Genomic DNA, 57,671 nt, shown 5'->3' with positions numbered 1-57,671 from the left:
CCACATTCTATTGCCCGCCGGTCCACAGCTGCTATCCACAGGGTTTGCGCCGCTCAGGAGTTGAAGCGTCCCCGTGTCGACTGAGCGACTTCGCAAGGATCTCTGGATTCTGGACGCCGCCGAGCAAGCCGATGCCGCCGAGCAGTATCGCCAGACCTGCGCGCACCTCTTCGAGATCACGCTGCTGTCGCCCGAAGACGCGTTCTACAACAGCCTGGAGGGCTACAATCTGGGCGGCGTCGTCTTCGCCCAGTGCAAGGGCGTGGCGCAGCGGTTCGAGCGCCGACTTCCGCAGATCGTCGGCGACGGCAGCGACACCATCATGCTGATCCTGGACCTGGACGGCAGCGAATGGCGTGGCGACTACGACGGCCGGGCGGCCAGCAGCGAACATGGCGCGATCCGCGTGGTCGACATGGCTCGGCCGTTCAGCCTGACCACGACGCCCTACCTCACCCTCTACATGATCCTGCCGCGCGCCCAGCTCGATCCTCAGGCCGCCGAGCTGGATTTTCATGGGCTGGTGGTCTCCGAGCGCGCCGGCAGCGGCCGCCTTCTGGCTACGCACCTGCGAACCCTGTGGGACACGATCGAGGACATGACCTCCGTCGACGCCGCCGTGGGCGCCAAGGCGGCGATCACCCTTCTGGGCGGCGCGATCCTCAGCGGCTGCGAATTCGCGCGCGACGACGCCCGCCCGGTTGAGAAGATGCTGCTCGCTACAGGCCGCCAGTATATCGAGCAGCGCCTCGCCGATCCGGACCTGGCGCCCGAAGCGGTGCGTGAGCATCTCGGGGTCTCGCGCAGCCTGGTCTACAAGGTCTTCGCGCCAGTGGGCGGGATCAGCGCCTTCATCCAGAGCCGGCGCCTGGACCAGGCGTTCGACGCCATCCTGCAGGATCGCGCCGAGCAGCAGACCCTGGGCGAGATCGCCTACCGCCACGGCTTCCGGTCCGACGCTCACTTCAGCCGCGCCTTCAGCGCCCGCTTCGGGGTGACGCCCGGCCGCCTGCGGCGAGTCGGCGAATCGGCTCGAAAAGAAGGCCTGTCGGCCCTGGAGCGGCTGGACGACGTCTGGGCCTGGGTTCGCAGCCTCTAAATTCACACCGGAAATCGATTTCGCCTCACTTAGGACGCGATCGGGATTGCACGGCATGGATGTCACACCGTAGGTTTCCGGCCTCTCGCCACCCCACCGGCGAGCAACTAGCCGGCGGCGTCCTCGGGGGGGCTGCCGGCACTCTCCCTTTTTGACGCGCGCGTCGGCGAACACTGTCGCCCAACTGTCATGAGCGGCCGCTAAGGGAACCGCCAGTTTCAGCCTCGGGCCCTCACGCCAGGCATGCCGTCCTGCTTCCACACCGGTGCGATCGGGGTCGCTCTCCTGGCTGTCGCGCCTGGAGCGTCCGCCTCGCCGCTCGCCAGCCTGGGCGATAGCCTGACGCGGCTGGCGGCGGCCCGGAACGTCCAGATCATCTATGCGCCGGACTTGGTCGCCGGAAGAACGGCCCGGCTGCCCGCGCCCGGCGTGTCGACCAGGGCCGCGATCGAATCGCTGCTGGCTGGAACCGATGCCACCGTGCGCGAGGTCCGCCAGGGCGTCTTCGTGCTGGAGCCGCGCAGAGCCGCGCCCTCCCCATCCGGCGCGCTGCCGATTCCAGACGCCGGCCCCGTGGAGATCGATGCGGTCACCATCACCAGCTACGCCGCCAGCCTGGACCGCTCGCTGACCGCCAAGCGCGCCGCGGCCTATTCGCTGGACGCCGTCAGCGCCGAGGACATCGCCCGCCTGCCAGTCGGCAACGCCGCCGAGGCGCTGCAACTGGCCCCCGGCGTCAGCCTGGAGCGCCATCGCGGTGTGGGCCTCTATGTCAGCGTCCGGGGCCTGGGACCGCAGTTTCAGAACGTGCTGCTGAACGGCCGGCCGGTGGCCCTGAACGACCTGATCGAGAACGGCGGCTTCCGGGGCCGCCAGTTCCGCTTCGAGGTTCTGCCCGCCGACGTCATCGACCAGATCGAGGTGATCAAGACCACCACCGCCGACATGGACGAAGGCGCCCTGGGCGGCGACATCGACGTGCGCACCTTCAAGCCCCTGGATCGCGGTCGGCGCTCGGTGCTGTCGGTGCGCGCCTCCAACGGTCGCATGGGCGGAACCGATCCGTCGGTGTCGGGCGTCTGGAGCTGGGTCGACGACAGCGGCCGCCTGGGCGTGCTGGCCGGCGGCGTAATTGACCAGCGACGGGTGCGCAACGACCGCCTCTACAACACCGGCTGGAACCTGGACCGCTTCACCGCGGTGCTGGGCCCGGGCCTCTACACCCCGACCCGCACGCGGCCGACCGTGGAGCTGGAAGACCGCCGCATGGCGTCCGGCGATTTCACGCTGCAGTGGCGGCCGACCTCGTCGCTGAGCCTGGACTTCGACCTGCTGGCCACCCGCCTGGACGCCCACTACGACGAGTACGGCCTCGACATCCATCCTGACGACCCGTCTGTCTCGATCTCGCGCTTCGTGCCCGGGACCCAGGTGGTCAAGGGCCAGACGGTCCAGGCCGGGACCATCGACAATGTCCGCTGGATGGCCTCGCACGAGATCAGCGTGAACCGCCACGACCTGGTCGCCCTGGGCTTCCACGGCCGCTGGACGACCGGGCCGTGGACGCTGGACGGCGACTACGGCTACTCGCGCGCCCGCAGCTATCATCCGGACGGCAAGGCCACGACCCGGGCCCGCGTCGCCTTCTTCGCCCCGCTGCAATACGACTTCAGCCACGGCCTGTCAGGCGGCCCGGACCTGCGCACCACCCTGAACTACGGCGACCCGGCCAACTTTGTGGGGCAGTCGTTCGACTACACCTCCAAGGACTCCCGCGACGTCGACGAGGTCGCCACGCTGGACCTGCGCCGCGCGGTCGGGGCGCTGGAGCTGCGCACGGGCGTCGGCAGCCACCGGCGCGGCCGCGACTATCGCCGCCGTGACTGGACACTGGAAACCCTGACCGGCCAGCCTCTGACCAGCCTGGGCTCATCCGCCTACGGCTCGACACCCTTCTCGGACTTCCTCACTGACGTCGGCTCCGACCTGCCCCGTGGCTGGGTCGCCCCCAACGCGCAGGCCTTTTACGCCCTGCTCTACACGCCCGAGGTCGCCGCGCGACCGCCCACCGCCGCCGACCTGCGCAACTCGTTCGTGGTCGAGGAGAAGATCCGCTCGGTCTATGTCCGGCTCGACTATCGGACCCAGGCCTTCGGCCGGCCGATCGACGGCAATCTGGGCCTGCGCTACGCGGCCACGCGCCAGGTCTCCAGCGGCGTGATGTCCAGCGGCTCGGAGCCCTTGCCCGCCGAATGGCGCAACGCCTATGGCGACTGGCTGCCCAGCGCCAACCTGAAGATCGCCCTGGCCGACAACCTGCACCTGCGCCTGGGCGCCTCGCGGGTGATCAGCCGGCCCAATGTCGTCGACAGCGCCCCGCGCATCTCGATCGCCCGCGACACCCCCACCGGCAACGGCGGCAATCCCGAGCTGCGGCCCTTCCTAGCCACCCAGCTGGACGTCTCGGCCGAGTGGTACTTCTCCACCGGCGGGGCCCTGACCCTGGCCGTCTTCGACCGGCGGCTGGACGACTACATCACCGCCCAGAACACCTTCATCGACGTGCCCGGCCGCGGCCAGATCCTGCTGTCGACCAACGTCAACGGCGGCGAGGCGCGGCTGCAGGGCGTGGAGCTGACCTTCGGTCGGGTGTTCAGCGACCTGCCCGCGCCATTCAACGGCTTCGGCGTCCAGGGCGCGGCGACCCTGGTGCGCAGCCAGGCCAACTACTTCGCCGGCGACCGGGTGATCCGCAACGCGCTGATGGGCCTATCGAAATCGACCTACAGCGCGCTGGTGTTCTACGAGAAAGGCCGCGGCTCGATCCGGCTGGGCTACAACTGGCGGGGCCCGTGCCTGACCTCGATCGGCAATTCGGTGACCGCGCCGACGACGGCCACGGCGTTCGGCTCGCTGGACGGGGCGGTCTCCTGGCGGCTAGACCGCCGCTCGACCCTTTCGCTGGAGGGCGTCAACCTGACCGACGCCCGCCGCTACAGCTTCGGCGAAAGCCGTGACCAGCCGATGGAAATCCACAGCTGGGGCCGTTACCTGTCCGCGAGGATGAGATGGGCGTTCTGACCTTCCTGGGCGCGGGCACACGCGTCGATCCGCCGGACGGGCCCAGCGATCCCGTCGAGGCCAATCCGCCACTGGACGCGCCGCGCTTCGAGGCGCTGGTGTCGCGCTATCGTCGCCCTTTGCTGCGCTTCTTCCAGCGCCGGTCGGTCGGTGTGGAAGACGCCGAGGACCTGACGCAGGAGGTCTTCATGCGACTGTCGCAGCGGTTCTCGCGCCTGCACTGGGGCAACCCGGATGGGCTGGTCTTCACGGTCGCCTCCAACGCCCTGGTCGATCACGAACGCCACCAGCGGGCCCGCAAGCGCGAGCGCCACGTCGAGGTCGACCCCGCCCTGCCCGCCGACGAGCCGACCGCCGAGGCCGCCCTGGCTGGCCGTGAGCGGCTGCAGAAGCTGATCGCCGCTCTCGACGACCTGCATCCGAACGCGCGCGCGGTCTTCGTGCTGTGCCGCTTCGAAAACCTGACCCAGGCCGAGGCCGCCACCCGCCTGAATCTGTCGGTCAGCGCCGTCGAGAAACACATGATGAACGCCCTGGCGCGCCTGCGCGACGCCATCGAGACCCCGCATGACGCCTAGCCTAGACGATACCGCTCCCGATCCCCGCCGCCTGCTGAGCGCCAGCCTGACCCGCGACCTGACCCCGGCCGAGCAGGCCGAACTCGACGCCTGGGAAGCCGCCTCCCCCGAGGCCCGCGAAGAGGTCGCCCGCACCCGCGAGGTCTGGTTGGCCATGGGCCTGGCCGCAGAGGACCCAACCGTGCGCGCACTACGCAAGAGTGTGCGCCGCGAAGCTCGCCTGGATCCCCCGGCCGCCCGCGCACCGGGTCGCCGTTCGCTTGTCATTAGTCTTGCTGCAGCAGCGGCCGTGGTCGCCGTCGGCGTGACACTGACGACCTTGCCCCAGGTGGAGACCTACGCGGCCACGGCCCACGCCCCCGCCCGCCTGACCCTGGCCGACGGGAGCCAGGTGGTGCTGAGCCCCGGCGGCCGGTTGACGACCCGCTTCACCCGCGGCGCACGCGACGTGACGCTTGAGGCCGGCGACGGCTTCTTCGACGTCGCCCATGACGCCAGCCGGCCGTTCGAGGTCGCCGCCTCGGGTCGAACCCTGACTGTTCTGGGCACCCGCTTCAACGTCGCCGGCGGCGGTCGCCTGACCGTCTCGCTGGTCCAAGGCTCGCTGCGCGTCAGCCAGCCCGGCGCGGCCAACGTGCTGCTCAAGCCCGGCCAGCGCTATGTCGGCGCGGCGGGCGTGGGCGGCGCGGCCGAGACCGCCGATGTCGGCAACGACGGGGCCTGGACCGACGGCCGCGTGGTGCTGGCCGACACCAGCCTGGCCGAGGCCGCCGAGCGCCTGTCGCGGGCGGCCGGTCGGCGCGTCGATCTCACCGATCCCAGCCTGGCCGACCTGCGCCTTTCCGGCTCTCTGAGCGTCGCGCGGATGAGCGATGTCGGCGCGGCCCTGGAGGCCCTGCTGCCCGTCCGCGCCTGGGTTTCGTCGACCGGCGACCTGGTCGTCTCGCCGCGAGAGAGATCTTCCCGACACGGATAAAATCTAGATTTTTCAACAGGATCGTCGCAAATATTTCACCGACGCCGGACTGAGGACGCGCCTGCGCGCTCCCGTTCTTCTGCCCTGACCCGCGCCTCCCTGCGGGCAAACAGAGATCGGGGGATAGATGTCCAGCTCGAAATTACCGTCCGCGCGCTGCGCGGGCGCCGTCGCCGTCCTCGCCTTCGCCGCCCTCGGCGCGGGCCAGGCTCAAGCCGCTGAAACCGCCGCCGCGCCGCCGGCCGCCGAACCCGCCGACTCCGTCGAAGCGGTCGTCATCACCTCGTATGGCAAGAGCCTGCAGGCCGCCGCCCAGCTGAAGCGCTCGGCGGACTACGGCCTGGACGCCGTCAATGCCGAGGACATCGGCAAATTCCCGACCCGCAACGCCGCAGAGGCGCTGCAACTGGTCACAGGCGTCACCATCGACCGCCAGCGCGGCCAGGGCCTGTATGTCAGCGTCCGCGGCCTGGGCCCGCAGTTCCAGTACACCGAGTTGAACGGCCGCTCGATCGCGGTCAACGAGCTGATCGAGAACGGCGGCGCCCGGGGCCGTCAGTTCCGCTTCGAGGTTCTGCCCGCCGAGCTGATCTCGCAGATCGAGGTCGTGAAGAGCCCGACGGCCGACATGGATGAAGGCGCCCTGGGCGGCAACATCAACATCAAAACCTTCAAGCCGCTGGACCTGGGCAACAAGGCCGCCTTCTCGGTGCGCGAGACCTACAACGACGTGCGCAAGAAGGCCGACCCGTCGGCCTCGGGCCTGTTCAGCTGGAAGAGCGCCGACAGCACCCTGGGCCTGCTGGCCTCGGGCCTGTACGACGAGCGCCGAATCCGGAACGACCGCCTCTATCAGACCGGCTGGAACCTCAACAAGTTCACCTCGGTGCTGGGCGCGGGCCTCTACACCCCCACCCGCACGCGTCCGACCATCGAGACCGAGCAGCGCAAGCTCTATTCGGGCGCGATCTCGGGCCAGTGGAAGCCGAACAGCGACTTCCAGACCGACGTCGACGTGCTGGTGACCCGCTTGGACGTCGACTACGACGAGTTCGGCCTGGACATCTATCCGGACGACACCACCTTCGCCGTCCCCAGCTTCGTGGCCGGCAGCCAGAAGGTCGTCGGCGACACGGTCGTGGCCGGCACCATCAACAACGTGCGCTGGATGGGCTCGCGCGAGACCAGCCTGAACCGCCACGACTTGGCGATCTTCGGCATCAAGCAGGCCTGGACCCCCGGCGCCTGGGCGTTCAATCTGGAATACGGCTTCTCGCGCGCCCGCAGCTATCACCCCGACGGCAAGGCCACGACCCGCAACCGGATCGCCTTCTTCGCGCCGCTGACCTACGACTTCTCGCGCGGTTTCAACAAGATCCCGCAGCTGACCACGCCGGTCGACTACACCAACCCGGCCAACTATGTCGGCCAAGCCTTCGACTACACGTGGAAGGACTCGCGCGACACCGACGAGACCTTCCGCCTGGACGGCTCGCGCGTGTTCGACAGCCCGCTGACCAAGATCGCGTTCGGCGTCGAGCAGCACAACATGAACCGCAACTACCTGCGTCGCGACTGGGTGCTGAACGACATCCTGAACGTGCCGCTGACGACCCTGGGCGTCAGCTTCTACGAGCCCATGCCCTACGCCAACTTCCTGAAGGGCTTCGACGGCAACACGCCGCGCACCTGGGTCACCCCGACCCGCGACGCCTACTACAACCGCCTCTACACGCCGGCGGTGGCGGCCCAGCCCTGGTCGACGGCCGACCTGCGCAACTCGTTCATCGTCGATCAGAAGATCCACAGCGCCTATGTGCGCGGCGACTTCAAGTTCGACCTGGGCGCGCTGCCGGTCAGCGGCAATCTGGGCGTCCGCTACTCGGAGACCAAGCAACTGGCCAGCGGCACGCTGACCAGCGGCTCGACCCCGGTGCCGGTCGGCTATCTGAAGGAATACAAGAACTGGCTGCCCAGCCTGAACGTGAAGGTCGACCTGCGTGACGACCTAGTCGCCCGCTTCGCCGCCTCGCGCGTCGTCAACCGTCCGAACGTCACCGACAGCGCCCCGCGGATCAGCGTCAGCCGCGACTCGCCGACGGCCTCGGGCGGTAATCCGGACCTGGACCCGTTCCTGGCCGATCAGTTCGACGCCTCGCTGGAATGGTACCCGGCCCCGACCACGGCCGTGACTGGCGCCGTCTTCGTCAAGAAGATGGACGACTACATCACCGCCCAGAACGTCACCATCCAGGTGCCAGGCCGCGGCGATGTGCTGCTGTCGTCCAACGTCAACGGCGGCGACGCCGAGGTGCGCGGCTTCGAGGCGGCCTACAACCAGTCGCTCTCGTTCCTGCCCGGCCTGCTGGACGGTCTGGGCGTACAGGCGTCGGTCACTCTGGTGGACAGCAAGGCGAACTATTTCGCCGGCAACCGCCAGATCAAGGACGACCTCGTGGGCCTGTCCAAGAAGAGCTACAACCTCGTTGGCTACTACGAGAAGGGCCCGATCAGCGCCCGCCTCGGCTGGTTCTGGCGCTCGCGCTACCTGACCTCGATCGGCAGCACCACCACCGCCCAGTCCTATGTCGACGCCTATGGCTCGATGGACGGTTCGCTCTCCTACCAGATCACGCCGCAATACGCCGTGACGCTGGAAGGTTCGAACCTGACCAACGAGATCCGTCGCCACTACGGCAAGACCAAGGACCAGCCGATGGAGACCTATCACTGGGGCCGCACGGTCTCGCTGACGCTCCGCGGCAAGTTCTAACCCTATCCCCGAACGCCCTCTCCTCGGATGAGGACGTCGCCTTGCGCGGACCGGTCACCCGGTCCGCGCCTTTTCCTTCTCACGAGGTCGCCCATGCGCAAGTTGATGCTCGCCACCGCGCTTTCGACGCTAGCCTTCGCGGCTCATGCCGCCGACGCGCCGAAGATCAACGCCCTGCGCTGGCTGGGCTCGCACAACAGCTACCGCCCCGACCTGGACCCGGCCGCCCTGGCCCACCAGCGCCAGGTTATGGGTGCGGACCATTCGCGCGGCGTCGAGTACGGCCATCCGTCGATCACCGCCCAGCTGGACCTCGGCGTCCGTCAGCTGGAGTTCGATCCCTATGCCGACACCAAGGGCGGCCTCTATGCCGCGCCCTATGCCGGCGACGCGGCCAAGACGGCGATCATGCGCCAGCCCGGCGCCAAGGTGCTGCACGCCCCGGTCGTCGACGCCCGCACCCTGTGCCTGCGCCTCTCTGACTGCTTTGCCGAGGTCGCCGCCTGGTCCAAGGCCCATCCCAGCCACCGGCCGCTGGTGATCTTCGTCAACACAAAGGAAGAGCCGTTCAACAACCCGGCCATTCCCGATCCGCCGTTCTATTCGGAAGCCGACCTGGCCGGCGTCGACGCCGACGCGCTGCAGGCCTTCGGCCGCGACCATCTCATCATGCCCGACGACGTCCGGGGCGACCGCCCTACCCTGCGCGACGGCGTGCTGGCCGACGGCTGGCCCTCGCAGGACAGCGCCCGCGGCAAGGTGCTGCTGGTGCTGGACTCCAATCCCCGCATCGCTGAGGCCTACCGCGCTGGGCATCCTTCGCTGAAGGGCCGGGTCATGTTCGGCCTCTATGCCGAAACCGAGGCTGAAGCGGCGGTCTTCAACATCCAGGATCCTCGCCCGGAAGAGGCCCGGATCAAGGCGCTGGTCGCCCAGGGCTTCCTGGTCCGCACCCGCAGCGACGCCAACACCACCGAGGCCCGCGAGCACGACCTGAACCGCCTGGACGTCGCCGTCCGCTCCGGCGCCCAAGTGATCAGCACCGACTACTATCCTGGCGCGCCCGACCCGCTGGGCCTGGAGTTCGTGGTCCGTCCGCCCTGGTTCACGCCCAAGCCCTGACGAAAGTCGGGAACCTAAGCCGCGCCCCGGCGTCGTTTGCGCATGAGCGCCGACAGCCTGATGGAACCCTTCATTCGCAAGCTGGAGCGACGCGACGACCTGTCGGCGGACGAGCGCCAGGCGCTGCGGGAGCTGACAGGCCGCCTGCGCGACGTGCCGGCCGGCGGCGACGTCATCGGCCTGGCCGCCAAGGTCGAGTTCAGCGCCGTGCTGATCACCGGCCTCTGCGGCCGCTACTCGGCCCTGGCCAGCGGCGCGCGGCAGTTCACCGAGATCAGCGTGCCCGGCGACTTCGTCGACCTGCATGGCTTCGTCATGAAGCGGCTGGATCACGGGGTGCACGCCTTCTCCGACTGCCGGGTCTTGGAAGTGCCGCACGAGCAGCTGAAGACCGTCACCGAACGCTATCCGCACCTGACCCGGATGCTGTGGCTGGAGACCGTGGTCGACGCGGCCATCCACCGCCAATGGCTGCTGGCCCTGGGTCGCCAAGACGCTCCGGCGCGCTTGGCGCGACTGATCTGCGAGCTCTATCTGCGGCTCGAGGCCGTCGACATGGCCAAGGGCCTGTCCATGGACCTGCCGCTGACCCAACAGGAGCTAGGCGAAGCGCTGGGCTTTTCGGTCGTGCACGCCAACCGCACGGTCCAGGCGCTGCGTCGGCGCGGTTTGATCGCCTGGCGGGACCGGCGTGTGGAGATTCTCGACTGGCCGCGGCTGGTCCAGCTGGCCGAGTTCGACCCGGCCTATTTGCGCCTGCAGAAGGCGCCGGTCTAGCGAGCCAGCAGCCGGGTTACCGCCTGCACCACCGCCTTCATGTCCGCCGGCTTCTGCACGGTGAAGATATCGGACAGCCGTTCGGGGATCACGATCTGGTCGTAGCCGGTGACGAACACGAACGGCACGCCGTGGTGCTTCAGGGCGTCGGCCAGTTCGAACGAGGGCCCGTCGCCCAGATTGATGTCGACCACGGCCGCTTGGATGCCATCGCGGGCCAGGACGTCCAGGGCCATGCCGGACCGAGGGATCGGCCCGACGATCTCGGCCCCGGCCTCACGCAAGGCGCGGGCGGCGTCGCTGGCGAGATAGAAATTGTCCTCGACGATGAGGATCCGTCGTCCGGCCAGGGGCGCGTCGAGGGGCGTCGCTTCGGGCATGGTTCCGCCCTCCTTGACGGTGACAGTCCAGAGCAAACGCGTCGGCGCGGTCTGCGTATCCCTCATCGCGCCTGCTGGATGGCTTCCAGGAGATGGATCAACGTCGCGGCGGTCATCGGCTTTTCCAGGCGCGGCACCCCGACGAAGCGCTCTGGGATGATCTCGGGATCATAGCCGGTGGCGAACACGAACGGCGCGCCGCGTTCGCGCAGAAGGTCGGCCACGGGAAAAACCCGGTCGCCGAACAGATCGATGTCCAGGATGGCCAGGTCGACCGCCTCTCCACTCTCGATCAGGCGGCTGGCGTCCTCGACCCGGCCGAACGGCCCCAGCACCTTTGCGCCGACTCCGAGCAGGGCCGCCGCCAAATCGTCGGCGAGATAGAACTCGTCCTCGACGATCAGCACCGCCAGCCCCCGCAGCAAGTCCGCCATGCAACGCCCCTCAAGATACAGAGGCCAGGCATAGGAGAGCCGCAGAAAGCGCCAAATAACCTATGTTATTTCTTACGAACTCTGGTCCGACGCGGCTTCCAGCGCCGCGCGATCCAGCAGCGTCATTTGCGCGCCGCGCATGTCGATCAACTGATCACGCCGCATCTGCTGCAGGGTTCGATTGACGTGCACCAAGCTCAGACCCAGGGCGTCGGCCAGAATCTCCTGCTTGATCGGCAGGTGGAAGCTGTCGCCGCGCGTTTCGCCGATCTCAGCCAATCGGCCGTGCAGCTCCAGCAGCAGGTGAGCCATCCGCTCGTAGGCGGTCTGCCGGCCCAGACGCACCATCTGGTCGATCATCCGGCCCTGTTGGGCCGCCGCCGCGCCGGCGAAGACCCGGCCCAGGCGCTCGGTGCCAACGGAAAAGCCGGGCTGGGCGTACCGCACCTTCAGCGGGGTCAGGGCCAGGGCCTCGACCGACCGCTGCGAGCGGGTCAGCAGGTCGAAGCCGACGCCGTCGCCGGGGAGAAGGAAAGCCAGGATCTGCCGGCGACCGTCGCGCAGCGAATGCGCCAGGCAGGCCCAACCCGAGAGAAGGAACATCGGCGGCGAGCCGGTCAGATCCAGGTCCTTGCCGGCCGGATAGCCCTCGATCCGGCCCAGTCGACCTTCGAGCGCCGTCAGGTCCTCTTCCTGCAGCGGACCGAAACGCTTCAGCCTACGGACATAGGCCTTGTCGATCGCCCGCTGTGCGGAGGCGCCTAACATGAGGCGTCCGCCTCGTTCGAATCTGGACGTGCGGTGAATTTCGTCATTGCTCGCTCCGTCCCTAGCAGCGAGCCCCGGCCCGGTCTTTATCATCTGATAGGCTCGTGACTTCGTCGAGTTGAAACGCACGTTCTTCCTCAAACGTTCGCTCCAACATGGCGATTTCCGAAGCGACGCGTTATCGCCTAAGGACGTCGGACACTCGCTACGTCGGGCTGCCGACACTGTGGCGTTGGAAAGGAAGCGATGCGCAACGCGAGCGACGATCCGGGCATGGCGCAACGTATTCAGTCATTTGACTGGCGCGCGACGGCCCTGGGAAGCGCGGACGTCTGGCCGCAGAGCTTGAAGACCGCCGTCGACGTGATGCTGAGCTGCGGCTTTCCCGCGATCCTGTGGGCCGGTGCTGAAACGACCACGCTCTACAACGACGCCTATGCCGCGCTCCTGATAGAGCGTGACGACCTGGGCCATGCGGGCCTGGGCGCCCTGGAGCCCGCGCGGAGCGATCTGGCTCCGGCATTGGAGGCGGTCCAGCGCGGCGAGACCGTCACGTTCGAGGACCACCCCCTGCCCTTCCGCCGCGACGGCGCAGTGGAGGACGGCTGCTTCACCCTCTCTTGCTCGCCAGTGCGCGACGAGGCCGGCAATGTCTTTGCGGTCTTCCTGATCCTGATCGAGACGACCGAAAGGGTCCGCGCCGGTCAGGCGCGCAACCTGATGGTCGCCGAGCTGCAGCACCGCGTCCGCAACATCCTGGCCGTGATCCGCTCGATCGTCAGCCGCACGGCCGAGACCAGCGAAACGGTCGAGGATCTCTCGGCCCACCTGGACGGACGTTTGGCCGCCCTGGCTCGCACCCAGGTGCTGCTGACCCGTAGTCCTGGCGCCGGCGTTGACCTGGAGGGCCTCGTGCGTGACGAGCTGCTGGCCCAGGTCGCCGACGATGGCCGCATCGTGGTCGAGGGACCGGAGATCCTGCTGCCGCCCAAGGCCGCGGAGGTGATGACCCTGGCCGTGCACGAACTGGCCACCAACGCCACCAAGTATGGGGCCCTGGCCGACGGCCGGGGTCGCATCAACATTCGCTGGAGCGTGGAACCGCGCGACGGAACCGACTGGCTGCGGCTGAACTGGCGCGAAAGCGGGGTGCAGATCGCCGCCGCCGCGCCCCGACGTTCCGGCTTCGGCGTCGTGTTAATCGAGCAGCGCGTCCCCTACGAGTTGATGGGCGCCGGGACCCTGACCTTCGCGCCCGGCGGCGTGCAGTGCGAGATCGCCTTCCCGCTGATCCCGATGCGCAGCGTGCTGCAGACCGACGCCGGTTAAAGCGTCCTGACACGTCACCGATCTGTCGCACGAGGCCACTAGAGCGTCGGCATCCCCTTGATGCTGTAACGGATCCCTTCATGCTCGGCCTGTCGCTCGTCGTCCTCGCTGCTGGCCTCGCCGCCGCGCCGCAGTCCCAGATCGCCCCCACCGTGGTCCGCGAGGCCAAAGGCGATCTGAGCCAGCCCGGCGGCGCCCGTCGCCTGCCCGACGCACCGCCCGCCTCGGCCAAGCACGCCCGCAACGTCATCCTGCTGATCGGCGACGGCATGGGCGATTCCGAGATCACCCTGGCCCGCAACTACGCCCGCGGGGCCGCCGGCTATTTCGAGGGCATCGACGCCCTACCGATGACCGGTCAGTACACGCACTATTCGCTCGACGCCAAGACCGGCAAGCCCAACTACGTCACCGACTCGGCGGCCTCGGCCACGGCCTGGTCATCGGGCGTGAAGAGCTATAACGGTGCGATCGGCGTGGACGTCCGCCGCAAGGCCCAGCCCACCTTGCTGGAACTGTCGAAGAAGAAGGGCCTGGCAACGGGCGTCGTCTCGACTGCCACGATCCAGGACGCCACGCCGGGCGCTCAGATCGCCCACGTCGTCAATCGCGGCTGCTGGGGCCCCATCGACACCAGCAAGCTGTGCCCCGAGAACGCCCTGGAAAACGGCGGCGCCGGCTCGATCTCCGAACAGCTGCTGAACCTGCGCCCCGACGTGGCGCTGGGCGGCGGCGCAGGGGCCTTCGCCGATCCCGCCGCGGCCGGCGACTGGAAGGGCAAGAGCCTGATCGATCAGGCCAAGACGCGCGGCTTCCGCCTGGTGGCCAATGCCAGCGAACTGGCCGCCGTCACCGCCGCCGACCAGAAGACGCCGCTGCTGGGCCTGTTCTCCGACAGCCACATGCCGGTGCGCTGGCAGGGCCCCAAGGCCGTGCGTCGCGGCAATCTCGACATCGCCCCGGTGACTTGCGCGGTCAATGCCCAGCGCGGTCCGGAAACCCCGACGCTGGCGGCCATGACCCAGAAGGCGATCGATCTGCTGCAGCCCGGCCAGAAGGGCTTCTTCCTGCAAGTCGAAGGCGCCTCGATCGACAAGGAAGACCACGCCGCCAACCCCTGCGGCCAGATCGGCGAGACGGTCGACCTGGACGAGGCCGTGCAGGTGGCCCTGGCCTTCGCCCGCAAGCACGGCGACACGCTGGTCATCGTCACCGCTGACCACGCCCACACAAGCCAGATCATCGGCGCGGGCTCGAACTCGCCCGGCCTGACCCTGGCCCTGAACACCAAGGACGGCGCGGTCATGGGCGTGAACTACGCCACGGCCGAGACCGGCTCGCAGGGCCACACCGGCACGCAACTGCGCATCGCCGCCTACGGCCCCAGCGCCGAGCGCGTGCAAGGCCTGATCGACCAGACCGACCTGTTCTACATCATCCGCGACGCCCTCAGCCTGCGCTGAGGATGACGGTGACGCGGCGGCTTGGCCGCCGCGTCACACGTTTCTAGGCCCGCGCCAGGACGCCGTTGCGCGCCACCAGGCGGACACGCTGGCCCGCTTTCAGATCCAGATCCAGCGTCGAGCCGGCCAGCACCACGGTATGGCGGCCGTCCGCCTTCGCCGTCAGCACCGCCTCGACCAGCTTGCCGCCCGTCCAGCGCACGTCGACGCCGATGGCGCCGCGCGCCCGCAGGCCGGTGATGTGACCGGTCGGCCAGACCGACGGCAGGGCCGGCAGCAGATAGATGCGATCGTTGCGGCTCTGCATGACCATCTCGGTCATGCCCGACGCGCCCCCGAAATTGCCGTCGATCTGGAAAGGCGGGTGGGCGTCGAACATGTTCGGATAGGTGCGCTCGGGCCCCAGCAGCAGCTTCAGGATGCCGTGGGCGTGGTCACCCTCGCCCAGCCGCGACCACAGGTTCAGGCGCCAGGCGATGGCCCAGCCGGTCGAGAGATCGCCACGCGTGACCAGGGTCTGCTTGGCGGCCGCGGCCAGCTTCGGCGTCGTGTCGATCGACACCTGGTCCGACGGGAACAAGCCGTACAGGTGCGAGACGTGACGGTGGTGGATGTCCTTGGCGTCGGCGTCCCAGTCCTCTTGCCACTCCTGCAGCTGGCCGTCCTTGCCGATCTTGTACGGGGCCAGCTTGTCGCGCGCAGCCTTGACCTCGGCGACGAAGGCTTCGTCGGCGCCCAGCACGGCTTCAGCCTTCAGGCAGTTGTCGAACAGGTCGCGGATGATCGCCTGGTCCATGGTCGGGCCGGCCACCAGCGACGAGCCGTGGCCGTGGTCGTTCTCGGGCGAGATCGACGGGCTGGTGACCAGCACGCCGAACTTCGGATCGACCACCAGGGTGTCGAGGAAGAACCGCGCCGAGCCCTTCATCAGCGGATAGACGCGGGCCAGATAGGCCTTGTCGCGGTTGTAGTCGTAGTGGTCCCAGACGTGCTTGCACAGCCACGCGCCGCCGGTCGGCCAGACGCCGAACTTGGCGCCGTCGATCGGCCCCGTGGCGCGCCACAGGTCGGTGTTGTGGTGGGTAACCCAGCCGCGCGCGCCATACATCGCCTTGGCCATGCGGGCGCCGGTCTCGGCGATGTCCTGCACCAGCGCGATCAGCGGCTCGACCAGTTCGGGCAGGCTGGTCGGCTCGGCCGGCCAGTAGTTCATCTCGGTGTTGATGTTGATCGTGTACTTGCCGCCCCACGGGGCGAAGGTCTTCTCGTTCCAGATGCCCTGCAGGTTGGCCGGCTGGCTGCCCGGACGCGAGCAGGCGATCAGCAGGTAGCGGCCGAACTGGAAGTACAGCGAGGCCAGCGACGGATCGTCGGTGGTCGGCGACTGCTTGATGCGCTCGTCGGTCGGCAAGAGATCGGCGCGGGTGCGGCCGAAGTCGACCGTGACCCGGCGGTACAGTGCGCGGTGATCGGCCTGGTGGTCGGCCAGGATCTTCGCCCACGCCTTGCCCGACAGCTTGCCCAGGGTCGCCTTGTTCAGCGCCACGGGATCGCCGGAGACGTCGTTGTACTTGCGATAGCTGGTGGCGGCGGCGATCAGCAGCACCACCTCGTCGGCGCCTTTCACCGACAGCACCCCGCCCTTATCGCCCCCTTGGCCGCTCACCGTGCCGCCCTTGACGCGGACGTCGACGCGGGTCTCGAACTTCAGCGCCGCTGCGATGCCTTGCGAGGCCTCGTTGACGCCGGTGAACACCAGCTGCGTCCCCTCGATGGAAGCGACCGGCTTGGACTTCAGCGGGCTGGCGAAGGACAGGTCGACCGTGATCGCGCCCTTGCGGCTGGCGGTCAGGCGTACGGCGATGACGCCGTCGGGCGCGCTGGCGATCACCTCGCGGCGATAGCGCACGCCGCCGGCCGTGAAGACCGTCGTGGCGATGGCGCCATCCAGATCCAGGTCACGCACATAGTCGGCGCCGGCCTCGCCCAGACCCGGGAAGTCCAGCTTCAGCGAGCCGATCGTCTGGTAGGACTGCTGGCGTACCGGCACCGCCATGAACTTGGCGTTGGCCAGTTCGGTGGCCTTCTCATACTGGCCGTCATTGATCAGCTTGCGGATCTCCGGCAGCGCGCCGAAGGCCTGCGGGTTGATCGGCTCGTACGGACCACCGGCCCACAGGGTGTCCTCGTTCAGCTGCAGCTGTTCGGCCGCGACGCCGCCGAACACCATGGCCCCCAGCTTGCCCGAGCCAACCGGCAGGGCCTCGACCCATTCCTTCGCCGGCTGGCGGTACCAGAGACGCTGCGGCGAGGTCTTGGCCGTCGCCGCCATCGCGCCGCGTGCGCCAAAGGTCGCGCCCGCGCCCGTCATGCCCGCGATCGCGAGCAGGCTTCTACGTGTCGCCTTCATCGGTTGCCCTCCAGATTTCAGTTTAGACGCGGTTCTCGACGACGACCGTCTGGCGCTGAGCGCCCAGCTTCTCGATGCCCAGCTCCATGACGTCGCCGGGGACTAGGTAGCGCGGGGGCTTCTGGCCCATGCCGACGCCGGGCGGGGTGCCGGTCGAGATGATGTCGCCCGGCTGCAGGCTCATGAACCGCGAGACGTAAGAGACCAGGAAGGCCGGGCCGAACACCATGGTCTTGGTCGAGCCGTCCTGGAACGTCTGGCCGTTGACCTTCAGCCACATGGAGAGATTGCCGGCGTCGCCGACCTCGTCCTTGGTGACCAGCCACGGGCCGATCGGACCGAAGGTGTCGCAACCCTTGCCCTTGTCCCAGGTGCCGGTGCCATCGATCTGGAAGGCCCGCTCGGAGACGTCATTGACCACGCAGTAGCCGGCGACGTGGTCCAGCGCGCGGCCTTCCGAGACGTAGCGGGTCTCGGTCCCGATCACGACGCCCAGCTCGACTTCCCAGTCCAGCTTGGTCGAGCCGATCGGCTGGATGACGTTGTCGTCCGGACCGACGATGGCGCTGGTGGCCTTGGTGAAGATCACCGGCTCGACCGGCACCGGCAGACCGCTCTCGGCGGCGTGGTCGGCATAGTTCAGGCCGATGCAGATGAACTTCCCCACGCGGCCGACGCAGGGGCCGATGCGGCCGGGCTGCTCGACCTTGGGCAGGCTGGCCGGATCGAGGGCCGACAGGCGCTGCAGGCCTTCGGGCGACAGCGCGCCGCCGGCGATGTCGTCGACCACGCCGGACAGGTCGCGCACGACGCCATCAGTATCCAGCATGCCGGGCTTTTCCTGGCCCACGGGGCCGTAGCGAAGCAGTTTCATGACGCGTATCCCAAGAAGAACTCGGCGAGGATCAGTTGATCCAGCCGCCGTCGATGATGTGGATCTGGCCAGTGGTGAAGGCCGACTCGTCGCTGGCCAGGTAGAGGGCCAGGTTGGCCAGCTCTTCCGGCTTGCCCAAGCGCCCCATGGGCTGGCGGGCGGTGAAGGCCTTGTGGGCGGCGGCGTAGTCGCCGGTGTCGGCCAGGCGCTGGTTCAGCGAGGGCGTGTCGACCGTGCCGGGGCAGATGGCGTTGCAGCGGATGCCCTGGGCCACGAAGTCGGCGGCCACGCCCTTGGTCAGGCCGATCACCGCGGCCTTGGTGGCGCCGTAGGCGAAGCGGCCGGGCACGCCTTTGATCGAGCTGGCCACCGAGGCCATGTTGATGATCGAGCCGCCGCCGGCCTCCAACATCGCCGGCAGGAAGGCGCGGATGGCGCGGTACTGGGCGGTGACGTTCAGGTCGTTGGAGAACGCCCAGGCCTTCTCGTCGCAGTCCAGGATCGTGCCCGAATGGACGTAGCCGGCGCAGTTGAACAGCACGTCGATCGCGCCCAGCTCGGCGGCCAGGGCGGTGATGGCGTCGGGGTCCAGCACGTCTAGACGACGACCTTCGCAGCCCTCGACGCTGGCCAGCAGCTCTTCGTTGAGGTCGGTGGCGATGACCCGCGCGCCTTCGCGGGCGAACAGCTCCGCGCTGGCCTTGCCGATGCCCTGCGCCGCCGCCGTGACCAGCGCGGTCTTGCCAGATAGTCGTCCCATGGAAATGCCCCTTAACTCGCGCGCCGCAGCGGCAGGCAGGCCGGACCGATCGGGTCGAAGGCCTTGTAGGTGAGGATGAATTCCTGGTGGCCCAGCGCCTCGGATACCGTCCTCTGGCCGGCGGCCACGCCCAGCACCAGGTCGAAGATCTCGTCGCCGACCTCGTCCAGCGTGCCCCGGCCTTCCATGATCCGGCCGGCGTCGACATCCATGTCGCCCGACAGCTTACGGAAGGTCTCGGGATTGGCGCAGACCTTGATCACCGGCGAGACGGCCGAACCGACCACCGAGCCGCGCCCGGTCGTGAACAGGGTCATGTGCGCCCCGCAGGCGATCAATTCGACGATCTCGGCGTTGTCGGAGATGTTGGGGAAGCCGAAGCGGACCTCGCCGTCGGGCACCACGTCCAGCAGGTACAGCCCACCGGTCGGCGGCTGGTCACCGGGCTTGAGGATGCCCACGATCGGAGCCGAGCCCGACTTGGAATAGGCCCCCATCGACTTTTCTTCTTGGGTCGTCAGGCCGCCCTCGGCGTTACCCGGCGCGAAGCTGCCGTAGCCCATGACGGTGTAATAGGCCTCGGCCTTCCGGACGCTAGCTTCCAGCGCCTCGCCCAGTTCGGGCGTGATGGCGCGGTCGGCCATGATCTTCTCGCAGCCGACCAACTCGCCGGTCTCCTCGAAGACGCAGGCCGCGCCGGCCGCGCCCAGGCGGTCGAAGGCCCGGCCCACAGCGGGGTTGGCGGTGATGCCCGAGGTGCCGTCCGAGCCGCCGCAGATAGTGCCGATGACCAGTTCCGACACGTCCATAGGCACGCGCGGCGTCTGGTCGGCCACGGCCTTCAGCCGGGCCACGGCCTCGACGCCCTTGCGGATCGTCTCGGCGGTGCCGCCGCTCTCCTGGATGACCAGGGTCTCGACGGGCCGGCCGCTGGCGGCGATCGTGGCGCGCAGGGCCTCGCGGTTGAAGCTTTCGCAGCCCAACGACACCAAGAGCACGCCGCCGATGTTCGGATGGGTCCCCATCGCCTGCATGACCTTCAGGGCATAGGCGTTGGGATAGCAGCCCGGAAAGCCGATCAGGTGCACATCCGGGTCGTCGCTCTTGGTGACGATGGTGCGGGCCACGTGGTGGGCGCATTCGACCAGATAGGCCACGGCCACGACGTTGCGGATGCCCTTGCGACCGTCGGCACGCAGATAGCCCTGGATGCTCATTGGCCTTCACCCGTCGCTTGGCGCGTATGGCTGGCGATGTAGTCGCTCTTCATGTTGTGCATGTGGACGTGCTCGCCGGCGGCGGCCGCAGCGGTCATCGAGCCGATCGGAGCGCCGTACTTCAGGACCTTGTCACCGGCGGCGAGGGCGTGGCGGGCGACCTTGTGGCCGACCGTGACGTCGCCCGAGGCCGTGACGGTCGCGCCGTCGATGGTCAGGGCTTGGCCGGCCTTCACCGGCATGGCCACGACCAGGATGTTGTCGTCGGGGTGGAGCAGGACGAGGTTCATGGGGTGGGCGCATCCTCGCGCAGCAGGCCTTCGCTGCGCAGATCATCCCACAGAGCGGCGGGGATCGAAGTCTCCATCCAAGCCGCCGCGTCGGCGACCTGGTCGGCCGCGCCCATGCCGGGAATGACGCTGATCACGGCCGGATGGGCCAGCGGGAACTGCAGGGCCGCGGCGGTCAGAGGCACGCCGTGGGCGGCGCAGACCTGACGCAAGCGCCCTACCCGCGCGACGATCGCCTCCGAGGCCGGACCGTAGTTGTAGTGCAGCGCCTGGCCGGTCTCGACCAGGGCGCCGGAATTGAACGGGCCGCCGACGATCAGCTTCACGCCGCGTTCGACGCAGCGCGGCAGTAGGCCATCCAGCGGCGCCTGCTCCAGCAGGGTGTAGCGGCCGGCCAGCAAGAAGACGTCGATGTCGGCGTGGTCCAGGACCTCTTCGCAGACCGCCTGCTCGTTGACGCCCAGACCGATGGTCCCGACGAGCCCGGCGTCGCGCAGCTCGCGCATGGCGCCGTAGCCGCCGTCGAGGAAGTCGCGCATGTGCCGGACATGGTCGTGGCCATGGGTGTCGCGGCCCAGGTCGTGGGCCAGCAGCACCTCAACCCGCTCACGCTTCAGGCGGCGCTGGCTGTCCTCGAACGACCGCAGCACGCCATCGCGCGTGTAGTCGAACACCGGCTCGAATGGCGCGGCGTCGACGAAGCCGTGTCGCTCGCGGTCGGTCGACGTCGTTGGCTCCAGGCGGCGGCCGACCTTGGTCGAGATGGCCACGTCACGCCCAGCCAGCGCCTCGCCCAGCCGGGTCTCGCTGAGGCCGAAGCCATAGTGCGGGGCGGTGTCGAAATAGCCGACGCCCGCAGCCAGGGCGGCCTCGACCACCGCACGGGCGGCCGCATCGGTCGTCGCCGCATAGAGGTTGCCGATCGCGGCGCCGCCGAAACCCAGCGGCGGCAGACGGGACAGGCCTTCCATGCGTTGGGGACTGACCTTCATGTCGCGAGACGCTCCGCCCTGTTTATTTATAAAATCAATCTTGCTGGTGAAATCACATCTTGGACGCAGCAAGTCAATCGCTCGAGCCCTTTTCCACGCGGCGAACCTTAGGCGGTTGGACGGATCTCGGCGGTGATCTCGGCGGCGGCGCGCTGCAGCAGCGCCACGGTGTCCGAGGGGGCGATGGCCGAGACGTTGTCGAGATAGGGACAGGTCAGGGCCGCAGCCACGCCGTCGGGCCCCTGCACGGGCACTGAGAAGTCGACCACCGCCTTGGTGACGTAGCTGTCGCCGCGCACGAAGCCGTCGAACCTCGCCTTGCCGGCGGCGGCTTCGAAGGCCTTCCACACCGCGGCGCTGACCGAGGGCTTCAACTCCTTGGCCCAGCGCTGGCGCACGGCCTCGGGCTGGAAGGCGTAGAGCACCAGGCCGGAGGTCGCCTCGACGATCTTGCGGCGATAGCCAACCCGGACCGAGAAGCCCAGGTCGCCCGGCGCCTCAATGCGCGCGACGACCACCATCTGGTCGCCGCTGGCCACGGCCAGGTGGCACGACTGGCCGATCTGCTGGCAGGCGCCGCGCATGATCGGCAGGGCCGCTTCCAGGAGGTCCTTGGCCGGCGCACGGGTCATGCCCAAGGCGAACAGCTTGTTGGTCAGGACCAGACCGTCCTCGTCGGCGGCGCGACCGACATAGCCCCGCGCCTCCAGCACCTGCACCATGCGGAACAGCTCGCTGGACGAGCGGTCCAAGGCGTTGGAGATCTGCGCGAGGGTCAGGCCGCTGCGATTGGCGGCCAGAAGCTCCAGGACGTCCAACCCCTTCTCCAGGGCGGGAGCACGGTATTCTCGCTTGGCGCGGGTCTCGGACATGGCCCCTATAAACGATAGAATCGCCTGGCCGTCTCGCCAAACACCGCGCTTTGCCCAGCGTGATCCAAGTCTGCCGCGAAGCCGTCGGCCATCGCCCGCCAGCCGGCATAGTCGCCGGCCAGGTTCAGCACCGGCCAGTCGCTGCCCCACATCAGCCGGTCAGGGCCGAAGACGTCCAGCAGATGGGCGGCGAACGGGGCCAGGGCGTCTGCGCTCGCTCGTTCGCCCGCCTCGGTCAGCAGGCCCGAGAGCTTGCAATGAACGCCCGGCGCGGCGGCCAGGGCGGCGATCTGCTCGCGCCACGGATCCAGGCACCCTGCCCCAATATCCGGCTTGGCGCCGTGGTCGATGACGACGCGAAGATCCGGCCAGCGACGGACCAATTCCAGCAGGCTGGGTAGGTGGCGCGGCCGGATCAGGGCGTCGAATGATAGGTCGGCGGCGACCATGACCGCAATCGCCGGCTCCAGGCGCGGGTCCAGGATCCAGTCGTCGGCCAGGTCCTGCAGCATGGGGCGCAGACCCTTCAGGCGCGGACTGGCGGCAAGCGTCGCGATCCGTTCGGCCGCGTCGGGCGCGGCGATGTCGGTCCAGCCAACGACGCCCAGGGCCAGCGGATGGTCGGCGGCGATCTCCAGCAGCCACTCGGTGTCGCGCTGGCTAGGCTGGGACTGCACCAGCACCGCGCCGGCCAGGCCGACCTCGGCGCCGGCGCGCGCAAGATCATCCAGGTCGAAGTCGCGATGGATGGCCGGCAGGTCCGGCGTCGGCCACGTGTGATCGTTCCGGCCGATCCGCCAGACGTGGCAGTGGGCGTCGATCAGCAAGAGACGATGGCCTTGATGACCCCCGCCGACGGCTCCATCCAGCCCGGCAAGGCGTCCGGCAGATCGTGCAGCGAAGCCTTGTGGGTGTTCAGCGCCGCCGTCGGCACCTGGCCGGCGCGGATCGCGGCCAGCACGGCGTCGAAGTCCTCCAGCGTGGCGTTGCGGCTAGCCAGCAGCGACATCTCGCGCTTGTGGAACTCGGGATCCGAGAAAGTGATGTCGGCCGAGACGACCGAGATCAGCACATAGGTCCCGCCGTGACCGACATAGGAAAAGCCCTTCTGCATGGCGGCGGGGCTGCCGGTGGCGTCGAACACCAGGTCGTAGAAGTTGCCGCCGGTCAGGAGCGACAGCGCGGCCGGCGTCTCGTCCGACAGCGTCACTACGTGGTCGGCGCCCAGGTGGTCGCGACAGAAGTCCAGACGGTCGGCGCGGGCGTCCAGCACGGTCACCGCGGCGCCGGCCAGCTTGGCGAACAGGGTCGCGGCGATGCCGATCGGCCCCGCCCCGACCACCAGCGCCGACTGGCCCGGCTGGATCCTGGCGCGCCGCACGGCGTGGGCGCCGATAGCCAGGAACTCGACCATGGCCGCCTCGTCCAGGCCCACGCCCTCGACCTTGCGCACGAAACCCTCGGGCACGGCCAGGTACTCGCAAAGCCCGCCATCCATGTGCACGCCCAGCACGCGGATGTTCATGCAGCAGTTGGGCTTGCCCTTGGCGCAGGCCGCACAGGTCCCGCACGACAGATAGGGCATGACATAGGCGTGGTCGCCCGGCGCCAGGTCGCTGCCGGCCGGTGCGGAGACGATCTCGCCCGACAGCTCGTGACCCATGACCCGCGGATAGCTCAGGAACGGCTGGGTGCCGCGATAGATGTGCATGTCGGTGCCGCAGATCCCGACCCGGCGGACGCGCAGCAGCACCTCGCCCGCCCCGGGCTGGGGCGCCTCACGACGCTCGAGCTTCAGTTCGCCGGGCGCGGCGCAGACCAGGACATCCATCATAGGCTTTAGTGACCTCCCGCCAGGACGGCGTCGTGCGCGGTCGTCTCGTTCTTGCGGGCGGTGATCCCGAAGAGCCCGACGACGGCGAAGCAGAAACAGGGGACCAGCACCGCGAAGCGGATCGCGCTGGCGTCGGAAATCGCGCCCATCACGGCGGTCAGCACCGCGCCGCCAATGATGGCCATGACCAGGAACGACGAGCCGGTCTTGGTCAGCGGGCCCAGGCCCTTGAGCGAGCTGGCGAAGATGGTCGGGAACATGATCGACATGAAGAAGCTTGTCGCGGCCAGGGCCAGCAGGCCGGTGTGTCCGCCGACCACGACGGCGACCAGGGTCAGGACCACGTTGGCGGCCGCGAAGACGGCCATCAGCCGCGAAGGATCGATACGCCCCATCAGCGCCGTGCCGGCGAAGCGTCCGGCCATGAAGCCGACCAGCGACCACGAGAGGTACGCCGCGGCGGTCTTCTCGCCCATGCCCGGCACCTGGTCCTGACCGTAGCGGATCATGTAGCTCCACACCCCGACCTGGGCGCCGACATAGAAGAACTGGGCCAGCACGCCGAATAGGAAACGCGGACGCTGGAACAGGCCCAGGATCGGGCGGTCGACCTGCTCCTGGCGACGGTCGTGCTCGGTCGGACGGCTGGCCTGGGGCGGAAATTTGGTGATCGCCACCAGCACCACCCACAGCAGCACGACGGCGGCGATGATCAGGTACGGCAGTTGCGTCGACTTGGCCTCGGCCGCCTGGAAGGCCGACAGCTGGGCCGGGCTCATGGCGGCGAACTCGGCCTTGGTCGGCTCCACCCCTGACAGGATGAACTGGCCGCCGACGACCACGGCGGTGATCGCGCCTAGCGGGTTGAAGGCCTGGGCCAGGTTCAGGCGCTGCTCGGCCTTGGCCGGGTCGCCCAGTACGGTGATCAGCGGATTGGCCGAGGTCTCCAGGAACGCCAGACCCGAGGCGATGACGAACAGGGCGCTGAGGAACAGCTCGTAGCGGCGCAGTTCGGCGGCGGGCCAGAACAGCAGAGCGCCCGCCCCGAACAGGATCAGGCCCACGATGACGGCGGCCTTGTAGCCGTAGCGGCGCATCAGCAGGCCGGCCGGCAGGGCCAAAAAGAAGTAGCCCAGATAGAAGGCCGACTGCACCAGGCCCGACTGCAGGTCGGTCAGGAAGAAGGCCTTCTTCAGGTGCGGGATCAGCACGTCGTTCAGGTTGTTGGCGACGCCCCACAGGAAGAACAGCGCCACCACCAGCACCAGCGGCGCCGCGCCTGTTCGCGAACTCTCACCTTTGGTCATGTGCCGATCTCCTCCGACGTCGCCCTCACCCGGGGCGTTACGGCGAGAGACATCACATATGAATTATGACGTCAAATATGAAATCTGACGCCGTTCGACGTCTGAGATGGCCTTACCACGCCCCCTGAGATGGTACCGCAATCATTTTCTGTTGCACATCACCAGCGCATCATGCTTCACATATGAAAATATCAACGGTCGTCGAAGAACGGCCGCTAACCTTGGGGGAGAGAAACGTTGCGAGACGCCCAGACTCTAACTGCGCGCGGCCTGCTGGCCGGGATTTCACTGGCGGCCATGGCCGCCGCGGCGCCTGGCTTGGCCGCCGCCCAGACCAAAGCGCCTTCCAGCGACACCGAAACGGTCAGCGAAGTGGTCGTGACCGGCTACCGCGCCTCGCTGCGCAGCGCGCTGAACATCAAAAAGAACGCCGATGTCATCATGGACGCGATCAACGCGGAGGACATGGCCGACTTCCCCGACTCGAACCTGGCGGAGTCGCTACAGCGCCTACCCGGCATCTCGATCGACCGGGACAACGGCGAAGGCCGGACCATCAGCGTGCGCGGCCTGTCGGGGGACTTCAGCCGCGTCCGCATCAACAACATGGAAGCCCTGTCGACCGGCGCCGCCAACGATGCGGGTGGCAGTCCGAACCGCTCGCGCGCCTTCGACTTCAACGCCTTCGCCTCGGAGCTGTTTAGCTCGGTGCGGGTGCGCAAGTCGTCTTCAGCCGACGCCGATGAAGGCTCGCTGGGCGCGACGGTCGACCTGATCACCGGCCGTCCTTTCGACTACAAGGACAGCGCCCTGGCCTTCTCGGCCGAGGATTCCTATTACCGCAACGGCAAGAAGCACAGCCCACGCATCACGGGCCTGGCCTCCAAGCGCTGGTTCGACGGCAAGCTGGGCGTGCTGGCCTCGGCCGCCTACGCCAAGCGCAACTCCGAGGATGACAGCTACAACCGCGGCACCGGCTCGTCGGACTATGTCTATCGCGGCAGCACCTGGGCTGGCGACGAACTGCCCGGCCGCGCGGGCTTCGCGGCCCCGACCGGCACGGTGTTCAGCGCCCTGGTCCCCACGACGCTGACGGGCTCCGCGCTGGACGCCTACAAGGCCAATCCGGCCAACTACTACAACCCGCTGGCCAATCCGGCCGCCTATGCGGCGATGACCGGGTCGGACCCGGCCGCCTACGCCAAGCTCTATCCGGGCTGCACGACCGCGCCGGTCGCCGGCCTGACCCCGACCAGCCCGGGCTGCAACAACTCGCTGATCCGCTTCCCCGCCCTGCCCTCGCTGAGCCAGCGCAACGTCTCGACCGAGCGTCTGGGCCTGACCGCCGCCGTGCAGTTCGAGATCAGCCCGCGCACCCGCGTCACGGTGGACGGCCTCTATTCGCGGTTCGAAAGCGACAGCATCAACTACCAGCTCTCGCCGGTGGGCCTGAACCGCAACAACACCAACGCCGCCTACCAGTACGGGGCCAACGTTCCGACCGCGGCCGCGCCCGGCGGCTCGGCCCTGACCGACGCCCAGCGCCGTGGCCTCTATCCCGGGACCTGCACGTTCGCGGACGAGACCGACCTGAACCCCGGCACCGACTGCGGCCAGTCGCTGAATGGCACGACGCCGCTGCCCGGCTATACCTACAGCTTCAACGCCAACAACCTGGACGCCTACGAGTACTACACCAACCCGGCCTCGCCCGGTTACCTGGGTCCGGCATCCAGCCTGCCGTTCCGCGGCCAGCTGATCGGCCGCCCCGCCGTGAAGGTGCTGGACGCCGACGTCGTCGGCCAGAACGCCGAATATCTGAAGCTGGCCAATGTCGACTGGCGCTCGGCCGCCGACCGCGGCGCCTACACCACCGACTTCCGCCAGGTCTCGACCGAGGTCACTCACGAGTTCAGCGACAAGCTGCGCGGCGTGTTCTCGGTGGGCGCCTCGCGCTCTGAGAACCGCAATGTCGGCACCCTGGTCGAGTTCAACTACATGGATGCGGCCGAGCCGTTCGTCTTCGACGAGCGCGGCGCGAACGGCATGCCCAAGTTCGACGCCGGCTTCAACGCCGCCGATCCCAACAAGTGGAGCATCGTCAAAGGCTTCTCGGGGATGCGCCATTACCAGCGCACCACGATCAACGACTACAAGGGCGGCAAGATCGACCTGACCTACGAGCTGGACGATCACTGGACCATCAAGGGCGGCATCACCAAGCGCGAGTTCACGTTCTCGACCGACCAGTACGAGCGCAACAACGACCTGCTGAACCCGACCGAAAAGGAAGCCAAGGTCAGCATCGCGTCGCTGGGCCAGGTGATCGAGTTCGGCCAGGGCCTGGACGTGCCGGCCGGCACCATCACCAGCTTCTTCACGCCCAACCTGGAGGCGTTCAGCAGCGTCTTCGGCTTCGACTGCAACTGCATCAACAAGTACGGCGACTGGCGCATCACCCGGAAGCGCAACCGCTCGGCCTCGTTCGAGGTCGACGAGAAGAACCTGTCCTACTACCTGCAGTTCGGCTTCGATTATAACGTCTGGGGCGGCCGTCGCCTGTTCGGTAACCTCGGCGTCCGCCAGGCCAAGACCGACGTCTTCGCCGTCGGCGAAACCACCGCCGGCCGCCGCATCACCGGCGAGAACAACTACACCGACACCCTGCCGTCGGCGAACGTGACCTGGGAGGCCTACGACAACCTCTATATCCGCCTGGCGGCGGCCAAGGTCATGGCCCGCCCGCTGCTGGGGAACCTGTCGCCGGCCATCACCGGCATCAGCATTCCCGGCGACGGCGCGGTGACGGGCGGCACCCTGACCGTCGGCAACACCAAGCTCTCGCCGTTCCGCGGCAAGGCCTACGACGTGGCCGCCGAGTGGTACTTCACCGAAGGCGGGCTGATCAGCCTGGGCTTCTTCCGCAAGGACATCGACAGCTTCCCGCAGACCGTCTTCTTCGAAGCGCCGCTGTCGACCTTCCTGGACGCCGACGCCATCGCCCAGCTGAAGCTGCAGTTCCCCGGCGAGACCGGCGCCGACGTCTTCCGCCGCGCCTACATCGACGCCGACAACCCGATGCTGGCGCGTCAGGTCCGCGACGCGCCGGGCGGCTACCTGCAGGGCTGGGAGTTCAATTTCCAGCAGGATCTGAAGTTCCTGCCCTGGTACTTCAAGAACCTGGGCATCCAGTTCAACATGACCAAGCTGGACACCAAGCTGACCTACATCCTGGATCCGGGCGCGGTCACGGCGGGCACCGGCGTGGTCACCAAGGTCCCGACCTATGGCTCCGGTCCCTGGCTGGGCGCGTCGCCCAAGGGCATGAACTTCACGATCTACTATGAGACCGAGAAGTTCAGCGCTCGCGCCTCGGTGGCCCAGCGCGACGCCTATTACACGACCTACCCGCTCAGCGCCGGCAACTGCGATCCGGGCCTGCAGGCCAACGGCTCGGCCTGCGACGGTCCGCTGATCAACGAGTTCGGCGGTTCGAAAGCGACCACCAATGTCGACTTCTCGATGCGCTACACGCCCATCAAGCAGATGAGCATCACCTTTGAGGCGCTCAACCTCACCGACGAGATGTCCGAGCGCTTCGCCTACACCGACCCGGTTATCCAGTCGTACGGCGGCAGCGGTCCTAACTACCGGGTCGGTATCCGCTACCGCTTCTAGTCTTTTCTATTCCCATCCTTCCCGGCGCCGGACACCTCTCTCCGGCGCCGTTTTTTTGCGCCAGATCATGGCCCGCCCCAGCGCTTTGGTGTTGGGCGGCGGGACCATGACCGCCACCACCGTCGACCTGCCGGCCCAAGGCCATCGCCACACCTGGATCGAGGATCTCCAGGCGCTGTTCACCGGCGCCCTGGCCGTCGCGATCGGGGTCAAGATCCTGGCCAGCGCCGGCATCATGACCGGCGGAATGGCGGGGCTGGCGCTGCTGATCAGCTATGCGACGCCCGTCTCGTTCGGCGTCGCCTTCTTCACCCTGAACGCGCCGTTCTACCTGCTGGCCCTGTTCCGGCGCGACTGGCGGATTTGCGTCAACACCCTGGTCGCCGTGGCCCTGCTGTCGTGGATGACCAACCACCTGGGCGACTACATCACCTTCAGCGACGTCAATCCGGCCTTCGCGGCCGTGGCCGGCGGCCTGCTGTCGGGCCTGGGGATGCTGGCGCTGTTTCGTCACCACACCACCCTGGGCGGGGTCGGCATCCTGGCCCAGATGCTCCAGGAGCGCTTCGGCCTGCGCGCCGGCTATGTGCAGCTGTCGGTCGACGCGGTGATCCTGACCTCGGGCCTCTTGCTGCTGTCGCCGACCAAGGTGGCCCTGTCAGCGCTGGGCGCGCTGGTGCTGAACCTGGTCATCGCCCTGAACCACCGCCCCGGCCGCTACCTGGGTCGTTCGCGCTGAAGCTCAGCAGCAGCGGAAGCCGCCGCCGCCCGCCCCGAACCGTCGCGCCTCGTGCAGGCGGAAGAAGGCGGTGCGGTCCATCGGCGGCTCGTCGGGATGCCGATTAGCGGCATGACGGACATAGGCGTCGTAATCGGGCTGACCGATCATCAGATTGGCCGTCCGCTGCGCCGCCTTGCCCCACGAGATCGCCGCGTCGCGGCAGCGGCAGAAGAGGTCCTCACGCATGGGCGGCCTCCGGGATTTCGCGCACGGTCGGGCCTTCGGCGCGCAAGGCTTTCAGACAGGCGCCAATCCCGTACAGGGTCACCACCACCACCACGAACAGGAAGCCTGCCGTCAGCGCCGAGTTGACGTAGTCGTTGACGATGACCCGATGCATGTCGGCCGCGGTCTTGGCCGGCCCCAGGACCCGATCGTCGGCCAGCGCCGCCTGGTACTGCCGCGCATGGGCCAGGAAGCCGACGCGGACATCCGGGTGGAACAGCTTTTGCAGGCCCGCCGTCAGGGTGCAGATCAAGAGCCACACAGTCGGCACGGCCGTGACCCAGGCATAGCGCTGCTGCTTCATCTTGAAGAGCACGACGGTTCCCAGGATCAGCGCCACCGCCGCCAGCATCTGGTTGGCGATGCCGAACAGCGGCCACAGGCTGTTGATGCCGCCCAGTGGATCGACCACGCCGGTATAGAGGAAGTAGCCCCACAGCCCGACCGTCAGCGCCGTGGCCGCGACATTGGCGGTCCACGACTGGGTCTCGCGCATCTTGGGCACGGCCAGGCCCAGCAGGTCCTGAACCATGAACCGGCAGACACGGGTGCCGGCGTCGACGGTGGTCAGGATGAACAGCGCCTCGAACAGAATGGCGAAGTGATACCAGAAGGCCATCATCGCCTGGCCGCCGATCACCGACGACAGGATATGAGCCATGCCGACCGCCAGGGTCGGCGCGCCGCCGGCCCGCGAGAGGATCGAGTTCTCGCCGACGTCGCGGGCGATCTGCTCCAGCTGGGCCGGGGTGATGTGGAAGCCCCACTGGGCGACGGCGGCCGCGGCGCTGGCGGCGTCCTTGCCGATCACCGCAACCGGGCTGTTCATCGAGAAATAGACCGCCGGATCCAGGACGGTGGCGGCGATCAGGGCCATCACCGCCACGAAGCTCTCGCACAGCATGGCGCCGTAGCCGATCAGCGGGATCTGGCTCTCGTTCTCCAGCAGCTTGGGCGTGGTGCCCGACGAGATCAGGGCGTGGAAGCCCGACACCGCGCCGCAGGCGATGGTGATGAACAGGAACGGGAACAGCGCGCCGGCGAAGACCGGGCCGGTGCCGTCGATGAACGGCGTCACAGCCGGCATCTGGATGTGCGGACGCACGATCAGGATGCCGACGGCCAGGCCGGCGATCGCGCCGATCTTCAGGAAGGTCGACAGGTAGTCGCGCGGAGCCAGCAGCAGCCACACCGGGATCACAGAGGCCACGAAGCCATAGGCCATCATCGCCACCGCCAGGGTCGGCCCCGTCAGGGTGAAGGCCGGACCCAGGGTCGGATGCGCGGCCACGTGACCGCCGCCGATAATCGCCAGCACCAGCAGGACGACGCCGATCAGCGACACCTCCCCCACCCGGCCGGGTCGCAGATAGCGCGTGTACAGGCCCATGAAGATGGCGATCGGGATCGTCGCGGCGACGGTGAACGCCCCCCACGGGCTCTCGGCCAGCGCCTTAACCACGACCAGGGCCAGCACCGCCAGGATGATGACCATGATCATCAGCACGCCGACCTGGGCGATGACGCCGGGGATCGGGCCCATCTCGTTGCGGATCATGTCCCCCAGCGACTTGCCGTCGCGACGCGTCGACAGGAACAGGACCATCATGTCCTGCACCGCGCCGGCGACCACGGCCCCGACCAGGATCCAGATCACGCCGGGCAGATAGCCCATCTGGGCGGCCAGCACCGGACCGACCAGCGGTCCCGCACCGGCGATGGCGGCGAAGTGGTGGCCGAACAGGACGTTGCGAGGCGTCGGCACATAGTCCAGGCCATCATCGCGACGCACCGCCGGGGTCGGCCGCGAGCCGTCCAGCCGCAGGACCTTGCCGGCGATGAAGCGGGCGTAGAACCGATAGGCCACCACGTAGGTGCACAGCGCCGCCGTCACCAGCCAGATGGCGTTGACGCTTTCGCCGCGATTGAGCGCGACGACGCCGAACGAGACCGCCCCGATCAGGGCCAGCGCCCCGAACACCAGATACGTCCTAGCCTTGCCCACGATCGCGGATCCTCCCGATGCGCGCCGGCGGCGACGCGTGTCCGGAAGGTTCTAAAGAGTTTTGCCCGCGCGCGGAAAGGCGTGGCTTGAAAGCCACGACCATCAAATGATGCCATACGACGATATTGCAACTTAATCGCAATCACAGCATACGGCGGCAGCATTTCTCATCCGGCTGCTCCGAGGGCGTCATGACCAACCAAGTTTCCAGTGCGCGCCTGCGGCTCATGTTCCTGGCCGGCCTCAGCCTGACGGCCTTGGCGCAAGGCGCCGCCGCCCAGACCCGCGCCCCGGAAACCGACGTCGATCAGGTCGTGGTCACCGCCGCCCGCACCATCCTGCCGGCCAGCGCCCTGCCCCTTACGGTGGATGTCGTCAACAACGAGACGCTGAACCAGCAGGTGGCGATCAGCGGCTCGATCATCGACGCCGTCTCGACCCTGTCGCCGTCGTTCTCGCCCACCCGCCAGAAGCTGTCGGGCGCCGGCGAGAGCCTGCGCGGCCGCTCGCCGCTGTACGCCATCAACGGCATCCCGCAGTCGACGCCGATCCGCGACGGCTCGCGCGACGGCTACACGATCGACGCCTTCTTCATCGACCGCGTCGAGCTGATCTATGGCTCCAACGCCCTGCAGGGCATCGGCGCCACGGGCGGCGTGGTGAACCAGGTCACCGTTGGCGCGCCTAAGCAGGACGGCATTTCGGGCCGCACGCTGATCCAGGCCTCGGGCGCCGACGACCTGGGCGACTCGGTGGGCGGCAAGATCGCCGGCCTGGTCAGCTGGCGCTCTGGCGCGTTCGACGCCACCGGCGGCGTCGCCTACGAGACCCGCGGCGCGTTCTATGACGGCAACGGCCGCCGCATCGGCATGGACACCGCCCAGGGCGACGTCCAGGACAGCAAGACCCTGTCGCTGTTCGGTCGCGTGGGCTGGCAGCTCAGCCCCAGCATGCGCCTGGACCTGATCGGCAGCCGCTTCGAGCTCAAAGGCGACGGCGACTATGTGACCGCCCCGACCGCCGGCCGCACGCCGGCGACCGCGATCTTCCCGACGGACGCCAATATCGCCCTGCGCCTGCCGACCACCAGCGTCCGCGGCGTTGTCCCGGGCGATCCGGCCGCCAACCGCGTCGAGACCATCTCGGCGTCGCTGGTCAATGACGACCTCTATGGCGGCGTGCTGAACGCGCAGCTGTTCTTCAACCGCACGCGCGACACCTTCGGCGGCGACATCAGCACCACCTTCCAGGACGCCAGCATCGCGCCGAAGGGAACGCTGTTCGACCAGTCCGCCAACCGTTCCCGTAAACTGGGCGTACGGATGAGCTACGAGCGCGCCGTGCCGGGTATTGAGGGCCTGGTCGCCACCGCGGGCCTGGACGCCCTGACCGACACCACCGCCCAACTGCTGACCGCCACCGGCCGCGCCTGGGTGCCGCCGACCAAGTTCCAGAGCATCGCCCCGTTCATCCAGGGCAACTACGCCCTGCTGGACGGCAGACTGCGCTTGGCCGGCGGCGTGCGCTTCGAGAACGTCGAACTGAAGGTCGACGACTTCACCACCCTGGCGTCCTACGGCTCGCAGCAGGTCGGTGGCGGTAATCCGGAGTTCAAATCCACCCTGCTCAACGGCGGCGTGGTCTTCGAGCCAGTCAAGGGCATGCGCCTGTATGGCAGCTATGCCGAGGGCTACACCGTGCCGGACGTTGGCCGCATCCTGCGCGGCATCAACATCCCCAATCAGGACGTCGACACCTATCTGGCGATCGAGCCGATCGTGTCCAACAACCGCGAGCTGGGCGCCGAGTTCAAGCGCGGCCCGGTTGACGCTAGCGTCGCCTACTTCTGGTCCAAGTCGAAGTACGGCCAGTTCCTGGTCCGCAACGCCGGCGGCATCTTCGACGTCCAGCGCCAGGGCGTGGCGATCGAGGGCTTGGAGGTCAATGTGAAGGCCCGCACGCCCGTGCCCGGCCTGGACATCTCGACCGGCTATGCCCGCCTGCGCGGCCAGACCGACACCAACAAGGATGGCAAGGTCGACACCCACCTGGACGGCGCCAACATCTCGCCCGACCGCCTGAACCTGGCCGCCGATTACCAGACCGGCAAGTGGGCCTTGCGCTTGCAGGTGCAGAAGTACATGTCGCGCAACATGCAGACCGCGACGGTGAAGGACGACTTCGAGGGCTACACGGTCGCCGACGCCTTCGTGCGCTACGAGCTGCCGGTCGGGGCGCTCTCGCTGGGCGTCCAGAACCTGTTCGACAAGCAGTATATCACCTACCACTCGGACACGACCGCGCCCGCGGTGGACAAGTTCTATGCCGGTCGCGGCCGCACCGCGACGCTGGGCTGGGAAACGCGCTTCTAATGAAGACCCTGCGTCTGCTGCACCGCTGGGCGGGAGGCCTGATCGGCCTTCTGCTGGCGCTCCTGGCTCTGACCGGCACGCTGCTGGTGCATGAGGACGCCTATCTGCGCGCCACCGTGCCCCATGCGACCGACGCCCAGCGGCAGGACACCGCCACCCTGGCGGCGACGGCGACGCGGGTCTTCGGCGCGCAGGACCGCCCGCGCTCGATCGTGCTGGCGTCAGAGGATCAGGGCCTGAACCGGCTGAGCTACAAGGCCAAGGAACGGGGCGCCTATACCGACCAGGACGGCGAGATCGTCCTGGCCTGGGCCTCCAAGTGGGCGCGGCCCGAGCTGTGGCTGTTCGACTTCCACCACTACCTGTTCGCCGGCGACGTGGGCAAAACCATCGCCGGCGTCTCCGGCCTGGTGGGGCTGGGCTTTGTCGTCACAGGCCTGATCCTGTGGTGGCCGACGCGGCGGATGTTCCACCTGCGCGCCTGGCCGCGGATGATGAAGCGGGCGGCCATCGTCCACCACCACCGCGACCTGGGCGTGCTGGTCGCGCCGCTGTTGATCATCGGCCTGACCACCGGCGCGGCCATGAACCTCAAGTGGTTCTCGCAGGCCCTGCGCGCCCCGTTCACCGCGCCCGCGGTGATGCAAGAGGCCTCGGCCCTGCCCAAGATCAAGGGCGGCAAGCTGGCCAAGGACCTAGACTGGGCCAAGGTGATCGGCGCGGCCCAGGCTCGCTATCCCGGCGCCGAGGTCCGGATCATCACGCCGCCGGCCAAGGCGGGCGGGCTGATCTCGATCCGCCTGCGCCAGCAGGCCGAGTGGCTGCCCAACGGCCGGACCATGGCCTGGTTCGATCCTGCCGACGGCCGCATGGTCGCCACGCGCGACGCCCAGACCCTGCCCCTGGGATCGCGGATCACCAATGCCGACTTCCCGCTGCACGCGGCCAAGATCGGCGGCCTGCCCTATCGCCTGGTGATGACGGTCTCGGGCTTGGCCCTGACCCTGCTGGGCACGCTGGCCGTGGTGACCTTCTGGGGCAATCCCAGTGGCTTGCCCAAGCGCAAGAAGAAGGCCGCGGCCAAGAGCGCCAAGACGACACCCCTGCCCGCGGCCGGCAAGACGGCCTGAGGCTACTTGCTGGTCATCTCCGGGTGGATGCGCAGCGCATCGCCGACGCGCGGCTTGCCGGCCAGACCGGCGATGCGCGGCAGGGCGGCGATCACGACGTCCAGCGAGACCTTGTTCAGCGAGCGGTAGATCGCTGTCAGATCCTCGAACTTCCACTCGCCCAGCCCCTCGGCCGGGTTCGAGATCACCACCAGGCTGGCGTAGTTGATACCGGCCATGCGGGCATAGGACATCTCCGAGCCGACGTTCATGGTCACCATGTCGCCGCCGATCTGCTTGAAGAAGCGGATCTCGGCCGGGGTCTCGAAGCGGCCGCCGGCGGCCTGGATCACGACCCCGCCCTTGTGGACCTTGATGCCTTTCGACGCCGGATCGGCGGCCAGGCGCTTGCGGGTCTCGTCCAGCAGGATGTCGTCCAGCAGCGGATCGGTCGCCGGCACATAGCGCGGCAGGATGGTCTCGCCGGCGGGAAAGATGCTTTTGGGCAGGCCGCGCGGGCGCGAGATGTTGAAGTCGATGAAGTCGCTGGGCACGACGAAGTCGCCGGTCTTCATCTCGGGATTGATGCCGCCGGCCGTGGCGCCGCCGATCGCTTCCTTGACGCCCATCTTGTAGAGCGCCGTCCAGGTCTCGACCCAGCGGCCCTGACCGTGGCCATGGACATAGTAGAAATCGACGCCATTGGCCTTGCCGCAGATGATCTCCGGCGACTCGCCGACCGGCGTCTGGACGCGGAACCTCGTGCCGAGATAGCTGGAGTTCAGCAGGGCGTCGTTCAGATAGGTGCCGCCGATCACCGCGATCGTGGCCTTGCACGGCGGCGTCGACACGACCTGTGCCGAAGCGGCCGCCCCCATCGCCAGCATCCCGGCCAGGCCGAACCCGGCGGCGAGCTTCAGGACCAGGCCAGCCAGGCGCCCACGCGGTGAGCGAGCCACGCCAACGCTTTCAGCATCGACCGCCGATCGCAGGTCCGTAAGTAACAGCTTCATTATGTAAAACCCCATGCCATCGCGACACGGCTATGTGTCTAGCCACGAAGGCCGCCGCCCGTCGCCGAGACGCGCGCCTCTTCGCGGGCTAGCGGCGCATCCGCCGTCAATTGCCCTGTTATTGGCGTGCCGGCGCCCTCCGCGGGGGCACGGCGAAGGATCGGGAATAACCATGAGTGGTGAGACGGCGCCGGGCGCGCCAACAAAGACGGCCGCGTTGGACCGTCACTTCGGGATCAGCGCGCGCGGCTCGACCGTGCGCACCGAGATCCTGGCCGGAGCGACGACCTTCATCGCCATGGCCTATATCATCATGGTCAATCCGGCGATTCTGTCGGACGCTGGCCTGCCGGTCGCCGCCGTGGCGGTGGCCACCTGCATCGCCGCCGGCTTCGCCACCCTGGCCATGGGCCTGGTGGCCAATGTGCCCCTGGCCCTGGCGCCGGGCATGGGTCTGAACGCCTACTTCACCTACACCGTCGTGCTGCAGATGGGCGTACCCTGGCAGGTCGGCCTGGGCTGCGTGTTCCTGTCGGGGGTGATCTTCCTGCTGCTGACCGTGGCCGGCATCCGGCAGATGATCATCGCGGCCATTCCCGTGCACCTGTTCGCCGCCGTGGCCGGCGGCATCGGCCTGTTCATCGCCTTCATCGGCCTGAAGAACGCCGGCATCGTGGTTAGCAACCCCGCGACCTTCGTGGCCATCGGCGACCTGAAGCAGCCTGGACCAGCTCTGGCCCTTCTGGGCCTGCTGGTGATCGCTGGCCTTAGCGCCTGGCGGGTGAAGGGCGCGCTGCTGATCGGCATCGTCGTGACCAGCATCGTGGCCTGGCTGTGTGGCCAGGTGCATTTCACGCCCCAGCCCTACAGCCTGACGGCCCTGACCGAGACGGCGTTCAAGCTGGACATCGCCGGCGCCCTGGGCTTTGGCGGCGGGCACGGCCTGGGCCTGATCGAGATCATCTTCGTCTTCCTGTTCGTCGATATCTTCGACAACATCGGCACCCTGGTGGCGGTGACCAAGCGCGCCGGACTGGTCGACGCGGCCGGCAAGATCCCGGGCCTGAACAAGATCCTGACCACCGACTCCGTCGCCACCATGGTCGGCGCCGTGGCCGGCACCAGCACCGTGACCAGCTATGTCGAGAGCGCCGCGGGCGTGCAGGCCGGCGGCCGCACGGGCCTGGCCTCGGTGGTGACCGGCATCCTGTTCCTGCTGGCGGTGTTCGTCGCGCCCTACGCCCAGTTGGCGCCCGCGGCGGCCACCGCCCCGGCCCTGATCATCGTCGGCGGCCTGATGATGGCCCCGCTGGCCGAGGTGGATTGGGACGACGCCTATATGGCGGTGCCGGCGTTCCTGACGCTGATCATCATCCCCCTCACCTTCTCGATCGCCAACGGCCTGGCGTTCGGCATCACCGCCTTCGCGGCGCTGAAGATCGTGCGCGGCCAGGCCAAGCGCGGCGACTGGCTGCTGTTCGTGCTAGCGGGACTTTTCGTAGCGCGGTTCGTGTGGATAGCGGCGGGCTGAGCCCCGCCGCCTACTCAATAGCCCTACGGAGCCAGCTTCGGGACGATGGTCTTCATCTCCATCTCGAAGGCGTCGAAGGCCCGCTCCAGTCGCCACTGATCGCGCGCCTTGGGACTGGCCTTCAGCACCGCATCGCACGCCGCCGTCGGCGTCGGTGCGTTCAGTCTGGCGCACGGCCCATCCCACAGGCTGGCGCCCTGCAGGAACGAATAAGTCAGGCTGTTGCGCGACATCTGCTTCAGCTGGCCGTAGCGGACGCCCTGCTCCAGCACCGCACGCATGTACTCGTGGGTCAGGTCGCTGCGTGACACGCCCAGGTCGTCGGTCGACAGCGTCACCGGCACACCGGCGGCCATGTAAAGCGGCAGCGGATGGTCCTTGCCCTTCACGCCCAGGATCACGTCGTTGCTGGTCAGATTGATCTCAACCGCGATCTTGTCCTTGGCCATCCGCGCCAGCAGCTTGTCGGCGTCGTCCTCGTAGGCGACCGCCACGCCGTGGCCGATGCGCTTGGCGCCGGCCACCTCGACCGCCTCTGTGATGTGGAAGCGCAGGTCGCGCGGCGGCGTCAGGCCCATGGCCAGCTCGCCCGCATGCAAGGTCAGCGGCACATCCGGATAGAGCGTCTTGAAGAAGGCGAACATCCGCATGTGCAGGCGGTAGTCGCGCACCGACACCGGACCGTCCTCGGGCTCCAGGATGTTGATGCCGACATAGCGCGGATCGGCTTTCACCAGGGCGAAGGCGGCGGCCATCTGACCGAACACCACCTCGGGCGGACGCTGGCGCGAGATCGACAGCAGATAGCGCAGGGTGACGTCGCAGGCGGCTTCCGGCTTGGCCGTGCCGCAACGGTTCAGGGCGGCGATGGCCTTGTCGTTGGCGTCAGCGCCCGCGGTCGCCGCCGGCGTGGCCTTAGCGATGACGGGCTTCAGCTGATCCAGCCGCGCCTGCAGGATCTTCGTATCCAGGCGCTGGGGCGGCGAGCCATCGGTCGTCTGGACCCACGGGTCGACCCACGGGATCGCGGCCGACGCCTCGATCACGGCGCGCGAGGCGCTCGAGCCGGCCATCAGCTCCAGATACAGGGTGTTGTCGAGCGCGGCCTGACGCAGGGCCTCGGCCTGGATGCGCACGCCGCGGTCCTCACCCCCGCCCCGGCCCGAACGGCCGAAGGTGCGGAAGAAGCGGCGGTGGCCGGAGATCTCGGGCTCGCCCACGCCCTGCTCGAACCGGCGGGTGGACAGGGCGTCGACGATGTCGCTGTAGAGGTCGGGGTCGCGCTCGGGCAGGCCCTTCAGCACCACCAGATCGGCATTGCCCTCGGCCCCGCACGGCGCGGCGACGAGGGACTGGCTGGTCTTCGAGAAGCATCCGCCGGCCGCCGCGGCCCAGGCGATGAAGTCCTCGGCATAGGTGCCGCCGCCGGCGTGATTGTGCAGGTCCGCGCCCTTGGGCAGCTTGGTCAGCAGGATGCGCAGCAGCGGCGGCGAGGCCGCGGCCTTGGCGAAGACGGCGTCCAGAGCCGGGTCCGGCGCGGCCTGGGCCCAGGCCGGAGCGCCCGACGCCAGGCAGGTGGCGGCCAGCAGGGCCGCGAGCCCCTTCTTGTGTGCAAACGTCATGCGCTTCCCCCCATATGAAAACGGCCTCGGCGCGGACGCCGAGGCCGTTGCTTAAGCTATACCGATCAGAACTCGAAGCGAGCGCCCAAACGCACCCGCCAGACGCCCAGCTGGGCGTTGGCCTGCAGGGTCGGCGCGGTGAAGGCGGTGTAGGAGTACTGGTTGCAGCTGCTGCCGACCTGCTGGGCGCAGGCGACGTTCACCACCGAGGTCAGCGGGTTGTAGGTCCGGTACGACCCCCAGTCGCTGTTGATCAGGTTCAGGACGTTCTCGACGTCGCCGAACAGCTTGAAGCGGGCCGAGGACAGCATCGGCACCGGCAGCTCCTGTTCGATGTGCAGGTCGACCTTGAAGTAGTCGGGCGACTTCTCGGTGTTCTTGCCGATCACGCCCTGGTCCAGCTTGTTGGACTGCACGAAGGCGCGGAACGCCTCGTACACCGCCGTCGAGGCGTAGGTGACCTTGGAGTCGGCGGTCATGCTGGAGACGTCCGGCACGTACAGCAGATAACGGTTTGTGCCGCCAGTCGTGCCGAACAGGGTCGAGCGGCTGTTGGACGCCGTCGTGTTCATGGTCAGGCTGTAGGGCGAACCCGAGCGCAGCTCGCCGAACAGGTTGAAGCTGGTCTTGTAGTCGCCGAAGAACGCGTGGCTGTAGTCGATGTTGAACTTCCAGTTGTCGCGCACTTCATAGCTCGAACGGCCGTAGGCGGGCTGGTTCGGATCGACCATCGGCTGGCCGCCATAGGTGCCGCTGGCGGTCGAGCCGCCCGAGGCGTAGCTGCCCATGTCCGATAGCGACTTGACGTCCGAGTACGTGTAGCTGACGCCGGTATCCAGGCCGAAGTCGAACGACTTGCTGGCGCGGGCGACGGCGATCAGCGACTTGCCCTTGTCGGTGTACATCATGGCCAGGTCGCTGTTGGCCGTGTTGGTATAGGTGTCGGCGTAGATCGGACGGCCGTCGGGCGCCGTGCCCACCTGGGTCAGGCGCTGGTCGATGTAGTAGGCCGCGCTGTCGGTCTTGCCGTAGAACAGGTCGGCCCCGAAGCGCCAGCCGTCGCCCAGCCGCTCGCCGAAGTCGGCCACGTAGTCGACCGACAGATTGGTCTTCCACTGGGCCGGCAGCTTGAAGGTCGGGGGCATGAACGAGGTCGGCGAGGCGCCGAGGGCGGCGGTGTTGGTCTGCAGATAGCTGAGCACCAGCGGGTCGATCTTGTTGCCCTGCACGTTGTTCAGGGCCGCGTTGCAGATCGCCGCGGCGTTGGCCACGGTGGTGGGGATGGTGCAGCCCGTACCACCGGCGGCGCGACCGACGGTGATGGTGTTGGTGAACACCCCGGCCGCCGAGAAGCTGTTGCCGACGAAGACGTCCGGCGAACCGCCGTTGAACAGGCCCAGGCCGGTGCGCAGCGTCAGGCGATCGGTCGGACGCCAGGTCAGGCCGACACGCGGCTGGACCACCAGGTTGCCGTCGATATTGGCGTTGTTGGCGAAGCCGTAGCGATTGACAAACGACTGCTTCAGCGGCGCCCGGTCATCCATCTTGTAGCCGTCGAAGCGAACACCGGCGGTCACGTTCAGCTCAGGCGTGATGTCGAAGCTGTCCTGCAGGCCGAAGGTGATCTGGTCGTAGTTGAAGCTGGCGCTGACGTCGTCGAGCGAGCCGGTGATCGAGTATTGATAGACCAGCTGGCCGGCCTGGCGGGCCTGGAAGTCGGCGATGGAGTCGAAATAGTAGGTGCCCAGCGAGTTGGCCACGAAGGTGTTGGTGATCTTCAGCTTGCTGTAGGCCGCGTGCAGCTTGAAGGCGTGGTCGCCGAGATTGTAGCGGGCGACGAACTCGGCGCCGTACTGCTTCTGGCCGACGATGTCGGCGTGGCTGAAGGCTTCGGTGCCGAACACCAGGCGCGGCGTGCCGGTCTGGGTGCACTGGTTCAGCGAGCCGACCGAGGTCGGGTCCAGACAGACCGTGATGTCGCTGTAGCCCGGCGAGCCGAATGAGATCGGGGCCTTCATGGAGTCGCGGTAGTTGACCCGCAGCTCGGTGCTGAAGGCGTTCGACCAGTTCGAGTTCAGCTGCAGGGCGTGGGTCTCGACCCGCTCGGGCTCATGGGTGGCGTACGAGCCCAGGCCCAGGCCCGGCGAGGTGATCGACGAGGTGCCGCCGCTGAGAGCCACCGTCTCGCCCTTGTTCTGGATCGTCGAGTACGACAGGCGGTGATTGTCGGTGATGTTCCAGTCGAGTTTCAGCGTCCACTTCTTGTCCATTTCCGGACGGCTGGTGGCCACGCCGAGGGTGTCATAGTTGTAGACCGACTTGGCGATCGAGCTGACCTGATCGATCTGGGACTGGGTCAGGTTGGGCACGGCGTTGCCCGTACCCGGCGCGCCGAACACGGCCGGCACCGTCTCGTTCAGCTTCTCGTAGGCGAACGCGAAGAACAGCTTGTCCTTGATGATCGGGCCCGAGATGAAGCCGTTGTAGGTCTTGGACGTCATCTCCTGCGAGAAGGACGCGCCTTTCGACTTCGTGCCCATCAGGCTGTCGTCGGAATAGGTGTAGCCGGCCGCGCCGGTGAACTTGTTGCCGCCCGAACGCAGGACGACGTTGATCGAGCCGCCCTGGAAGTCACCTTCGGCGATGTCGTAGGGCGCGATCTTGACCGACAGCTGCTCGACGGCGTCCAGCGGGATCGGGCCGCGGGCGCTGGGCAGGCCGCCCTGGTTCAGACCGAAGTTGTCCGAGAAGCGCACGCCGTCGACCGAGAAGCGGTTGGTGCGGCCGTTCTGGCCGGCGATCGAGACGCCGCGGGTGCTGGGGTTGAACGAGGCGAACGGGTCGCGGCGGGCGATGTCGCGGATGTCGCGCGAGACCGAGGCGACGCTGGCGATGCTGTCGCGGTCGAACACCGAAACCATCGGGCCCGAGCGCTCGGCGCGGGTGGCGGTGACGATCAGCTCGTCGACCTGACTGTCGCCGACCGCGACTGGCATGTTGTAGGGCTGGCCGACCGTCAGGAACACGTTCGGCGAGGTCACCGGCGCGAAGCCCGGCGCGGTCACGGTGACGGTGTAGGGGCCGCCCGGACGCAGGCCAGTCAGGTTGAAGGCGCCGGCGCTGTTGGTCGTGGCGCTGGCGGTCGTGCCCGACGGCTCGTGCACCGCGCTGACGCTGGCGCCGACGGCGACCACGCCATTGGCGCTCACCGAGCCGCGGATCGAGGAGGTCGTTTCCTGCGCGACCACCGCCGTCGCGGTGGCCGACAAGGCAAGCGCGATGGCGCTCGCAGCATATAGGTGTCGCATCTGGGTCCCCTGGATGGTGGTGCGCTGCGGTCCCCCCGAGCCACACCGAACTGAAGCCGTTACGCCTACTGCGCCCCATGCCGCGTCCACGCGCGACGAAGCGCGCGGCGAGCCACGAGGTCAGAGTCTCCGGTTGTTTCCCCACGATCGGGACGCCTGCGCATCCTCGCGGCTGGACCGGCGTAAAGGCCGGTCCGCCGTTTCAGGTCTTCACTTCCCGGCGCCGGGAATCTTGTCGCGATAGACGCCCCAGTTGCCCGAAAGCGTGTTGACGACCTTGCCGGCCACGACGTGCGCGGCGTAGGCGGCGGCGTCGCCGACCCCGGCATAGGGCCGGTTCATGCTGTCGACCGGGCTCTCGCCCGGGGCCTGCTGCGAGTAGTTGCTGGCGGTGCGCAGCACGACCAGGCGGTCGTAGTCGGCCTTGCCCACCGCGGTCAGGCGGCGCAGCGCGTTGCCGACGCCGGTGTCCTCCATCGCGGTCATCACGAACCGGCTCTTGCCGCCGCTGTAGTCGGTGGTCAGCTTGGCGTAGCGCTTGGTCAGCATCGCGCCGTGCCAGTAGGCCTGCGCCGAGATTTCGTCGCCGGTCAGCACGAACGGCGGCTTGGAGCCGTTCGGGAAGCTGGAGAACGGCGCGCGGGCGGTCTTCAGCGCCTCGGTGTCGGGCAGCGGCGTGTCCTTGGTCAGGTTGAACGCCCAGTCCCGCAGACCGATGTTGAGCGGATAGTAGACGCTGTCGGAGCGGCCGGCGCGCGGCGGCTGGAACGGCGGATAGCCGCCCACCCACTCGGGTGGCGCTTCGCGCGGGTCGACCCACTTGCCGAAGTCGACGTCGATGACATTGCCGATCCAGGCCGCCGAACCGGGCGAAGCCTCATCCGGATTGACCCCGGCGATGGCGGCGATGACCCAATAGGCCTTCGACAGGTCGAAACGCGGATCAGTCCCCAGGGCGAAGGTGGTGATGGCGGCGTGGTTGGTGCCCACGCCGGTGCGCAGGATCAGCACGCCCTTGGCCGGGTCGTAGCCCAGCGGCGCGACGCCATTCGGGAAGTCCAGCTTCTGCGGGGCCTCGGCCATCCAGGCCTTGTCTTCCAGCGCATAGGCTGTGACGACCACGACGCGGATCGGGATGGGCGCGGCGGCGGTGGGCGCAGCGGGCGCCGGAGCAGCGGCCTGGGCCAGAGCGGACGTCGCCGTCACGCCCGCGAAGGCCGCAGCCAGCAGCGATCGACGGGTCCAGGCGGACAGGTTCAACATACTCACAAACTCCCCTACTCGGCCGCGTGAAACCTCACGGAGACGCGCCCCAAGGCGTCTCGACGGCGTGTCCTGACCGGATGCAAAGGCGCGGGCCGAAGCAGGGTCAAGCCAGCAGGGAAGTGAAATAAACTCTTACTTCGTGGTGACCTTGGACTGGGCAGGCGGCGCCCGCGCCTGCTGCATACAGCGGCGTCCTGGAGAGACCTCCGCAGGGGAAACAGACTCACCGCAACACGCGGCGCCGCAACGATTTACAACCCCTGGATGGATAAGGAGGGCCGCGGCGCGAGGGGAGATACGCTGCGGCCCTCCGAACAGTCAGAACCTCATCGAGGCGCCGACATAGAAGCGCATCCCCAGCGCGTCATAGGTGGTCGGATAGGTGTTGGCCCGCGGATTGGCGACGATCGGCGGATCGCTGTTCAGCAGGTTGTCGATCCCGCCCGACAGACGCAGGGCCTTGCTGACGTCCCACGCGCCCGACAGGTCGAGATAGCCGCGCGCCTTAAGGATCGGATTGGTCAGGTCGGCCAGGTCCGGCGTCGGCAGACCCGAGCGGCTGGGCAGGACATAGGTGTCGACCGTGACCTTGCCGATGTAGCGGCCGCGCAAGCTGAGGGTCACCGGACCGCTGCTCCAGGTCAGGCGGGTGACGCCCTTCAGGCGCGGAACCGGCTCGCCGCAGGTGGTGCCATAGGCCCCGGCGCAGTCGTTCTGCACGTTCGGGAAGGCCTGCACCGGAGTCGAGACCAGCTCCTTGGTCCAGGTCCAGTTGCTGGCCACTTCGAAGCGGCTGGCGCCGTCGAAGCCCCAGTCCATGCCGAAGCGATAGCGGGCGGCGAAGTCGACGCCCGAGGTCTTCAGCGCGCCGGTGTTGGCCGAGCGGATCTGCACGTAATAGGGATTGCTGATCTCGCCCGTCAGCGGGTTGCGGGCGATGGCCTGGCAGAACTCGCTGCTCTGGTTCTGCACGATGTTGTAGCAGAGGTTCAGAGTGTTGTTCAGGCCGCCGCCCAGGGGCGCGATCGCGCCCTTCAGCTCGATGTTGAAGTAGTCGACGCTGACCGCCAGGTTCGGGACCACGCGCGGCGTCAGGACGACACCGAAGGTCTTGGTGTCGGACTCTTCCACGCCGACCTGGTCGCTGCCGCCATAGACAGCGGTGATGGTCTCGTTGGGCTGCACGCCCGCGCCGAACACCAGGCTTTCCGGCACGCCCATGGCGACGCACAGCGCGCGGACAGCAGCCGTGCGTGCCGCCAGCGGCTGGCGGTTGGAGCACGGGTCGACCGCGGCGCTGCTGCTGGTCGACAGACCGGCATAGAGCTCACCAACATTGGGAGCGCGGACGGCCCGCTGGAACTGGCCGCGCAGGGCCACGTCCGGGTTCACGCGCCATTCCAGGCCGCCCAGATATGTCCAGACGCCGCCGATGCCCTTCAGGCTGTAGTCCGAATAGCGAAAGGCGGCGTTGGCGGTCAGGTTCTGGATCAATGGCAGGTCGGCCAGCAGCGGGGCGCGCACCTCGCCGTAGATCTCCTTGGCGGCGATCGAGCCGCTGGACGGCAGGCCGGGGTTAAAGCCCACGACGTCGCCGTTCACCAGGTTGGCGTCGGGCGAGACGCCCGCGAACGACTTGCGCCACTCCGCGCCCATCGAGAAGCCGACCGGGCCAGCCGGCAGGCGGAAGGCCTCGCCCGACAGGTTGGCCGCGGCCACCCGCTGGCGGGTTTCGACCTCGTTGGTGGTCGACGCGATGATGATCGAGTCGACGCCCGCCTTGGACAGGTTCTGACCGAAGATGTTCAGCAGCGGCGCGGCGCCGTTCGCCGACAGCAGACCCGCCTGGAAGCGGCTGCGCGAGACGTTGCCCGCCTGGGTGTCGGTCTGCTGGGTGTCGGCGTAGCTGTAATAGACGTCGTAGGACAGGTTGGTCAGGAACGACGTCGAGACGTCCGGCAGGTCGCCCTTCAGGCCGACCACGCCGCGAAAGACGTCGCGCTTGGTCATGTTGCGGCGAACGCCGACTTCCAGCAAACGACGCGCGATGCTGAGGGCGGCCAGGCCGTCGCCCGGGCGATTGACCATGGAGGTCGGGCCGGTGACAACGGTGGTGTTCCCGGTCTCCTTCAAGTCCAGCTGGCGCAACACCTCGCGCATTTCCGGCGACAGGTTCGGGTTGTTCACATTGAACAGGAACGGGCCGCTGATGCTGGACGGGGCCAGCTGCTGGTCGACCTTGTTACGGCTGACATGCAGTTCGCCGTACAGGGTGGCGCGGTCATTCAGGTCGTAGCGGGCGAACGCGTTGAACATCACCCGCTGCTGCGGGACGATCAGATAGTTGTCCGGCTGCAGGTTGTAATCGTCCTGCGGCGTCAGGGCCGGGCGCACCGCGCTGCCGGCGTCGTTGAAGGTGAAGCCGCGCGAGCCCAGGCCGCCCAGGCCGGCCGCCGCCAGCGCCGCGTTCAGCGCCGCGTTCGAGGCCGAGGAGCCGGGCAGCGGCACGCCGGTGAAGCGGCCGTTGGGGATGTCGCCGCTGCCGCTGGCGATCAGGCCCGGCAGGCCGCCGGCCGCACGGCAGCTCGAACCGGCCGGCACGGTCATGGGCGTGCCCACCCCGTCCTTGCGCCAGCTGGCGGCGGTGACGCAGCCGTTGACCATCCACTGCGGGGCGAAATCGCCGCGCTCAGCCCGGGTCATGGCCCCGCGATCCAGATAGTTCAGCGAGGCGATCACCTGCCCTCGCCCGTCGGCGACCTTGCGACCGCCCGACAGGTCGATGTTGTAGGTCGGGGTGCGGGTGGGACTGTCGAAGCTGGCCTGGGCGTTCAGCTCGATGCCGTCGATATCGTCGCGCGTGATGAAGTTGACCACGCCGGTGATCGCATCAGATCCATAAACGGCCGACGAGCCGCCGGTGACGATCTCGGTCCGCTTGATCAGTGAGGACGGGATCGTGTTGATGTCGGTGACCAGCTCCGGCCCGTTGACCGTGAAGCGGCGACCGTTGACCAGCACCAGGTTCCGCGACGCGCCGAAGCCGCGCAGGTTCAGGTCGGCCGAACCGCCGGGCACTACGTTGCCATAGGCCCCGCCGTTGGTGGACGGCACGAACTGCGGCGAGTCGTTCAGCAGTTCCTCGACATTGGTCGTGCCGGAGATGCGAAAGTCCTCGGCGCTGAGCACGCTGACCGGGGTCGAGGCGTCGAAGCCCGTGCGGGCGATGCGCGAGCCGGTGACCACCACGGTCTCGACCATCTCGGGCTCGGCGGCGGCGGCGGTGCGGACCACGCCTTCCTCGGCCACGACGGCGAAGGTGCGGGCGTCGATCATCCGCGTGGTGAGACCAGCGCCCGCCAGCAGGCGCTGCAGGCCGGTCTGCACGGTGAAGGTCCCGGTGACGGCGTTCGTCCGGCGGCCCTCGGCGTCGCGGGCCGAGATGATCAGCTGGATATCGGCCTGCTTGGCGAAGGCGGCGACACCCGACGCGGCCGACTGGGCCGGCACATCAAAGCGGACGTCCTGCGCGAGGGCGGGCGTCGCCGCCATGAAGGCGACGATGGCGACCGGCGCAGCGCCGGCCATGAAGAACGATTTCACGAAAGATCCCCTGTTGGTCGGCGCTTCCGTCCAGGCGCCTGACCCAAGGATGTCCGGCCCTGGATTTTCCTTACGCGGGCCACGAACTTTTTTCAGAAGGTCAGCGGGAGATGGCGATTTCGTCGGGCGAAGGTCGCTGGACGAAGGCCCGCAGGCTGACCTGAGCCGCCCGCGCGAAGGCTTCCGGATCGTCGACGCTGAAGACGCCATACAGCCGCTCGCCGGCCAGGGCGTCGCCGGTCACCCGCAGCTGCAGGCGGTTGTAGCGATTGAACTCGGCGGCGGCGAAGCCCAGCGTCTCGCCATCCAGCTCGATGCGGCCGTCGCGCCAGGCCAGCTTGCGGCGCACCTCGCCAGCGTCGTCCAGGATGCGGGCCTTGTCGGGAGCCGGCGCGGCGGTGGCCACGAACAGGCTCTGCCCCGCCTTCAGCGCGACCTTGCGGCCCGGCGCCTCCAGGCTCCAGACGTCTACCGAGCCCTCGGTGACCAGCACGTCGACGCCGTTCTGCGCCCGGCGCACCGCGAAGGCCGTGCCGGTCGCCTGGACCGCGACGCCGCCGGCCTCGACCGTAAACGGCCGGGCCTTGTCGTGGGCGACCTTGAACCAGGCCTCGCCGTCCTTCAGCCGGATCGTGCGCCGTTCGCGGGTCAGGGCCACGCTGAGCGCGCTGTCGGTGTTGATGCGGATGGTCGAGCCATCCTCCAGCGGCATGGCCCGCTGCTCGCCCTTCTCGGTGCGATAGACCTGGGGCCGCAGGGTGAAGCCGATCGCGGCGGCGAGACTGGCCGCCAGGCCGCCGCCGATCATGGCGGTGCGCCGGTCGATGCCGCGTCGCGCCTTGCGTTGCGTCGTCGCTGGGAACAGCGGCGTGACCTCGGCCCCGGAAGCCGCCTCGCCCATCGTCGCCCACATCGCCTGGGCTTTCAGAAAGGCGCCCTGACGACGCGTGTCACCGGCCAGCCAGGCGTCCAGCCGCCGCTGCGAACGAGCGTCGTTGCTGCGATCCAAGGCCATCACCCAGTTTAGGGCGTCGGCCTCGATCTCCTGCGCGGTCTGCCGCTTCACCCTAGTCTCTAGCCTGCCTGCGCCACTGGATCTCGGGCGCGTCCTCGCCGTGTTTGTCGCGAAGGGCCTTGGCGATCAACCGCAAACCCTTCGCGCCCTCGTTTTCGACAATGCTCTCGCTGACGTCGATCCGGCGGGCGATCTCGCGCTGCGACAGGCCCTCGATCTTGCGCATCTCCAGGATCCTGCGGCAGCGCTCGGGCAAGGCGGTCATGGCTTCGCGCACGAGCGCCAGGTAGCGGCGGTAGCTGGTCTCCTCCTCCGGGCTGGGCCGTTGATCGGCGTGGGCCAGCAGGTCCATGGCGTTGACGAAGTCGATCCGCACGATCCGCCGGCGGCGGATCTGGGCGTTCAGCACGTTGCGGACAGTGCGGAAGAGATAGCCTTCCGGGTTCTCGACATGCTCGACCGAGCGCAGGGAACAGAGGCGGCAGTAAGCCTCCTGCAGCAGATCGTCGATGTCCGATTCGGGCACCCGCGCCCGCGACAGGGCCGAGCGGACCTTGGCCTCGTAGGGCAGCACATGCCGCCCGACCCAGGCCACCACGGCGGGATCCGCGCGCAACGTCATCCGAGCGCGACGAGGATCGAGAGTGAGATCAGGTCTGACATCGGCGGCGCTTCTAGGGGCCGTTCATGTCAGATTTTCTAGCTGGCGGCGGCTTCCGGAAACGCCAAGGTGAAGGCGACGCCCGGGTCGTTCCGCCGTACACGGATCGACCCGCCCAGCTGATGCATGATCCGCTCGGCAATCGACAGGCCCAGCCCCGAGCCGTCGCCGCTGCGCCGGTCGCTCCGCCAGAAGCGGCGGAAGAGTTCGCGCTCATCGGCCGCGCCAATTCCTGGACCGTCGTCACGGACCTGGATCGCGAAGGCCTCGACCTCGACCTCGATGGCCGTACCGGCGGGCGTGTGCCGCACCGCGTTCCCCAGCAGCGCCGCCAGCGCCCGCCCCACCCGCTCGGCCTCGCCGGCGACGATGGCGCGCTCCAGGCCGGTGACAGCGATCGACTGGCTCTTCGCCAAGGCCAGCGCCGCGATGGCCGCGACCTGCTCCTCGGCGACCTGGCGCAGGTCGGCGCGGGCGGCGGGATCGGACGCGTGGGCGTCCAGCTCGGCCAGCAGCAGCAGGCGCTCGACGATGCTCCTGACATGGCCGATCTGGGCCAGAAGCCTCCCTCGCAACACCGGATCAGCCGTCTCCTCGGCCCTCAGTTGCAGCACCGACAACGGCGTCCGCAGTTCGTGGGCGGCGTCGGCGGCGAAGTCGCGCTCGATGCGGTAGGCCTCGGTCACTCGATCCAGGGCGCTGTTGAACGCCTGGCCCAGCGGCAGCACCTCGGCGGGCAGCGCGCTGACATCGGCCCGTTCCTCCAGCGCCGTCGGATGGATGGCGGCCACGGCGTCGGAGACCTTGCGCACCGGCGCCAGGGTGCGGCGGACGATCCAGATGTCGATGGCCAGCTGCAGGGTCAGCAGCAGCAGGATCAGGCCCGCGCCGATGATCAGCACCTGGGTGACCACGTCGTCGAAGATGACGTCCGGGTGGTCCAGGTTCTGGATCACTACGATGCGGAGATCCTCATGCCCCATCACCGGCACGCTGAGACCGGAATAGAGCCGTGAGCCCTGCACCCGCTCGAAGAAGGCTGGACCGCCGTCGGCCGGCACGCGCCGCAGCGGCGGGGGCGCGGCCAGGTCGCCGATGGGCGTCAGTTGCTCGCCTTGCAGCAGGCCGAAGGTGAAGCTGTCGCCGCCGCCGTGCAGCGCCGGATGGGCGGTGTTGGTCACCGTCCAGCCGCCGGGATCCGGACGCAGTCCGCCCTGCAGGGTCTCGGCATAGGCCGACAGGGTCTGGCGCTGGAGGCGCTCGCTGGTGGTCTCCAGCAGCAGCCAGACCCCGGCCGCCACGACTAGGGCCGTGACCAGGGTCGCCAGGGCGTGCAGCAGCAGCACCCGCGACAGGATCGAACGCGCGCGGATCATGCGACGACCTCTTCCCGCAGCAGGTAGCCCACGCCACGCAGCGTGACGATCTCGACCCCGGCAGCCAGTTGCTCCAGACGCCGACGCAGCCGGTGGACGCCGACCTCCACGGCGTTGGACGAGAACTCCTCGCCCAGGCCGAAGAACAGGGTCTCGATCTGGCTCTTGCGCACGGCCTTGTCGCGATGGCGCAGCAGCAGTTCCAAGAGCTGGGTCTCGCGCCGCGACAGGACCAGCGGCGTCGCCGCAATCCGCGCCACGCGCCCTGCCGGATCATAGGTCAGCCGCCCGCAGGCCAGAGCCGCGCCGGCATTGGCCCCTGCCCTGCGCATCAGCGCCCGGACCCGGGCGATCAACTCGTCGGTGGCGAACGGCTTGGCCAGATAGTCGTCGGCCCCGGCGTTCAAGCCCGCCACCCGATCGCCGATCGACGAGCGCGCCGTCAGGATCAGCACCGGCAGGCTGGCGTCCCGTTGGCGGGTCCATTCCAGGAGATCCAGGCCGTCGCCATCAGGCAGCCCCAGGTCCAGCAGAATGGCGGCATGGTCGCCCGCCCCGATCAGCAGCCGCGCGTCCTCGGCGCTGGCCACGCGGTCGCTGGGAAAGCCGGCGTCGGCCAGGCGACCGACGATCAGCTCGGCCAGCTCGTCATGGTCCTCGACGATCAGCAGCCGCAACGCCGGCCCTCCCTGTAAGGACGCCGTAATCTGAAGGAGGGCCTTGCCGGGCGCAGACCAGCCCGGGCGATGATCACGCGCCGGGCGCAGACCGGATCCCGCTTCCCATGCGCAAAGCCCTCCTCGCCCTTCTCTTGACCCTGACGCCCCTGGCGGCCCACGCCGAGGGCGCGCCGCACATCCCTGAGCCGATGGTGTTCGACATGGTCCGGCCGCTGGGCGCGCGCCGCGGCGAGCTGGAGGTCAACGCCCTGGCCCAGCAGAACCTGTCGGGTCACCGCGGCGTCGAATGGGCGCCGGAGATCGAGGTCGCCTTCGCCGACGGCTTCGCCATCGAGTTCGAGCTGCCAATGGAGGACATGAAGGTTACCGACTACAAGATGGGCCTGCAGGGAACCTTCGGCGCGTTCAACAACGGTCGCGGCGTGCACGGCGTCCAGTATCTGGGCCTCTACAATCGCCACACCGGCCGTTGGGAGAACACCGCCCTCTACCTGGTCGGCCATCGCTTCGGTCAGCGGTTCAGCACCATGAGCATGGTCGGGGTCGGCGACGTGACCGTGAAGCACCCCGGCGACCGGTCGTTCATCTTCAACCACACGACCTTCTTCGAGGCGTCGGAGGCCACGACCCTGGGCCTGGAGTACAATCTGCGCACCGGTCCGGACCGTATGACCCTGCTGATGCCGCAGATCCACCAGCGCCTGGGTCCGGGTGTCAATGTCCAGGCCGGATTGGGCGCTGTGAAGGTCGCCGGCGAGGCCTGGCGGCCGCGCGCCGGTCTGCGCCTCATCAAGGAGTTCTGACGACATCGACGGGGCTAGGACGGCGGCGCGGCGCCCTTGGCGTCCTCGACCGGGTCGCCCTGCCCCGGTTCTGTCCTGTCGCGGAACAGGGCCGCGCGGGCCAGCAGGATCAGGGTCACCGGCGTCGTCACCGTCAGGAAGACCCCGATCAGCAGCTCGCGCGGCATGAACCGGCCCTCGACCAAGGTGAAGAACAGGATCGAGCCGATGACGATCAGCCCCATCCCCAGAGTGGCGCCCAGCGTCGGGGCGTGGACGCGCTCGTAGAAGGTCTTGAAGGTGCAGAGGCCGACCGCGCCCAGCAGCGACAGCGCTGCGCCGGTCAGGACGAGAAGGCCCACCAAGACGGCGGCCCAAGCCGGCAGATCGACAGCGGTCATTCGATCACCTCGCCGCGCATCAGGAACTTGGCCAGGGCCACCGTGGCGGTGAAGCCCAGCATGCCGATGATCAGGGCGGCGTAGAAATAGACCGTGTCGGCGGTGCGCACGCCGAAGACCAGCAGCAGCAGCATGCCGTTCAGATAGAGTGTGTCCATGCCCAGCACCCGGTCCTGGGCGCGAGGGCCTTTCACGACACGCCATGCAGCAAGCGCCATCGCCGCCACCAGCAGCGCCTGGGCGGCCAGCAGGCTCCAGGTCAGGATCATCTGGCTCATTCGAAGATCTCCCTCAGCCGGCGCTCGTAGCGATCCTTGATCAGGTGGATCCAGGATTCCTCATCGACGAGGTCGAGCACGTGCAGCAGCAGACGGCCCGAGGCGCTGTCGTACTCGACCCACAGGGTGCCCGGCGTGGCAGTCAGGATCACGGCCAGCACCGCCAGGGCGTAGCGGTCCTTGAGGTCCAGCGGCACGTGGATGAAGCCCGATTTCCGTTCGCGCTTGCGGCCGGCCAGGATGATCGTCGCCACCGCCCAGTTCGAGCGCAGCACGTCGACCGCCACCACACTGGCCAATTGCACGATGGCCAACGGCGCGCGGACGCGGACACGCTGTAGGTCCAGGGCTCGCATGACTTGCGGCGCCAGCACGGCCAGCAGCAGCGCCAGAGCAATCGACGGCGGATTGAACGCCCCGCTCAGCAGCACAGAGGTCGCGAAGACCCCCAGCGCCAGGATCGGATGGGGAAACAGCGCCCGGATCATCGCGGCGTCCCCAGCACGGCGTTGATATAGGCGTCCGGCCGGCCCAGCCATGCGGCGGTGTGCTCGGCATAGATCAGGCCCATGCCGCCGAAGATCGCCAGCAACACACACGCCGCCAAAAGGCCACCCATGCCGGCTAGTTCGGCCGCGCCGACCACCAGTTCGGGGGCGTCCTCGTCCCGCGCCCACAGGGCCTTCACGCCCAGGCGCGTCAGGCCGATCAGCCCGCCCAGGCTCGAGACCGACAGGGCGACCATGACCGCGATGCTGGCCGGGTCGAGGGCCTTGGCCAGGCCGTCCAGCATGGCCAACTTGCCGATGAACCCCGACAGCGGCGGCAGGCCTGCGATCATCAGGGTACAGATCAGAAGCGCCCCGCCCAGGGCCGCGACGGCGGCGGGGATCACCAGACCCGGCTCGTTGCGCTCGTCGTCGTCGAACGGGTCGCGGTACTCGTCGTCGAACACGGCCCGCTCGCGCTGGGCGCCGGAATCGACGCCGCGTTGCAGCACCTCGGCCAGCAGGAACAGCGCTCCGCAGGCCAGGGTGGAGCCGATCAGATAGAACAGCGCCCCGCCCAGCACCGCGGGATGACCCACGCCCGCCGCCGCCAGGATGGTGCCGGACGAGACCATGACGGCATAGGCGGCCGCCCGCGCCAGATCCCGCGCGGCGATGATGCCCAGCGTGCCGAAGGTCAGGGTCGCCAGACCCGTCGTCAACAGCCAGCCCTGGCCGAAATGCGCCGAGCCGCCCGCCTGGTCGCCGAACGCCAGCAACGACAGGCGCAGCAGCACATAGACCCCGACCTTTGAGAGCATGGCGAAGATCGCCGCCGACGGCGCGCTGGCCGCCGTGTAGGTCGGGACCAGCCAGAAGCCCAGCGGCCAGGCCGCACACTTGATCAGGAAGGCCGTGCCCAGCACCGCCGCGCCGACGTGCAGCAGGCCGCGATCGGTCTCGGCGATGGCGCGGACCTTCAAGGCCAGATCGGCCATGTTCAGCGTGCCGGTCACGCCGTAGATCGCCGACACCCCAATCAGGAACAACAGCGAGGCCGTCAGGTTGATGGCGATATAGGTCAGGCCGGCCCGGATCCGCTCTTCCCCCGAGCCATGCAGCGCCAGGCCGTACGAGGCCGCCAGCATGATCTCGAAGAAGACGAACAGGTTGAAGATGTCGCCGGTCAGGAAGGCGCCGTTGACGCCCATGATCAGGAACAGGAACAGCGCGTGGAAGCGCGGTCCGGCCCGGTCCCAGCGCGCCAGGGCGAAGGCCAGGACACCGGCGCCCAGCACACTGGTCAGGGCCACCATCATGGTCGACAGCCGGTCGGCGACCAGCACGATGCCATAGGGCGCGGCCCAGTCGCCCAGACGGTAGACCCGCGCGGTGTCGCCGCCGTCGGCCGCGCCGGTCAGGCATTCGTATAGCAGGATCAGGGCGACGATCAGGATGGCCGCCATGGCCGTCAGGCTGATCACGCTCTTCAGGCGCCGACGACGCTCGTCGAACAGCAGCATGATCGCCGCCATCACCATCGGCAGCAGGATCGGCAGGATGATCAGATGGGTGTCCCAGGCGATCATTCGGACGGCTCCCGTCCGTCGACGTGGTCGCTGCCCGTCGCGCCGCGCGCGGCCAGCAGCACGACCAGGAACAGCGCCGTCAGGGCGAAGCTGATGACGATGGCCGTCAGCACCAGGGCCTGGGGCGTGGGATCGTCATAGAGTTCCGGCCGCGCCAGGCCCGACGCTGTCACAGGCGGCGCCCCCGAACGCAACCGCCCCATCGCGAAGATGAACAGGTTCACCGCATAGGACAGCAACGACAGTCCCATGATCACCTGGAAGGTCCGCGGCCTTAGCAGCAGCCAGATCCCGGCCGTCGAGAGCACGCCGATGGCGATCGCCAACACGATCTCGATCATGCGCCCTCCTCCGCCGGCTCGTCGTCCCGCTTGGCGCGGCGCAACGACTGGTGCGCCAGGGCCACCAGCATCAGCACCGTGGCGCCCACGACCAGCAGCACCACGCCCAGGTCGAAGACCACGGCGCTGGCCAGCGGGACCTTACCCAGCACTGGCAGATACACGTACTGGAAGGCCGAAGTCAGGAACGGCCGGTTGAAGCCCACGGCGGCCAGGCCGCAGCCGGCGGCGATGGTCAGGCCCAGCCCGATCCACAGGATCGGACGCAGCAGCAGCCGCTCCTCGACCCAGCGCGCGCCGGACGCCATGTACTGCAGCACCACGGCGATCGACAGCGCCACCCCGGCCGCAAAGCCGCCGCCTGGCAGGTCGTGCCCGCGCAAGAACAGGTGCACGGCCAGCACGATGACGAACGGGAACATCCAGCGCATCACCACGCGCGGGATCAGCATCGTGTCGCGCAGGGCGTCGCCGGGCGCCGGACCATCCGCCTTAGCATGCTCCAGGGCCTGCTTCTGGTTCGGTGCGCTCAGGCTGTCGTCCCCGGGCCGGAAGCGGCGCAGCAAGGCCAGCACGGTCAGGCCGACGATGCCCAGCACCGTGATCTCGCCGAACGTGTCGAAGGCGCGGAAGTCGACCAGGATGACGTTGACGACATTGCGCCCGCCGCCCTCGCTATAGGCGCGCTCGACGAAGAAGCGCGAGATGCCCTCGACCATGGGCCGGGTCATGACGGCATAGGCCGCGATCGACAGGGCCAGGCCGCAGACGACGGCGATGACCAGGTCGACCTGGCGTCGGCGGCGCGAGCGGCGCTGCTCGGCATCGGAGACCTTCATCTCCTCAAGCCGCTTGGGCAACCAGCGCAGGCCCAGCAACAGCAGGACGGTCGTCACCACCTCGACCAGCAACTGGGTGATGGCCAGGTCCGGGGCCGACAGCCAGACGAACGACAGGCAGCTGACCAGCCCCGCTCCGCCCATCAGCACCACGGCGGCCAGGCGGTGATACTTGGCCTGCCAGGCGGCAGCGACGGCGCAACCGCCACCGACCAGCCACAGGCCGGCGAAGGCGTAGTCCGACGGCGCGGGCGCAGACCAGTCGGGCTGGATCGGCAAGCCGCCCGTCACGGCCGCGGCTACGCCCGCCAGCAGGGCGACCAGCACCACGGCCCGCAGCTGCGGCTGCATACGGTCAGCGCCCAGGACACGCTCGACCCAGCGGGCGGCCTTGACCAGGCCGGTCATGGTCTTCTCGAACAGGTAGCCGCCGTTCAGGCGACGCAGGTGGAACAGTCCGCCGCGTGTGTTGGCGGCCAGCGCCTTGCCGAAGACGACGTAGAGGACGCCCCCGCCGCACAGGGCCAGCACGCTGAGCAGCAGGGGGATGTTGAAGCCGTGCCAGAGCGCCAGGCTGTAATAAGGTGGGTTCGGCCCCGCCACCGAGACCACGGCGCTGCGCAAGAACGGACCGACGGTCAGGGCCGGCGCGACGCCGACCAGCAGGCACAGCGCCACCAGGATCTCGACCGGCCGCCGCATCCAGCCCGGCGGCTCGTGCGGCGTGCGGTCCAGCAAGGTCGGCGGCGGGCCGAAGAAGGTCGCCAGAATGAAGCGCAGTGAATAGAGCACCCCGAATGCGCTGGCCAAGGTCGCCAGCACCGGCAGAGCGCTGTTCAGCGCATGGCCGTTACCGCCCGAGACCACCTCGGCCAGGAACATCTCCTTGGACAGGAAGCCGTTCAGCAGCGGCACGCCGGCCATGGCCGCGGCGGCGACGATGGCCAGGGTCCCGGTGATGGGCATGTAGCGATAGAGGCCGCTCAGCTTGCGCATGTCTCGCGTGCCGGCCTCGTGATCGATGATGCCGGCGGCCATGAACAGCGAGGCCTTGAAGGTCGCGTGGTTGATGGTGTGGAAGATCGCGGCGACCGCGCCCAGCGGCGATCCCAGGCCCAGCAACAAGGTGATAAGGCCCAGGTGACTGATGGTCGAATAGGCCAGCAAGCCCTTGAGATCATGCTGAAATATGGCGCACCAGGCGCCCAGCAGCAGCGTCGCGACACCTGCTCCGCCGACGACGAAGTACCAGAGGTCGGTCTGGCCGAAGATCGGCCACATGCGCAGCAGCAGGAAGATGCCGGCCTTCACCATTGTCGCCGAATGCAGATAGGCGCTGACCGGCGTCGGCGCAGCCATGGCGCGCGGCAGC

45 protein-coding genes (1 of these 45 cut by a window edge) are annotated in these 57,671 nt (G+C 68.3%); 15 read left to right on the top strand and 30 right to left on the bottom strand.

Going from position 1 to position 57,671, the window contains the following annotated elements; all coding sequences use genetic code 11:
• The first annotated feature begins 73 nt into the window (after positions 1 to 73).
• The 7 genes from ABDW31_RS12165 (at position 74) to ABDW31_RS12135 (ending at position 10,406) form a co-directional block, all read left to right on the top strand.
• Entirely contained in the window at positions 74 to 1,099 is a 1,026-nt protein-coding gene (locus ABDW31_RS12165; protein WP_184718660.1) for a helix-turn-helix domain-containing protein, read from the top strand.
• Positions 1,100 to 1,342: 243 nt separating this feature from the next.
• Complete coding sequence (locus tag ABDW31_RS12160) at positions 1,343 to 4,180, top strand: TonB-dependent receptor (protein WP_184718658.1); 2,838 nt, start codon at positions 1,343 to 1,345, stop codon at positions 4,178 to 4,180.
• On the top strand, positions 4,168 to 4,758 hold the full coding sequence (locus ABDW31_RS12155; RefSeq protein WP_184718656.1) for a sigma-70 family RNA polymerase sigma factor: 591 nt from the start codon (positions 4,168 to 4,170) through the stop codon (positions 4,756 to 4,758). The genes ABDW31_RS12160 and ABDW31_RS12155 overlap by 13 nt, the downstream gene beginning before the upstream one ends.
• A complete protein-coding gene (locus tag ABDW31_RS12150; protein ID WP_184718654.1) occupies positions 4,748 to 5,734 on the top strand; it encodes a FecR domain-containing protein in 987 nt (328 codons plus the stop codon). The genes ABDW31_RS12155 and ABDW31_RS12150 overlap by 11 nt, the downstream gene beginning before the upstream one ends.
• 127 nt (positions 5,735 to 5,861) lie before the next feature.
• Entirely contained in the window at positions 5,862 to 8,507 is a 2,646-nt protein-coding gene (locus ABDW31_RS12145; protein WP_184718652.1) for a TonB-dependent receptor, read from the top strand.
• A 93-nt stretch (positions 8,508 to 8,600) separates the two neighbouring features.
• The gene (locus ABDW31_RS12140; RefSeq protein ID WP_184718650.1) at positions 8,601 to 9,629 is read left to right on the top strand and encodes a phosphatidylinositol-specific phospholipase C domain-containing protein; all 1,029 of its coding nucleotides are present in this window, start codon (positions 8,601 to 8,603) and stop codon (positions 9,627 to 9,629) included.
• A gap of 42 nt (positions 9,630 to 9,671) precedes the next feature.
• Positions 9,672 to 10,406: a Crp/Fnr family transcriptional regulator gene (locus tag ABDW31_RS12135; protein WP_184718649.1), complete on the top strand. Its 735-nt coding sequence runs from the start codon at positions 9,672 to 9,674 to the stop codon at positions 10,404 to 10,406.
• On the opposite strand, the gene ABDW31_RS12130 is transcribed toward ABDW31_RS12135, so the two are convergent.
• From ABDW31_RS12130 to ABDW31_RS12120, 3 genes are all read right to left on the bottom strand, one after another.
• Complete coding sequence (locus ABDW31_RS12130; protein ID WP_184718647.1) at positions 10,403 to 10,786, bottom strand: hypothetical protein; 384 nt, start codon at positions 10,784 to 10,786, stop codon at positions 10,403 to 10,405. The genes ABDW31_RS12135 and ABDW31_RS12130 overlap by 4 nt on opposite strands.
• A 62-nt stretch (positions 10,787 to 10,848) precedes the next feature.
• Positions 10,849 to 11,220 carry a response regulator gene (locus ABDW31_RS12125; RefSeq protein WP_184718645.1) on the bottom strand — a complete coding sequence of 124 codons (372 nt, stop codon included), beginning with the start codon at positions 11,218 to 11,220 and terminating at the stop codon, positions 10,849 to 10,851.
• 72 nt (positions 11,221 to 11,292) lie between these two features.
• The gene (locus ABDW31_RS12120; protein ID WP_184718643.1) at positions 11,293 to 11,988 is read right to left on the bottom strand and encodes a Crp/Fnr family transcriptional regulator; all 696 of its coding nucleotides are present in this window, start codon (positions 11,986 to 11,988) and stop codon (positions 11,293 to 11,295) included.
• A 246-nt stretch (positions 11,989 to 12,234) separates the two neighbouring features.
• Here ABDW31_RS12120 and ABDW31_RS12115 point away from each other — a divergent pair, with 246 nt between their 5' ends.
• Positions 12,235 to 13,317 (top strand): PAS domain-containing sensor histidine kinase, encoded by a 1,083-nt coding sequence (locus ABDW31_RS12115; protein WP_184718641.1) that lies wholly within the window; start codon positions 12,235 to 12,237, stop codon positions 13,315 to 13,317.
• Positions 13,318 to 13,397: 80 nt separating this feature from the next.
• Entirely contained in the window at positions 13,398 to 14,780 is a 1,383-nt protein-coding gene (phoA, locus tag ABDW31_RS12110) for an alkaline phosphatase (protein WP_184718639.1), read from the top strand.
• Between the two features lie 43 nt (positions 14,781 to 14,823).
• Here phoA and ABDW31_RS12105 read toward each other — a convergent pair whose 3' ends face one another.
• From ABDW31_RS12105 to fucP, 10 genes are all read right to left on the bottom strand, one after another.
• Positions 14,824 to 17,190: a glycoside hydrolase family 95 protein gene (locus tag ABDW31_RS12105; protein ID WP_184718637.1), complete on the bottom strand. Its 2,367-nt coding sequence runs from the start codon at positions 17,188 to 17,190 to the stop codon at positions 14,824 to 14,826.
• Positions 17,191 to 17,212: 22 nt separating this feature from the next.
• Complete coding sequence (locus tag ABDW31_RS12100; protein WP_184718635.1) at positions 17,213 to 18,064, bottom strand: fumarylacetoacetate hydrolase family protein; 852 nt, start codon at positions 18,062 to 18,064, stop codon at positions 17,213 to 17,215.
• Positions 18,065 to 18,095: 31 nt separating this feature from the next.
• Positions 18,096 to 18,824, bottom strand: coding sequence for an SDR family oxidoreductase (locus ABDW31_RS12095; RefSeq protein WP_184718633.1), 729 nt, complete (start codon positions 18,822 to 18,824; stop codon positions 18,096 to 18,098).
• 11 nt (positions 18,825 to 18,835) lie between these two features.
• Positions 18,836 to 20,041, bottom strand: coding sequence for a UxaA family hydrolase (locus tag ABDW31_RS12090; protein WP_184718631.1), 1,206 nt, complete (start codon positions 20,039 to 20,041; stop codon positions 18,836 to 18,838).
• Complete coding sequence (locus ABDW31_RS12085) at positions 20,038 to 20,331, bottom strand: UxaA family hydrolase (RefSeq protein WP_184718629.1); 294 nt, start codon at positions 20,329 to 20,331, stop codon at positions 20,038 to 20,040. The genes ABDW31_RS12090 and ABDW31_RS12085 overlap by 4 nt, the downstream gene beginning before the upstream one ends.
• On the bottom strand, positions 20,328 to 21,323 hold the full coding sequence (locus ABDW31_RS12080; protein ID WP_221444661.1) for an aldo/keto reductase: 996 nt from the start codon (positions 21,321 to 21,323) through the stop codon (positions 20,328 to 20,330). The genes ABDW31_RS12085 and ABDW31_RS12080 overlap by 4 nt, the downstream gene beginning before the upstream one ends.
• 107 nt (positions 21,324 to 21,430) lie before the next feature.
• Positions 21,431 to 22,195: an IclR family transcriptional regulator gene (locus ABDW31_RS12075; protein ID WP_184718627.1), complete on the bottom strand. Its 765-nt coding sequence runs from the start codon at positions 22,193 to 22,195 to the stop codon at positions 21,431 to 21,433.
• A 5-nt stretch (positions 22,196 to 22,200) separates the two neighbouring features.
• Positions 22,201 to 23,022, bottom strand: coding sequence for an amidohydrolase family protein (locus ABDW31_RS12070; RefSeq protein WP_184718625.1), 822 nt, complete (start codon positions 23,020 to 23,022; stop codon positions 22,201 to 22,203).
• The gene (locus ABDW31_RS12065) at positions 23,016 to 24,029 is read right to left on the bottom strand and encodes a zinc-binding alcohol dehydrogenase family protein (protein WP_343698886.1); all 1,014 of its coding nucleotides are present in this window, start codon (positions 24,027 to 24,029) and stop codon (positions 23,016 to 23,018) included. The genes ABDW31_RS12070 and ABDW31_RS12065 overlap by 7 nt, the downstream gene beginning before the upstream one ends.
• Before the next feature lie 5 nt (positions 24,030 to 24,034).
• On the bottom strand, positions 24,035 to 25,336 hold the full coding sequence (gene fucP / locus ABDW31_RS12060) for an L-fucose:H+ symporter permease (RefSeq protein WP_184718623.1): 1,302 nt from the start codon (positions 25,334 to 25,336) through the stop codon (positions 24,035 to 24,037).
• 237 nt (positions 25,337 to 25,573) lie between these two features.
• Between fucP and ABDW31_RS12055 the strand changes: the two genes are divergently transcribed.
• Both ABDW31_RS12055 and ABDW31_RS12050 read left to right on the top strand, forming a co-directional pair.
• Complete coding sequence (locus ABDW31_RS12055) at positions 25,574 to 29,014, top strand: TonB-dependent receptor (RefSeq protein ID WP_343698885.1); 3,441 nt, start codon at positions 25,574 to 25,576, stop codon at positions 29,012 to 29,014.
• 106 nt (positions 29,015 to 29,120) lie between these two features.
• Positions 29,121 to 29,753 carry a YitT family protein gene (locus tag ABDW31_RS12050; protein ID WP_184718621.1) on the top strand — a complete coding sequence of 211 codons (633 nt, stop codon included), beginning with the start codon at positions 29,121 to 29,123 and terminating at the stop codon, positions 29,751 to 29,753.
• A 3-nt stretch (positions 29,754 to 29,756) separates the two neighbouring features.
• Here the strand turns inward: ABDW31_RS12050 and ABDW31_RS12045 are convergent, their stop codons facing one another.
• Both ABDW31_RS12045 and ABDW31_RS12040 read right to left on the bottom strand, forming a co-directional pair.
• Positions 29,757 to 29,981 (bottom strand): YbdD/YjiX family protein, encoded by a 225-nt coding sequence (locus tag ABDW31_RS12045; protein WP_184718619.1) that lies wholly within the window; start codon positions 29,979 to 29,981, stop codon positions 29,757 to 29,759.
• Positions 29,974 to 32,025 (bottom strand): carbon starvation CstA family protein, encoded by a 2,052-nt coding sequence (locus ABDW31_RS12040; RefSeq protein ID WP_184718617.1) that lies wholly within the window; start codon positions 32,023 to 32,025, stop codon positions 29,974 to 29,976. The genes ABDW31_RS12045 and ABDW31_RS12040 overlap by 8 nt, the downstream gene beginning before the upstream one ends.
• Positions 32,026 to 32,216: 191 nt before the next feature.
• On the opposite strand from ABDW31_RS12040, the gene ABDW31_RS12035 reads away from it, so the two are divergent.
• Both ABDW31_RS12035 and ABDW31_RS12030 read left to right on the top strand, forming a co-directional pair.
• Positions 32,217 to 34,397: a TonB-dependent receptor gene (locus ABDW31_RS12035; RefSeq protein WP_184718615.1), complete on the top strand. Its 2,181-nt coding sequence runs from the start codon at positions 32,217 to 32,219 to the stop codon at positions 34,395 to 34,397.
• Entirely contained in the window at positions 34,397 to 35,527 is a 1,131-nt protein-coding gene (locus tag ABDW31_RS12030; protein WP_184718613.1) for a PepSY-associated TM helix domain-containing protein, read from the top strand. The genes ABDW31_RS12035 and ABDW31_RS12030 overlap by 1 nt, the downstream gene beginning before the upstream one ends.
• Positions 35,528 to 35,529: 2 nt before the next feature.
• Here the strand turns inward: ABDW31_RS12030 and ABDW31_RS12025 are convergent, their stop codons facing one another.
• Complete coding sequence (locus ABDW31_RS12025) at positions 35,530 to 36,465, bottom strand: hypothetical protein (protein ID WP_184718611.1); 936 nt, start codon at positions 36,463 to 36,465, stop codon at positions 35,530 to 35,532.
• 226 nt (positions 36,466 to 36,691) lie between these two features.
• Here ABDW31_RS12025 and ABDW31_RS12020 point away from each other — a divergent pair, with 226 nt between their 5' ends.
• On the top strand, positions 36,692 to 38,050 hold the full coding sequence (locus ABDW31_RS12020; protein ID WP_184718609.1) for an NCS2 family permease: 1,359 nt from the start codon (positions 36,692 to 36,694) through the stop codon (positions 38,048 to 38,050).
• 23 nt (positions 38,051 to 38,073) lie between these two features.
• On the opposite strand, the gene ABDW31_RS12015 is transcribed toward ABDW31_RS12020, so the two are convergent.
• From ABDW31_RS12015 to ABDW31_RS11980, 8 genes are all read right to left on the bottom strand, one after another.
• Positions 38,074 to 39,672 (bottom strand): adenosine deaminase, encoded by a 1,599-nt coding sequence (locus ABDW31_RS12015; protein WP_184718607.1) that lies wholly within the window; start codon positions 39,670 to 39,672, stop codon positions 38,074 to 38,076.
• 65 nt (positions 39,673 to 39,737) lie between these two features.
• Positions 39,738 to 42,980, bottom strand: a complete 3,243-nt coding sequence (locus tag ABDW31_RS12010; protein ID WP_184718605.1) for a TonB-dependent receptor — start codon at positions 42,978 to 42,980, stop codon at positions 39,738 to 39,740.
• A 210-nt stretch (positions 42,981 to 43,190) separates the two neighbouring features.
• Positions 43,191 to 44,243 carry a purine nucleoside permease gene (locus ABDW31_RS12005; RefSeq protein WP_184718603.1) on the bottom strand — a complete coding sequence of 351 codons (1,053 nt, stop codon included), beginning with the start codon at positions 44,241 to 44,243 and terminating at the stop codon, positions 43,191 to 43,193.
• Positions 44,244 to 44,564: 321 nt separating this feature from the next.
• Complete coding sequence (locus tag ABDW31_RS12000; RefSeq protein ID WP_343698884.1) at positions 44,565 to 47,849, bottom strand: TonB-dependent receptor; 3,285 nt, start codon at positions 47,847 to 47,849, stop codon at positions 44,565 to 44,567.
• A 100-nt stretch (positions 47,850 to 47,949) separates the two neighbouring features.
• Positions 47,950 to 48,915 carry a FecR domain-containing protein gene (locus ABDW31_RS11995; RefSeq protein ID WP_184718601.1) on the bottom strand — a complete coding sequence of 322 codons (966 nt, stop codon included), beginning with the start codon at positions 48,913 to 48,915 and terminating at the stop codon, positions 47,950 to 47,952.
• Position 48,916: 1 nt separating this feature from the next.
• Positions 48,917 to 49,486, bottom strand: a complete 570-nt coding sequence (locus ABDW31_RS11990; RefSeq protein WP_184718599.1) for a sigma-70 family RNA polymerase sigma factor — start codon at positions 49,484 to 49,486, stop codon at positions 48,917 to 48,919.
• Positions 49,487 to 49,563: 77 nt separating this feature from the next.
• Positions 49,564 to 50,901, bottom strand: coding sequence for an ATP-binding protein (locus ABDW31_RS11985; RefSeq protein WP_184718597.1), 1,338 nt, complete (start codon positions 50,899 to 50,901; stop codon positions 49,564 to 49,566).
• Entirely contained in the window at positions 50,898 to 51,578 is a 681-nt protein-coding gene (locus ABDW31_RS11980) for a response regulator transcription factor (RefSeq protein WP_184718595.1), read from the bottom strand. The genes ABDW31_RS11985 and ABDW31_RS11980 overlap by 4 nt, the downstream gene beginning before the upstream one ends.
• Positions 51,579 to 51,685: 107 nt before the next feature.
• Here ABDW31_RS11980 and ABDW31_RS11975 point away from each other — a divergent pair, with 107 nt between their 5' ends.
• Positions 51,686 to 52,384, top strand: coding sequence for a hypothetical protein (locus tag ABDW31_RS11975; RefSeq protein WP_184718593.1), 699 nt, complete (start codon positions 51,686 to 51,688; stop codon positions 52,382 to 52,384).
• Positions 52,385 to 52,398: 14 nt separating this feature from the next.
• Here the strand turns inward: ABDW31_RS11975 and mnhG are convergent, their stop codons facing one another.
• The 6 genes in view from mnhG to ABDW31_RS11945 are tightly spaced (each overlapping or abutting the next) and all read right to left on the bottom strand, a layout consistent with a single transcriptional unit that may run on beyond the window.
• On the bottom strand, positions 52,399 to 52,764 hold the full coding sequence (gene mnhG, locus ABDW31_RS11970) for a monovalent cation/H(+) antiporter subunit G (RefSeq protein WP_184718591.1): 366 nt from the start codon (positions 52,762 to 52,764) through the stop codon (positions 52,399 to 52,401).
• Complete coding sequence (locus ABDW31_RS11965) at positions 52,761 to 53,042, bottom strand: K+/H+ antiporter subunit F (RefSeq protein ID WP_184718589.1); 282 nt, start codon at positions 53,040 to 53,042, stop codon at positions 52,761 to 52,763. The genes mnhG and ABDW31_RS11965 overlap by 4 nt, the downstream gene beginning before the upstream one ends.
• A complete protein-coding gene (locus tag ABDW31_RS11960) occupies positions 53,039 to 53,530 on the bottom strand; it encodes a Na+/H+ antiporter subunit E (protein WP_184718587.1) in 492 nt (163 codons plus the stop codon). Before ABDW31_RS11960 ends, ABDW31_RS11965 begins: the two co-directional genes overlap by 4 nt.
• On the bottom strand, positions 53,527 to 55,119 hold the full coding sequence (locus ABDW31_RS11955) for a monovalent cation/H+ antiporter subunit D (RefSeq protein WP_343698883.1): 1,593 nt from the start codon (positions 55,117 to 55,119) through the stop codon (positions 53,527 to 53,529). The genes ABDW31_RS11960 and ABDW31_RS11955 overlap by 4 nt, the downstream gene beginning before the upstream one ends.
• A complete protein-coding gene (locus tag ABDW31_RS11950; protein ID WP_184723813.1) occupies positions 55,116 to 55,457 on the bottom strand; it encodes a Na+/H+ antiporter subunit C in 342 nt (113 codons plus the stop codon). The genes ABDW31_RS11955 and ABDW31_RS11950 overlap by 4 nt, the downstream gene beginning before the upstream one ends.
• Positions 55,457 to 57,671, bottom strand: partial view of a monovalent cation/H+ antiporter subunit A gene (locus ABDW31_RS11945; RefSeq protein WP_184718583.1) — the 3' portion only. The gene runs 698 nt beyond the window's last position; 2,215 of the gene's 2,913 nt are visible here — the last part of the coding sequence; the start codon falls outside the window, past its right edge; its stop codon occupies positions 55,457 to 55,459. Before ABDW31_RS11945 ends, ABDW31_RS11950 begins: the two co-directional genes overlap by 1 nt.

It is taken from the genome of Caulobacter sp. (assembly GCF_039596335.1).
Taxonomy (GTDB): Bacteria; Pseudomonadota; Alphaproteobacteria; order Caulobacterales; family Caulobacteraceae; genus Caulobacter.
This window is presented reverse-complemented; position numbering and strand designations above follow the sequence as displayed.

Excerpts from the sequence above, each read along its gene's own strand:
- ABDW31_RS12065 (WP_343698886.1), bottom strand. The coding sequence starts at position 24,029 with ATGATGGATGTCCTGGTCTGCGCCGCGCCCGGCGAACTGAAGCTCGAG.
- ABDW31_RS12015 (WP_184718607.1), bottom strand. The coding sequence starts at position 39,672 with ATGACGTTTGCACACAAGAAGGGGCTCGCGGCCCTGCTGGCCGCCACC.
- ABDW31_RS11990 (WP_184718599.1), bottom strand. The coding sequence starts at position 49,486 with ATGACGTTGCGCGCGGATCCCGCCGTGGTGGCCTGGGTCGGGCGGCAT.
- mnhG (WP_184718591.1), bottom strand. The coding sequence starts at position 52,764 with ATGACCGCTGTCGATCTGCCGGCTTGGGCCGCCGTCTTGGTGGGCCTT.
- ABDW31_RS12135 (WP_184718649.1), top strand. The coding sequence starts at position 9,672 with ATGAGCGCCGACAGCCTGATGGAACCCTTCATTCGCAAGCTGGAGCGA.
- ABDW31_RS12155 (WP_184718656.1), top strand. The coding sequence starts at position 4,168 with ATGGGCGTTCTGACCTTCCTGGGCGCGGGCACACGCGTCGATCCGCCG.
- ABDW31_RS12075 (WP_184718627.1), bottom strand. The coding sequence starts at position 22,195 with ATGTCCGAGACCCGCGCCAAGCGAGAATACCGTGCTCCCGCCCTGGAG.
- ABDW31_RS12105 (WP_184718637.1), bottom strand. The coding sequence starts at position 17,190 with ATGAAGGCGACACGTAGAAGCCTGCTCGCGATCGCGGGCATGACGGGC.
- ABDW31_RS12145 (WP_184718652.1), top strand. The coding sequence starts at position 5,862 with ATGTCCAGCTCGAAATTACCGTCCGCGCGCTGCGCGGGCGCCGTCGCC.
- ABDW31_RS12115 (WP_184718641.1), top strand. The coding sequence starts at position 12,235 with ATGCGCAACGCGAGCGACGATCCGGGCATGGCGCAACGTATTCAGTCA.
- ABDW31_RS12035 (WP_184718615.1), top strand. The coding sequence starts at position 32,217 with ATGACCAACCAAGTTTCCAGTGCGCGCCTGCGGCTCATGTTCCTGGCC.
- ABDW31_RS12160 (WP_184718658.1), top strand. The coding sequence starts at position 1,343 with ATGCCGTCCTGCTTCCACACCGGTGCGATCGGGGTCGCTCTCCTGGCT.
- ABDW31_RS12020 (WP_184718609.1), top strand. The coding sequence starts at position 36,692 with ATGAGTGGTGAGACGGCGCCGGGCGCGCCAACAAAGACGGCCGCGTTG.
- ABDW31_RS12045 (WP_184718619.1), bottom strand. The coding sequence starts at position 29,981 with ATGCGTGAGGACCTCTTCTGCCGCTGCCGCGACGCGGCGATCTCGTGG.
- ABDW31_RS12080 (WP_221444661.1), bottom strand. The coding sequence starts at position 21,323 with ATGAAGGTCAGTCCCCAACGCATGGAAGGCCTGTCCCGTCTGCCGCCG.
- ABDW31_RS12125 (WP_184718645.1), bottom strand. The coding sequence starts at position 11,220 with ATGGCGGACTTGCTGCGGGGGCTGGCGGTGCTGATCGTCGAGGACGAG.
- fucP (WP_184718623.1), bottom strand. The coding sequence starts at position 25,336 with ATGACCAAAGGTGAGAGTTCGCGAACAGGCGCGGCGCCGCTGGTGCTG.
- ABDW31_RS12010 (WP_184718605.1), bottom strand. The coding sequence starts at position 42,980 with ATGCGACACCTATATGCTGCGAGCGCCATCGCGCTTGCCTTGTCGGCC.
- ABDW31_RS12090 (WP_184718631.1), bottom strand. The coding sequence starts at position 20,041 with ATGAGCATCCAGGGCTATCTGCGTGCCGACGGTCGCAAGGGCATCCGC.
- ABDW31_RS11960 (WP_184718587.1), bottom strand. The coding sequence starts at position 53,530 with ATGATCCGGGCGCTGTTTCCCCATCCGATCCTGGCGCTGGGGGTCTTC.
- ABDW31_RS12140 (WP_184718650.1), top strand. The coding sequence starts at position 8,601 with ATGCGCAAGTTGATGCTCGCCACCGCGCTTTCGACGCTAGCCTTCGCG.
- ABDW31_RS11955 (WP_343698883.1), bottom strand. The coding sequence starts at position 55,119 with ATGATCGCCTGGGACACCCATCTGATCATCCTGCCGATCCTGCTGCCG.
- ABDW31_RS12050 (WP_184718621.1), top strand. The coding sequence starts at position 29,121 with ATGACCGCCACCACCGTCGACCTGCCGGCCCAAGGCCATCGCCACACC.
- ABDW31_RS12085 (WP_184718629.1), bottom strand. The coding sequence starts at position 20,331 with ATGAACCTCGTCCTGCTCCACCCCGACGACAACATCCTGGTCGTGGCC.
- ABDW31_RS12120 (WP_184718643.1), bottom strand. The coding sequence starts at position 11,988 with ATGTTAGGCGCCTCCGCACAGCGGGCGATCGACAAGGCCTATGTCCGT.
- ABDW31_RS11965 (WP_184718589.1), bottom strand. The coding sequence starts at position 53,042 with ATGAGCCAGATGATCCTGACCTGGAGCCTGCTGGCCGCCCAGGCGCTG.
- ABDW31_RS12095 (WP_184718633.1), bottom strand. The coding sequence starts at position 18,824 with ATGGGACGACTATCTGGCAAGACCGCGCTGGTCACGGCGGCGGCGCAG.
- ABDW31_RS12030 (WP_184718613.1), top strand. The coding sequence starts at position 34,397 with ATGAAGACCCTGCGTCTGCTGCACCGCTGGGCGGGAGGCCTGATCGGC.
- ABDW31_RS12150 (WP_184718654.1), top strand. The coding sequence starts at position 4,748 with ATGACGCCTAGCCTAGACGATACCGCTCCCGATCCCCGCCGCCTGCTG.
- ABDW31_RS11975 (WP_184718593.1), top strand. The coding sequence starts at position 51,686 with ATGCGCAAAGCCCTCCTCGCCCTTCTCTTGACCCTGACGCCCCTGGCG.
- ABDW31_RS11985 (WP_184718597.1), bottom strand. The coding sequence starts at position 50,901 with ATGATCCGCGCGCGTTCGATCCTGTCGCGGGTGCTGCTGCTGCACGCC.
- ABDW31_RS12005 (WP_184718603.1), bottom strand. The coding sequence starts at position 44,243 with ATGTTGAACCTGTCCGCCTGGACCCGTCGATCGCTGCTGGCTGCGGCC.
- ABDW31_RS12100 (WP_184718635.1), bottom strand. The coding sequence starts at position 18,064 with ATGAAACTGCTTCGCTACGGCCCCGTGGGCCAGGAAAAGCCCGGCATG.
- ABDW31_RS12130 (WP_184718647.1), bottom strand. The coding sequence starts at position 10,786 with ATGCCCGAAGCGACGCCCCTCGACGCGCCCCTGGCCGGACGACGGATC.
- phoA (WP_184718639.1), top strand. The coding sequence starts at position 13,398 with ATGCTCGGCCTGTCGCTCGTCGTCCTCGCTGCTGGCCTCGCCGCCGCG.